This window comes from Arthrobacter sp. 10N43, assembly GCF_056394525.1.
In genome coordinates this window covers 113,579-170,559 of sequence record NZ_JBFTIA010000007.1, presented here as the reverse complement: position 1 = coordinate 170,559, position 56,981 = coordinate 113,579, and the positions used below count along the sequence as shown (strand labels likewise).

The following is a 56,981-nucleotide window of genomic DNA, read 5'->3' as shown; positions in this document are numbered from 1 at the left end:
AGGAAGTGGTCATTTTGCAGGAGCTCGACGCGACGGACCGGCGGATCCTCGCCGCGCTGGACGAGGATCCCCGCGTGCCGGTCATGGTGCTGGCGCAGAAGCTGGGCTTGGCCCGCGGAACGGTCCAGTCCCGGCTGGAGCGGATGTCGGCGTCGGGCGCGCTCCGCCCGAACAGCAGCCGGGTCCTACCGTCGGCCCTGGGCCGGGGCGTGGCGGCGGCCGTGAGCGCGGAACTGGACCAGAGCCACCTCAACGAGGCGATCGCGGCCCTGCGCAACATCCCGGAAGTGCTCGAATGCCATGCGCCGGCCGGCGACACCGACCTCCTGATCCGGGTGGTGGCCAAAAGTCCGGATGACCTCTACCGCGTGTCCGAGGAAATCCGGCTGTGCCCCGGCATCGTCCGGACCTCAACCAGCATGTTCCTGCGCGAGGTCATCCCCTACCGGACCACGGGACTGCTCGGCGCCTAAGATGCCTGACGCCTCCGACTAGACGGGCGGACCCACGTTGGTCTTGAGGTTCTTCATGACCAGGGTTGAGGTCAGGCGCTCGACGCCGGGCAGCGAGGTCAGTTCGCTGTCGTAGAAACGCTGGTAGGACGGCAGGTCCTCGGCGATGACCTTGAGCAGATAGTCCGGTGAGCCGAAGAGCCGCTGGGCCTCCACGATGTTGGGGTTGTCGGCCACCCGGTTCTCGAAGATCTCCATGGTAGAGCGGTCCACCTGGCGCAGCGTCACGAAGACGATGGCCTCGAAGCCGAGACCCACGGCGGCGGGATCGACGTCCGCCCGGTAGCCCCGGATGATCCCGGCGGCCTCGAGATCGCGCAGCCGGCGGTGGCACGGGGCAACGGTCAGCCCCACCTTGGCCGCCAGGGCCGTGGCAGTCATTCGCCCGTCCGTCTGGAGGTGGCGCAAAATACTTCTGTCAATGTTGTCGATCACGCAATTATCTTACCCAAAAGCCGCGATTCTCCAGTAAATAGGCGAACACTTCCGGGCCGATTTTGCCTAGAGTTTTCCCTGTACCCGCAACGAGGGTGCCGCACCCCTGGAGCCGCCATGAACCCCCAGCTTTTCCTCGCCTTCCTGGTTGTCGCCGTCGCCTTGGCGTGCACGCCCGGCGTCGACTGGGCGTACTCGATTGCGGCCGGGCTCAGGCAGCGCAGCTTCGCGCCCGCCGTCGCCGGGCTGTGCGGCGGCTACGCCCTCCACACGGCGCTCCTGGTGCTGGGCCTTGCGGCACTTCTGGCCGGGTTGCCCGGCGTGCTCGGCTGGCTGACGGCTGCGGGTGCCCTTTACCTGCTCTGGCTGGGATTCAGCACCCTGCGGTCCTGGCGGGGCGCCAGCTTCAACGGCCCCAGCTTCAGCGCGGGCACCTCGGCTCCCCCGGCGGCCGCGCCCCCGGGCCAGCTCCGGATCTTCCTCCAGGGCGTGGGTATCAGCGGGATCAATCCGAAGGGCCTGCTGTTCTTCGTGGCCCTGGTGCCGCAGTTCGTCAGTCCCGAGGCCGCGTTGCCGGTTCCGGTCCAGTCAGGGCTGCTCGGGCTGACCTTCGTCCTGCTCGTGGCGGTCATCTACAGCTGCGTGGCACTCCTGGCCCGGAAACTGCTGCACGCCCGGCCGGGCGCAGCGCGCCAGGTGACACTGGCCAGCGGGATCATCATGCTGGTCCTGGGTGCCCTGCTGCTCGCCGAACAGATCGTGCCCGCGGTCGGCGCAGCACTGTCCCGCGGGTAAGCCCGGGAACTCGGGGCCGGCGCTACTTGCGCTGCATGTACCACTCGGTGAAGGACGACGCACGGCCGTCTGCGGTCAACTGGATGATCCACAGGTTGTCATAGCTTCGGCTGTTGCCACGGTAGGTTGTCAGGCCCTGCACGAACGCCCTGCCGCCGTCGACCCCCAGCAGTTTCCACTCAAATGTCCAGTCATCCGGCTCATCGCGCCCGGCAATCCAGTGCTCCACGATGTCATCCCGGCCCTGCCACGGTTCGGCTTCCTGGGGGCTGGTCGCATAGACGGCGTCCTCGGTAAACAGGGCCCGAATGTCCTCCGGACCATTCGTTGTCCACGCCGTGATGTAGTGCTGCATCCAGCGCTCCACCGCATCTCTCATGCCTCGTTTGTACTCCCCGGCATGGGGGCCCGCAAGAGTAGTGGTTACGTGTATTTGGCGCTGATCCGGCACGTAATCCTGTCAGTTCTCGTCAGGTTTGCCGTATTCGCGGTCCCAGAGTTCGTGCATTTCCGCGTCTTTGCGGATGGCCTTCACGGCCTCCAGCTGGGCCGGTTTCCGGCGCTGCCAATCCCGGGCTCCGAAGGTCTTTCTGCCAGCGTCCAGCAGGAGCAGGGCACGGTCCGTCAGCGCGTCGCCGCGGAGGGTGAAGTCCGTCTTCCTGCGCCGCAGGACCTCCTGCAGAGCGGAGCGGGAGGCGCTGTAGGACCGCAGCCGGCGCAGCGACCGGGCACGGACCAGCAGCAGCGCGGCGGACAGATCGTCCGCATTGAGTAGCCCCTCGGTGTCCGCTACCACTTCTACGTCGCGTCCCAGCTCGGCGGCGAGCGAACAGCGGGCCAGGGCCAGCGGCAGCGACGGCGGGAGGCCGGCCAGCGCGGCAAGCGCCGCCTCCGTCTGGCCGGTCTCGCGCAGGGAATGGGACAGGGCAAGGAATACGGCCTCCTCGCTGAACAGCACCGGGACCTCGATCCGCTCGGCCACCTCCACCCTGGTGACCACGCCGGCCAGGTAGACGGCCGCGTAGCGGTTGGCGTCGGCGTCGTTCCGGAGGCTGAGGCCATGCTGCAGGAGCTCGGACGCGCGCAGGTGCCCGCCGTGGGCGTAGGCCAGTAGCCCGGCCATGAGGTAGCAGAGTCCGGCCCAGCCGGGGTACGTGCGGGCCAGGGTGATCAGCCGGTCCGGCTCGGTGCTGCCAAAGATGGCGGCGTGCACCGCCTTCGCGGTCTTGGCCGAGGTCCGGCCGCCCACCTTGCCCAGCCGGGGAACCCCGCCCTCGGCGGCCAGCGTCCCGGGCTTCCGGCCCGCCATGAGCCCGGTCACCACGCCGCCCACGTTGCCGGCCAGGCCGCGGACAGGCGTCCGGATTACGGGCTTGCGGTAGGGCGTCAGGTCGCGGGTGTCGGTGTACGGTCTGCCCGTGCCCACGGGCGTCTGGCCCGCGGACGTCCGGTCCGCGGCAATCTGCCCGGCGGCAAGGAGGTCGGCAGGGATTTGGCCGATGGTGATGTGGGTGGCAGATTCGCCAAGTCCGGCGCTCATTCCCTCATGGTAGTAGGCTCCGCGGGCCGCTGCTAGGCTGCCGAAGCCACCCAGAGCCCGATCACCCAAGTGCTCGCGGCGAGGCACGCGAGGCCGAATTCCACGATCATGCCCAGGCCGGTGGCCTTCAGCGCCGCCCAGCTCGAGGCCACCGCCGTTCCGAACGCCCGTGTGCGCAGCAGCTCGCTGAGCAGGAGCCCGGCCGCGAACCCCACGAAGAGCCCCACCACGGGGATGATGAACATGCCAGCCACGCCCAGCACCAGGCCCACCACCACCGAACGGCTCGGGATGCTGTGTTCCTTGAGTTTCCGGCCGGTCAGGACGGCACCGGCGGCCATGCCGGCCAGGACGAACACCAGCCCGATCCCGAAGACCACCCAGCCGGTGGTTCCGGCGCCGCCCCACAGCGCCCAGGCGAGCAGGCTCAGCCCGATCAGGATGCCACCGGGCAGCACGGGGATGATGGTCCCGGCCACGCCCACCAGGATGGCAAGGCCGCAGAGCACAGTCACGGCAATCTCGGGGTTCATGGGCCAAGTCTAGGCGGCGAGGCCCGGCCCGGCGCTCCGCGGCGCTCCCCAACCAGGCAGGCGACGGCGGCCCTGCACAGTTAGATCCACAGCAGGCAGGGCCGCCGTCGCCGTTTGAGCGCGGCGTTGCGCGGGTTTACTCGGCTTCCACCGCCGCGGCGACTGCTGCGGAGACGGCAGGCGCCACGCGGGGGTCAAGCGGGCTGGGCACGATGTAGTCGGCGGTGAGGTCGTCCTCGGCCAGTTCGGCGATGGCCCGGGCCGCGGCGAGCTTCATGGCCGGCGTGATCCGGCGGGCGCCGGCGTCGAGGGCTCCGCGGAAGATGCCGGGGAAGGCGAGGACGTTGTTGATCTGGTTCGGGAAGTCGCTGCGCCCGGTGGCGACGACGGCCGCGTACTTGCTCGCGACCTCCGGCAGGACTTCCGGGTCCGGGTTGGACAGGGCGAACACGATCGAGCTGTGGTTCATCAGCTTCAGGTGTTCCTCGTCCAGCTTGGCGGAGGAGACCCCGACGAACACGTCGGCGCCCAGCAGTGCCTCTCCCGGGCCGCCGGTTACGCCGCGCGGGTTGCTGCGGGCGGCGAGTTCGGCCTTCTTGCTCGCCGGATCGGCGGCGATGTCCGCACGGTCGGCGCTGATCGCGCCGCGGGAGTCCAGGAGGACGACGTCGCCGATCCCGGCGGTCAGCAGGATTTCGGCGACGGCGATTCCGGCCGCGCCGGCGCCGGAAACCACCACGCGCAGGCTGTCGAGCGTCCGGCCGGTCACCTTGGCGGCGTTGGTCAGGGCGGCGAGGACCACGACGGCGGTTCCGTGCTGGTCATCGTGCATGACCGGGCAGTCCAGTGCCTCGATGAGCTTTTCCTCGAGTTCGAAGCAGCGCGGTGCGGCGATGTCCTCGAGGTTGACGGCGCCGAAGCTCGGGCGCAGCCGGACAAGGGTCTCGACGATTTCGTCGACGTCGGTGGTGTTGAGGACCAACGGGATGGAGTCGAGTTCGCCGAAGGCCTTGAAGAGCGCGGACTTGCCCTCCATCACGGGCAGCGAGGCGCTGGCGCCAATATTGCCCAGGCCCAGCACGGCCGTGCCGTCGCTGACGACCACCACCAGGCGCTGGGCCCACGTGAGCGTCTTGGCGAGCTCGGGGTTGGCATGGATGGCGCGGCTGACCTGGGCGACGCCGGGCGTGTAGGCGATGGAGAGGTCGCGCTTGCTGGCGAGCGAGACGGTGCTGGAAATCGACAGCTTGCCGCCCTCGTGGGATGCGAAGATTTCCTCGTCGCTGAGCACGGTTACCGTCTCGGCCGGGGAAGTGGAATCGGCGGGAATGATCGTTTCAGTGGACACGTCTTTGTCTCCTGGGATTCACCGTGGGCGCACGGCTCATGAAGCTCAAGCACAGGGGTGCTCAAGTTGGTCTGTCGGGGGCATCGCAACCAGTGGTGGTGGTAGGGCAGCCCCCGGAATTGCTGGCGTCAGCCGGATCCGGTCCAGCAATCCTAAACAGGGCGCTCCCCCGGTTACGTCGGGTCGGGGCGCTATCGCACGATGGTTAAACGTTTACGCATCGTATCAAGTGACCCGTATCACACGAGGAAGACGTTTTTCGGGGCCGCTGGTCTAGACCGGTTACGCGGCCTGCTGGGCGCGCTGGAGCAGTGAGCAGGCCTTCTTGAGGTCCTCCTCCGCTTCGAAGAGGGACAGCCTTCGGCAGCGTACGGCCTGGACCAGCCCCGTGACCGTCAACAGCAGGACCCGGGCCACGGCGGCGTCGCCGCACGCGGCTGCCACGGCTTTCTCGGCGGTCGCATCGATTTCGCGGAGCAGCCGGGTGGTGTCGGTGTCCTTGACGTAGACCGCCCGGTTGAGGCACTGCTCCACGGCGGGCTGCATCAGGCGCATGTGGAAGATCTCCATCACCACTCCCGCCAGGGCCTGGGTGGCAACCTTTCCCTCCGCCGAGCTTCCTGCGAGCAGTTCGCCCAGTTGCTTGCGGTACAGCGCCAGGACCAGCTGGGTGGAGGAGGGAAAGTAGCGGTACAGCGTCCCCAGGGGCACATCCGCCTTGGCCGCCACCTCGGACAGGACCACGGAGTCCAGGCCCTTGCGGGCAAACCCGGCGGCGACGTCGAGGATCCGAATGTAACGGAGCCGTTGCCGGGGCAGAGTGGGGGGAGGGGCCATCGGTGGAAGATCTGAGTGAAAGTCAGGCATCAGCAGCGTTCCGGGAGTCGTTTTTCTCGGCAGCCGGGCGCCATCCGCCCACCGCGCTGCCGCGGCAATTGCCGTCCACTATACGCCACGAAACCGGGCATTCGGCCCGTCGGGCAGGGCCCCAGCGGCCCCAGGAGCCGGCCGCGGCCGGCTCAGTCCACGCCCTTGATCTTCACCACGAACACGGCACCGAGAAGCCCGATCACGGCGGCCGCCACATACAGCGCAACATAGCCGCCCCAGAAGGCTACAAAGGGGTACGCGATCAGCGGGGCGAGCACTTGCGGCAGTGAGTTGGCGACGTTGATGACGCCCAGGTCCTTGCCGCGGTCCAGGGCCGTGGGCAGGACCTGGGTGATGAGGGCGAAGTCCACCGCCAGGTAGCAGCCAAAGCCGATGCCCAGCACCGAGGCGCCGATCAGCGCGCCCGGCCAGGTGGGCGCAAACGCAAGAATGAGGGAGGCCACGGCGATCACGGCCGAGGAGATGATGACCAGCGGCTTCCGGCGGCCCATCCGGTCGCTCAGCCGGCCGCCGACCACGCTGGTGAGAATCACCATGACCGCATAAAGGCCCGTCAGGATCAGAACCCCCAGCGCGGGCTCTATCCCTTCGGTGTCGCGGAGCCGGACGGCGTCGTTGAGGAAGAACAGCAGGTAAAGGGTGACCATGTGGTTGCCGATGTTCACCAGCAGTCGCGTCAGCCAGGCCCAGGCAAAGTCCGGGTAGCGGGCCGGGGAAATCCAAAAGCCCCGCAGGAAGCCGGCCAGGCTGAACGGCGGGCGGGCCTGCGCAGGCAGCGGAACGTCGTCGTTCTTGAAGAAATAGAGCACGACGCCGGCAAGCAGCGCCGCCGCGCAGACAAAGTACCCCGCGGCGAAGTTTCCGGCGACGGCGGCGGCGATCACCGCCCCTGCCAGGATTCCTGCCGTCTGGCCCATGGCAGCCAGTCCACCCACAGTGCCGCGCTGCGGGACAGGAACCCGGTCCGGGATGGCCGCGGTGATGGCCGCGTACGCGCCGTTGCAGCCTGCCTGGACGAGGCACCACAGCAGCGTCATGGCGGCGATGCTCGGGGCGCCCGCCAGCGCGATGAGTGCCGCCGCGCCCAGGACGGCGCCGAAGAGCACCCACGGAACCCGCCGGCCCCGGCGTGAGGTGGTCCGGTCGCTGAAGGCGCCGAAGAGGGGGTTCGCGACAAGGGACACGGCCGCGCCCGCACCCGTCACGAGGGCCAGGATGGCTTCCTTGTCCGGTTCGCTGAAGGCCGCCGCCTGCTGGCCGAGGAGCACCTGGATCGGGCCGAAGAACGCCGCGTTGATGCCGACATTGACCAGCACCACCCCCGCGGTCCAGACGGGCCGGACGCGGCGTTCGGGTTCGGCGAGTGCCGGCGCGGTGGTATCGGACATGCTCATGGTCCCCCCTGGAACTGATGATCAGGCAGATGTATCAGTGCGGAGCCAGACTATCGGGACTCGGCAGATCTGTTCGCTATGTGCGAGTCTCGGTATGAACACGCCGCCCACCCCTGCATCCGAGGAGAACCCGTGAACGCTTCCGCCGTCAATACTGCCGACCTTTACGATGAGCGCGGCGGGGAGCTGGACTCCGTGTCCCTGCAGTTCCAGTCCCTGGGCGGACACAGCCACTTTCGCGGGCCGGTCCGGACCATCCGGTGCTTCGAGGACAACGCTCTGGTCAAGTCCGTGCTGGCCACTCCCGGCAACGGCTCCGTGCTGGTGGTCGACGGCGCCGGCTCCCTGCGCACGGCGCTGATGGGGGACCTGATCGCGGCGAGTGCCGTCGCGAACGGCTGGGCCGGCGTCGTCATCAACGGCGCCATCCGGGACCGGATCGCGATCGCGGGGCTGCCGCTCGGGGTCAAGGCGCTGGGCAGCAACCCGCGCAAGAGCGCCAAGGAAGGCGCCGGGGGAATCGATGTGCCGCTGGAGATCGACGGCGTGGCCATCCGCCCCGGCGCGATGATCTGGTGCGATCCGGACGGAATCCTGGTCGAACGCTGAGGACATTTTTCGCCGGGATGTAGTGGCGGGAACATTTGAGCCAGTAACATAGTTACTGAAAGCAACTATCCGCTTAATTCCCACACTTCACCTTGGAGCAGTCATGTCCAAAACCACCTCCGTGCGCGCCGCGGGAGAGGTCCTGACCCACCGTCAGACCGTCACCGTCATGGTGGGGCTCATGCTCGGCATGTTCCTGTCCTCGCTGGACCAGACGATCGTGTCCACCTCGATCTACACGATCGCCAACGACCTCGACGGCCTTTCCCTGCAGGCCTGGGCCACCACCGCCTACCTCATTACCTCGACGGTGAGCACGCCGCTCTACGGCAAGCTCAGCGACATCTTCGGACGCCGCCCGCTGTACCTCATCGCCATCCTGATCTTCCTCGCCGGCTCGCTCTACGCCGGCTCGGTCCACTCCATGACCGAGCTCGCCGTTGCCCGCGGCATCCAGGGCATGGGCGCCGGCGGCCTCCTGGCCCTCGCCCTGACCATCATCGGCGACATCGTGGCGCTCAAGGACCGGGCCAAGTACCAGGGCTACTTCATGTCCGTCTTCGGCATCTCCTCTGTCCTGGGCCCGGTGGTCGGCGGCGCCTTCGCCGGCACCGAGACCATTCTCGGCATCGACGGCTGGCGCTGGGTCTTCCTCATCAACATCCCGATCGGCCTCGCGGCCCTGGCGGTGGTGTTCATGTACCTGCACCTGCCGGCGAAGCACGTGAAGCAGAAGATCGACTACTGGGGCGCCGCCGCCATCACCCTGGCGATCGTGCCGCTCCTGCTCGTCGCCGAACAGGGCCGCAGCTGGGGCTGGAGCTCCACCAACTCCTACCTCTGCTACGGCCTGGGCGTTGTGGGCATCATCGCGTTCCTGCTGGCCGAGCGGCGCGCCGGCGACTACGCCCTGATCCCGCTCCGGCTGTTCCAGAACATCACCTTCGGGCTGTCCTCGCTGCTGAACTTCATCATCGGCATCGGCATGTTCGGCGCCATCGCGATGCTGCCCATGTACCTGCAGCTGGTCAAGGGCCTGACGCCCACCGAGGCCGGCCTCATGATGATCACCTTCACCGTGGGCATCCTCACCGGATCCATCACGGCCGGCCGGACCATCTCCGCATCGGGCACCTACCGGATCTTCCCGATCCTCGGCACGGCGGTCCTGACCGCCGCCGCCGTCGTGATGGGCCTGTCCCTCGGCGTCGACACGCCGCTCTGGGTGCCGGGCGTCATTGCCGTGTTCTTCGGCCTGGGCCTGGGCTTCTGCATGCAGCCGCTGACGCTGGCCATGCAGGTCTCCGTTCCGTCCAAGGACATGGGCGTGGGCACGTCCTCCGCCGCGTTCTTCCGCTCGATGGGCGGTGCTGTCGGAACCGCCGTGTTCATCTCGATGCTGTTCAGCCTCGCGGCGGACAAGATCGCCACGGGCATGAAGGACGCCGCGCAGAATGCGGACTACCTCAAGGTGCTCAAGGACCCGGCCGTCGCGGCCGACCCCGCCAATGCCAAGCTCTACGAGTTCTTCAAGAACGGGGCAAGCAACGATTCCCTGAACGACACCAGCTGGCTGCACACGGCCAACCAGACGCTGACCCGCCCCATCACTGAGGGCTTCGCGCAGTCGATCGACGCCGTCATGCTCACGGCTGCCGTACTCACGGGCATCGCCTTCCTGATCACCTTCGCCCTGCCGAACAAGAAACTCACGGACCCGAAGGCAGCTGCCAAAGAGGCAGTCGCGGCCGCCGCCCACTAGGGCGGTCCCGAACACCGGCAGGCCCACGTCACGGCAGGCAGTCTTTTGGACTGCCTGCCGTTGTCGTCTCCCGCAAAACCGGGGTTGGGGAGGGCGTCCGACGCCGAAAGGCTGCCCTGCGTGACGCCTGCGGATCCCGGCCGGGCAGGCAGTGTTGCAGGCACTTTCGCAGGCACAGTTGATGGCCGGAGCAGTGTGCGTGTTTAGTCTCACTTTCCGAGGCCTGTGATTCGCCGCACGCCGGGCCGGGTGTAAGACTGGGTAGTTGCGGCCGAGGCCGTGGACCGCGAACTGCCAAGGGAGCCGTATGACCATCACCCAAGACCAGACCGCCGCCAAGATCCCCAAACGGGTCATTTGGCTGGCCGTGGCGGGCGCCGTCGGCGGCTTCCTCTTCGGCTTTGACTCCTCCGTCGTCAACGGCGCCGTCGACGCGATCAAGGACGAATTCGCCCTCAGCGAGGCCGTGACCGGCTTCGCCGTCGCCGTGGCGCTCCTGGGCTGCGCGGCCGGCGCCTACCTGGCCGGCAAGGTCGCCGACCGCTACGGCCGCATCCCGGCCATGAAGCTGGGTGCGCTGCTGTTCCTGGTCAGCGCCATCGGCACCGGATTCGCGTTCGGCGTCTGGGACCTGATCTTCTGGCGTCTGGTGGGCGGGCTCGGCATCGGCCTGGCCTCGGTGATCGCGCCGGCCTACATTTCCGAGATCTCCCCGCGCCACGTCCGGGGCCGCCTGGCCTCGCTGCAGCAGCTGGCGATCACCACCGGCATCTTCGCCGCCCTCCTCTCCGACGCCCTGTTCGCGAATTCGGCAGGCGGGGCTGACCAGGCCCTCTGGTTCGGCCTGGAAGCGTGGCGCTGGATGTTCATGGCCGCCGCCGTCCCCGCGGTGGTCTACGGCTGGATCGCCTTCACACTGCCCGAGTCACCGCGGTTCTTGGTCTTCCAGGGCAAGAACGAGGAGGCCCTCAAGGTCTTCAAGTCGATCGCCCCGAACGAGGACTCGGACCGGCATCTGCGCGACATCAAGAAGGCCATCGACGAGGACAAGCTCGCCGGCCAGAAGGGCTCCCTGCGCGGCAAGGCCCTGGGCCTGCAGCCGGTGGTCTGGATCGGCATCATCCTCTCCGTGCTGCAGCAGTTCGTCGGCATCAACGTGATCTTCTACTACTCCACCACCCTGTGGAAGGCCGTGGGCTTCCAGGAAAAGGATTCGCTCACCATCTCCGTGGCCACCGCCATCACCAACATCCTGGTGACGCTCGTGGCGATCGCCCTGGTGGACCGGATCGGCCGCCGTCCCATCATGCTGGCGGGTTCGATCGGCATGGCCCTCTCGCTCGGCACCATGGCCGTTGCCTTCGGCTCCGCCACCGGCTCGGGCGATGCGATCTCCCTTCCCGGCGCGTGGGGTCCGGCCGCGCTGGTTGCCGCCAACGTTTTTGTCATCAGCTTCGGCGCCTCGTGGGGCCCGCTGGTGTGGGTGCTGCTGGGCGAGATTTTCCCGTCCCGCATCCGTGCCCGTGCCCTGGGCCTGGCCGCGGCGGCACAGTGGATCGCCAACTTCGCCATCACCCTGAGCTTCCCCGTCATGGCCGCCGCCTCGCTGCCCCTGACGTACGCCATGTACGCGCTGTTCGCGGCGGCGTCGTTCTTCTTCGTGATGTTCAAGGTGCCGGAGACCAACGGCATGTCCCTGGAACAGGCCGAAACACTGTTCGTGCCCAAGGGCTCTGCGAAGGATTCGGCCAAGGATTCCCTCAAAGCCTGACCCGGCGCCTGGAAGTGGCAACAAAAAMGCCCATGTTCTGCGGAACATGGGCGTTTCTGTTGCCTCGGCTGCTAGACCACGTGCGGCTCGTGCGCGGCCAGGTAGCGGCGTCCGCCGAACACCACGGCGATTGCGACCACCATGGCCAGTGCGCCGGCGAAGAAGGGGACCTGCGGGCCGAAGTGTTCGCCCAGCTGCGCGGCGGCAAAGGGTGCCAGGGCGCCGCCCATCCAACGCACGAAGTTGTAGCCGGCGGAAGCCACCGGCCGCGGCGAATCGGAAACGCCCATGGCCAGCTCGGTGTAGATGGTGTTGTTGACGCCCAGGAGCGCCCCGGAAATGACTACGAGGACCACGACGGCTGGCACCGAGTGCCCGGCGGCCAGGCCCAGCCCCAGAAGGTCCAGCATCAGCACGAACAGGGTGCCGGTGAGCACCCGGACGGCGCCGAAGCGGTTCTGCAGCACGGGGGCAACAAATACCGAGAAGAGAGCCACGGCGACGCCCCAGCCGAAGAACACCCCGCCGATCCCGTAGGCGTCCATGCCGAGGATGAAGGGCGTGAAGGCTAGGACAGTGAAGAAGCCGTAGTTGTAGAACAGGCCGCTGGCCGCCGTCGTCCTGAGCCCCTTGTGCCCCAGGGCCAGCAGCGGGTCCCGGAGCCGGACTTTCCGCTCGGGCAGCGGGGTCTTGGGCAGCAGGGCAATGAGCGCGATGAACGCCGAGGCCATCAGCACGGCGGTGCCGAAGAACGGGGCGCGCCACTGCCAGCCGCCAAGCAGCGCACCCAGGAGCGGGCCGAGGGAGATGCCCAGGCCGAGGGCGGCCTCGTACAGGATGATCGCGGTTCCGGCACCGCCGCTTGCGACGCCGACTATGACGGCCAGCGCGGTGGCCACGAACAGGGCGTTGCCCAGTCCCCAGCCGGCGCGGAAGCCGATCAGCTCAGCCACGCTGCCCGACGTGCCGGACAGCGAGGCGAACACAACAATCACGGCCAGTCCGATCAGCAGAGTCCGCTTCCCGCCGATGCGGGAGGAGACGTAGCCGGTGATCAGCATGGCGACGGCGGTCACCAGGAAATAGCTCGTGAAGAGCAGCGATACCTGGCTCCGGGAGGCATCCAGGTTCTTGGCGATCGCCGGCAGGATGGGATCCACCAGGCCGATGCCCATGAAGGCGAAGACGGCCGCGAGTGCCGTCGCCCACACCGCCTTGGGCTGTTTGAGTAGCGAGGCCTTCTCGGCCTCGAGGGTAACTTCGGCTGCCGGCAGGGTGTCGGCGGGCTGGCCGTGCATGGGGGTACTCCTAGGGGATTGGGAATGAAGTGTGAAGATCAGGCCTGGAGCGTCGCGTTGATCCGGCCAATGACCGGCAGGGCAGCGGCGAGGGCGGCGCGGTCATCGTCCGAGAGGGACGAGAGGACGCCGGCCATGACGGCGTTGCGGCGCTCATTGGCGGAGGCGACGGCGGCGAGGCCGGCTTCCGTCAGGGTCACCCGTACGGCGCGGGAGTCCTCGGGATCCGGTTCCCGGCGGGCGAGGCCAGCGCGCTCGAGCTTGATGATCTGCTCGGTGGCGCTGGGTACCTTGACGCCGAGATTCCGGGCGATTTCGCCCACGCGCACGCCGCCGGGGGAAGTACTGCCGGCCGCGGCCGGCCCGGTGTCGATCAGCATCTTGAGCGTGCTGAGCTGGGCGGCGCTGAGTTCGCCGTCTGCGTCGAGGCGGCGGACGAGGTAGATGCTGTGGCGGAGAGCCTCGCGGAAGTCCTGGGCGAGGGCGAGGAGGCCGGGGTCAACCGGATCATTGGCGCTCATAGTTAGGTAGCCTAACAGTTAGGCTACCTAATGGTCAAGGGCACGGGTTGCCCTCTCACTCTTGGTTGCCAAAACCGGCAAATGGCAGCCCTAGCTGATAGCGCAACGGGGGTGACGGTGGGCGCTCCTCTGCGGGGGGGCTTAAATACGCCGACGCCGGAACTCCTGTGAGTTCCGGCGTCGGCCCAGCTAGGGCGTTGATCAGACCACCGTTTTGGCTTCCTCAACGAGGGAGGCGACGGCGGCGAAGAGCGGATGGTCCGGCGCCAGGCCGGTGATCTTCTCCGTGGCCTGGTCCGGCGTGGACGCGGAGAGGATTTTCGCCAGCTCCACGGCCTCCGCGTCCGCCGGATCATTGAAGCGCAGGGCCGCGGCAATCGCCCCGAGCAGCGCCTCGGGGACAATACCGCGTTCGGCCAGCTCGGCAGCGGGACCGATGAAACGCTCGTTCCGGCTGAGCTTGCGCAGCGGGGCGCGTCCCACCCGGGTGACGGTGTCCGGCAGGTGCGGGTTGGAGAAGCGGCCCAGGATCTTCTCCACGTACGCCTCCTGATCCCCGCGGTTGAAGCCGTGCTTGGCCACCAGGAGTTCCTTGGTTTCGTCCAGGACGGAGCGCACGTCGGCGGCGACGTCCTGGTCGGCCATGGCCTCGGAAATCTTGCCGAGGCCTGCCTCGAAACCGAAGTACGCCGCGGCAGCGTGGCCGGTGTTGACGGTGAACAGCTTCCGTTCGATGTACGGCCCCAGATCGTCCACGAAGGTCGCGCCCGGGATCACCGGCTCCTTCCCGGCGAACGGGGTACGGTCGATCACCCACTCATAGAACGTCTCCACGGTGACATCCAGGCCCTGGCCGGGCTCCTGGTTGGGCACAATCCGGTCCACGGCCGTATTGGCGAACACGGCGGCGGCGTCCAGGGATCCGGCGGCCGGATCCCACTGGGCGGCCACCTCGGCCTTCAGGATGTCGGTCGCGTTGATCGCGTTCTCGCACGCCATCACCTGCAGCGGCGCCAGCCCGGCGGCGCGGGCGGCGATCCCCTTGGCGATCAGGGGCGCCACGAACTTCAGGATGTGCGGCCCGACGGCGGTGGTCACGATGTCCGCCGTCGCGATCTCCGTGACGACGGCGGCTTCCTGCGTGCCGGAGTTCAGCGCACGGAAGTTCTCGACAGTGCGGACGGCGGGGTGGTCGCCCACCTCGTGGACCTGGTAGCTGTCCGCCGCGGCCAGCTGGGTGATGAGGGCGTCTGCGACGTCGGCGAACACCACCTCATACCCGGCGTCGTGCAGCAGGAGCCCCACGAAGCCGCGGCCGATGTTTCCGGCTCCGAAATGCACGGCCTTCACTAGGAGTTGACCTTTCCGAACAGGGCCAGGACTTCGTCGACGGTGGTGGCCGCCTCGAGCTGGGCCACCTGCGCCTTGTTGGTGAAGACCTTGGCGATCGAGGACAGGATGTGGAGGTGCTCGTTGTTGACGCCGGCCACGCCGACCACGAACTTCACTTCCTTGCCGTTCCAGTCGATGCCGTTGGGGTAGCGGATCACGGACACCGCGGACTTCATGATGTGGTCCTTCGCGGCGTTGGTGCCGTGCGGGATGGCCAGGAAGCTGCCCATGTATGTGGAGACGGATTCCTCGCGTTCGTGCATGGCGTCCACGTAGCCGGAGTCGACGGCGCCGCGGTCCAGTAGGAGCTGCCCGGCCTCGTCGATCGCGGCGTCGCGCGTGGTGGCGGTGCCGTTGAGGACGACGCTTTCGGCCACCAGGATGCCTGCAGGGCCTTCCTCGGCGTCCTCGGGAGCCTCGGCAGAGGCCTCCGGGGTGCCGACGGCGGTTGCACCGGCGGCGGCGCCCGCCGCGGCCGGGGCCGCTGCAGCGTCCGTGCCGTCTGCCTCCGTGTTGCTGGCCTTGACCAGCTCCACGATCTCGTCATAGCGCGGGCTGTTCATGAAGTTGTCGACGGAGACATGCACGGCGCTGGCCGTGGCGGGCTTGGCCCGCTCGGTCAGGTCCTGGTGGGTGATGACGACGTCGTAGGTGTCGCTGAGGTTGGCGATTGCGGAGTTGGTGACCTTGACCTCCGGGAAGCCGGCGGCCTTGATCTTGTTGCGGAGCACGGAGGCGCCCATCGCGCTGGAACCCATACCGGCGTCGCACGCAAAGACGATGTTCGTGATCGGGGTCGCGAGGACGGCGACGCCGCTGGCGCCCACGCCCTCACCGAGCAGGGCCGCGGAAACCGAGCTCTTCTTGCCCTTCAGGGCCTCCATCTTGTGGGTGGCCTGGTCCAGGTCATCTTCCGCGGGCGCCTTGCTGGCCTTCAGGATCACCGATCCAATCAGGAAGGACACCGTGGTGGCGAACAGCACGGAGAGCGTCACGCCGACGTAGCTGTCGCGTGCGGTGGAGGCGTAGACCGCGATGATGCTGCCCGGGGCCGCGGGGGACCGGAGTCCGGCGCCGGTGACCACCAGGGTGAAGATGCCGGTCATGCCGCCGCCGATTGCCGCGAAGATCATCATCGGCTTCATCAGGACGTACGGGAAGTAGATCTCGTGGATGCCGCCGACGAACTGGATCACAGCCGCGCCCGGAGCGGACGCCTTGGCCAGGCCCTTGCCGAAGAACGAGTAGGCGAGCAGGATGCCGAAGCCGGGGCCGGGGTTGGCTTCGAGCAGGAACAGGATGGACTTGCCCTGCTCGAGCGCTTGCTGCGTGCCCAGGGGGGTGAGGATGCCGTGGTTGACGGCGTTGTTCAGGAACAGGACTTTGGCGGGCTCGATGAAGATGCTGGTAAAGGGCAGCAGGCCGTTCGCGACCAGGAATTCGACGACGGCGCTGGCACCGTTGCTGAAGGCCTTCACCACGGGACCGACTATCAGCATGCCGACAACTGCCATGATGGCGGCCAGGATGCCGGCCGAGAAGTTGTCGATCAGCATCTCGAAGCCGGGCTTGACGCGGCCTTCCCAGATCTTGTCCGCTTTCATCATGAGCCAGGCCGTGAGCGGGCCCAGGATCATGGCGCCGATGAACATGGGGATGTCCGTACCGACAATCACGCCCATGGTGGCCACCGCGCCGACCACGCCGCCGCGAACGCCGTAGACCATGCGGCCGCCGGTGTAGCCGATCAGCAGCGGGAGCAGGTACGTGATCATCGGACCGACCAGCTTGCCGAGCTCCGAGTTGGGGAAGAAGCCCGCCGGGATGAAGAGCGCTGTGATGAAGCCCCAGGCGATGAAGGCGCCGATGTTGGGCATGATCATGCCGGACAGGAACGTCCCGAACTTCTGGACGTGTACCCGCGCGCTGGTGCGTGGTTTCGCAACTGTCTCTGTTGCCATGTGAATTCCTAACCGTCGTTCCCGCTGCTTTGCAGGATGGTCCGATAATTTCGCCGAGCTAGCTGGTGGAGCTGTTGGAGATCCGGTGGAGCCATTCGAGGAAGAGCTTCAGTTCCGAGCTGGAAAGCTGGTCCGAGTGGGACGCCTGGAGTGCTGCGTTCAATGCGATGGCCGCCACAACCACTGAGGATTTTCCGTTGTCGACAGAACCGTTGTCCCGGGCCTGCTCGGTGGAAACCGCAAAGATCATGGCGTCGCGGGTCATGGTGGAGAGCTCGAGGTTCCGCTCTGGCACCTTTTCCGCGATCAGCATGAGGGTCACGCCCACGTTGGCCGCCAGGATGGACCTGGCTGCCTCCCTGGGCGGGACGTTGAGCTGCCCGGAGACAGCCGCCTTGTTCAGCATCTCCTCCATGAGGGCCTCGGCATCGGCGACGATCGCCGGCCGGCTCTCAGGGCGGATATTGCCAAACATGACGAGATACAGTTCGGGCTGTTTCAGCCCGAACTGGACATGGTTGTCCCACATCCTCCGGATGTCCTCCAGCGGTTGGCCAGAGGGCGCGAAGTCACGTTCGCCCGCGACATATTCGTCAAAACCTGCTGCGACGACGGCGTCGAACAGCCCTTCCTTGTCACCAAAGTGGTGGTAGAGGGTCGGTGCGGTAACACCGGCCAGCTGTGTGATCTGGCGGGTCGAGACTGCGGATCCGCCCGAGTTGGCCAGCAGCTCGGCGGCTGCGCGCAGCAGCCGGGCCTTGGGTGGTAGCTGGCCATCGATACTCATAACCGCTACCCTAGCACCTATAGCAACGCTATATGAACTGCATCACATACAATTTTTCCAGGTGCCGTGACCAGCCCGCTGACGCAGCAGTCGGCCGCGGTCAGCAATGACCAGCACGGTCATTGGCGGCGCCTGGCTTACCGGCTTACTGGCCACTGGCCTACGACAGAGAATGAGGACCTTCAGTGCAGAACTTCCCAGGAGTAGGCGTCAGCCCCGGCCGCATCATCGGCACCATCCGGCAGATGCCCAAACCGATCAGCGAACCGCCCGCCGGAGAGCAGCTTCCCACCGGCGTCACGGCGGAGGAGGCGACGGCGGCACTGAAGGCCGCCGCGAAGTCCGTCCACGACGAACTCAAGGGCCGTTCCGAGACCGTCACCGGCGACGGCAAGGCCGTCCTGGAGGCCACGGCGCTCATGGCCACCGACACCATGCTGCTCAAGTCCGCCGCCAAACTGATCGGCCGCGGCACCTCCGGGCAGCGGGCGATCTGGGAGGCCGGCGCCTCTGTCTCCGAAATGCTGCACAACCTGGGCGGCTACATGGCCGAACGTGCCACGGACGTCCTGGATGTCCGGGCCCGGATCGTCGCGGAACTGCGTGGGGTTCCGGCGCCGGGCATCCCCGTGTCCGCCACCCCGTTCATCCTCATCGCCGAGGACCTAGCCCCGGCCGACACCGCCACCCTGGATCCGGAAAAGGTCCTTGCCCTGGTCACCGCCGGCGGCGGCCCGCAGTCCCACACGGCCATCATCGCCCGCTCGCTCGGCCTGCCCGCCGTAGTGGCCGCTGCCGGAGTGGACGAGCTCGCTGACGGCACCGAGGTGTACGTGGACGGAGCGGCCGGCCTCATCACCGCTGAACCTGACGAATCCCAGCGCGCGGCCGCAGCCCACTGGGCCGCCACGGCGTCACTGCTGGCCGCCTTTGACGGGACGGGCACGACGGCGGACGGCCACCTCGTTCCACTGCTCGCCAACGTCGGCGGCGCCAAGGACGCCGTCAAGGCGGCCGGCCTGAACGCCCAGGGCGTGGGGCTGTTCCGGACCGAGTTCTGTTTCCTGGAGCGGGACACCGAGCCCACCGTGGAGGAACAGGCCGCCGCGTACCAGGGCGTTTTTGACGCCTTCCCGGGCAAGAAGGTGGTGCTCCGCACGCTCGATGCCGGTGCGGACAAGCCGCTGCCGTTCCTGACCGACGCCACCGAGCCCAACCCGGCCCTCGGCGTCCGCGGGTACCGGACTGACTTCACCACGCCCGGCGTCCTGGAGCGCCAGCTGCAGGCGATCGCCCAGGCCGAGAAGGCATCCGAGGCCGACGTCTGGGTGATGGCACCGATGATTTCCACCGCCGAGGAAGCGGCCCGTTTCGCGTCGCTGTGCGCCGCGGCAGGGATCAAGACCCCCGGCGTCATGGTGGAGGTCCCCTCGGCCGCGCTGACGGCAGAGTCCATCCTCCGCGAAGTCGGCTTCGCCAGCCTGGGCACCAACGACCTCACCCAGTACGCCATGGCCGCCGACCGCCAGCTCGGCCCGCTGGCCGCCCTGAACACCCCTTGGCAGCCGGCCGTGCTGCGGCTCGTGCGCCTGACAGTGGAAGGTTCAGCGGCCGAGGGCCACAACAAGCCGGTGGGTGTGTGCGGCGAGGCTGCGGCTGATCCGGCCCTCGCCGTCGTCCTCACCGGGCTTGGTGTCACCACACTGTCCATGACGGCGCGATCCATCGCGGCCGTCGCCGCCGTGCTGAAGACCGTCACCCTGGCCGAAGCGCAGGAGCTGGCCAAGCTGGCCCTCTCGGCGCCGAGCGCTACGGATGCCCGGGCCTGGGTCCGGGCAAAGCTGCCGGTCCTGGAGGATCTGGGGCTGTAGCCGCCGCTAGGATGCACTCATGGCACTGATAGCTCCCCGGGTGACGGCCGGCCTCCCGGCCGAGGACGCGCAGAAACTCAAGTACGCCCTCGACGGCGGCGATGACATCACGGTGTTCGTTGACGGCACCGTCCACCGGCTGCCGCCGGCGGCGAGGGACGCCGTCGTCGACCTGCTGGGCCGCTTCAGCCGCGGCGAGGCAGTTACCGTCAGCAGCGTCGAGGAGATGCTGACGACGTCCCGGGCCGCGGAGCTTGCGGGGATCTCGCACACGTACCTGCGGAATATGACCGATCGCGGCGAGATTCCGGTCGAGTACCGGGGAACGCACCGGCGGATCCGGCTGGCCGACATCATGGCCTGGCTCGAAACGCAGAAGAAGAACGGTTCGGGCGCCGGGTCGCCGGGCAGCCAGACCGACGGCGGCGCAAATGACTAGCGACCTAAATGACTAGCGACCTAAATGACTAGTGACCAGTTGCTTCATGACGCAGTGATAAGGATCAAGCAACGATCCCTCCCTTGCGCGGAAACACTGATATGCCGCGGGTTAAGCTTGGTTTGTGGGTAAATTCAGAGGGTGGCACATCATGGCAGGCATCGCCGCGATGCTCCTCGCCGGCATCCTCGGAACTGCCATGGGCCTGAACAATACCGCCACCTATTTGGCCAGCGGCGTCGCTTTCGTTGCGGTGTCATTGTGGGTGGACAGCCGGATTTCTCGGCACCGCGACGCCGTCCGCCGGGCCGCCCCCGACACCGCCGCCGAGGCCGGCGCGGGACTGTCCCTCGACACCGACTCCCCCAAGCGCGAGGGCTGAACCCTAAATCCGGGGCCGGCCCGCCCAGCGCCGTGCCTTGAGCGCGGCATGCAGTTCCAGCCGCACCATTCCCTTCAGCGGGTCCACGCCCAGCAGCTGGCGGATCCGGCCGAGCCGGTTGTAGATGCTGCTCCTGTGCAGGTGCAGTTTGGCGGCGACCTCCTGGACCGAACCGTCGTTGTCATAGAACAGCTCCAACACGGGCAGCAGCTCGTGGTTGCGGTCGTGGTCCTCGAGGATGCGGAAGTACACGGATCCCGCGTCTGCCCAGGCTCCCGCCCCGCCGCCGGCCGAGGCCAGGAGCTGGTACACGCCGGTGGAGTGGCAGTCGACCAGTTCGCCCAGCTGCGGATCCACGGCCGCGGCCTGCGCTGCCCGCCGTGACTGCCGGTAGGCCTCGGCGAGTTCCCGCGGCCTGGCAAATCCCTCACTGGTGCCCAGGATGATCCGCCGGACAGTCCGCCCGGAGCGTTTGGCCAGTTCGAGCTGGTAATGGACCAGCACCTGGGCATGGTCCGCACGTCCCGTGGATTCCTTGAAGAGCACCACCGCATGCGTTTCAGTGCCAGCGCTGAAGAGTGCGGCGTCCACGCCGATGGTGGCCTGCAGCGCGGCGGAGCGGTGAATGAGCGTGTCGGCGATGGGGTCCGAGCCTCCGGCCCAGCCGTCCGCGTCCAGGACGGTCACCAGCTGCCAGGGCCCCTTGCCCTGGACCTCTTTCCAGCCCGCCACGGCCGCCACAGCGTTGGCCTCGCCGGCGCAGGCGGCCAGGAATTCCTGTTCGCGGCGGCGGCGGAACTCGGACTCGGCCGTATTGGAATCCAGCAGCAGGAAGGAGAGCTGCTCCAGGTCCGGGGCCACGTCCTGCAGCTGGGCGAGGACGGTCGCGGCGCTTGGCTCCTCGGCGTCGAGCTGGACCCACAGGTACCCCACCCTGAAGCCCCGCACCAGCAGGGGCACGCACACGCGGCCCAGCATGCCAAGATCCGCATTGGCCGGCACGACGACCGGCCGGACCGCCGTCGCAATCCCGTGGGAGAGCTGCCAGGCGATGACGTCCACGGGGACCCGCTTGCTGAGCAGGAAGTTCACCCGGACGCGGTCCGCATGCGACTGGTTGGAGCTGTAGGCCAGGAGCAGGCCGTCGAGGTCCTCGAGGGAGAGTCCGCGGCCCAGCCGTTGCGCCACCTGCTCCACGAGCTGCTCCACGTCCTGCTGCTGCATCCTGCCAGACTACTGCCCCGGCCCGCCGCACTGCGAATACATCCGGCGACGGACACCAGCCGACACCTGACGCCCGCTCAATCGACAGATGTCTACCCCCGGATTTGAAAAACCCCGGAATCATGCGGCAGCCGCGCAGCACCCGCCGGCGGCTCCTGTCGCGTGCCTCACAGCGGGATTTATTCTGGAAGTACGAAATCCCCCGCTCATCCAGGCCCACGAGGCCTTCACTACTGGAGCCAACAAATGATCATCGGTGTACCCAAAGAGATCAAGAACAACGAATTCCGCGTCGCCATCACAGCAGCCGGCGTCCACGAATTCCGCACGCACGGCCACGTGGTCCTCGTCGAGCGCGGCGCGGGCCTGGGCTCGGGCATCACGGACGAGGAATACGCGATCGCCGGCGCCGAGATCGTCGCCGAAGCCGACGACGTCTGGGGCCGCGCCGACATGGTGATGAAGGTCAAGGAGCCGGTCAAGGCCGAATACCACCGCTTCCGCAAGGGCCTGATCCTCTTCACCTACCTGCACCTGGCCGCCGAGCCGGAACTGACCCAGGAACTGATCAACTCCGGCGTCACCGCCATCGCGTACGAGACCGTCCAGGAAGGCCGGTCCCTGCCGCTGCTGGCCCCGATGTCCGAGGTTGCCGGCCGGCTCTCCGTGCAGGTGGGCGCCACCTCACTGATGGCCCCGGCTGGCGGCAAGGGTGTGCTGCTCGGCGGCGTCCCGGGCGTCCGCCCGGCCAAGGTTGTTGTCCTGGGCGCCGGTGTCGCCGGCACCAACGCCGCCGCCATGGCCCTGGGCCTGGGCGCGGACGTCACCATCCTGGACATCAACATCAACCGCCTCCGCGAACTGGACGCCCAGTACCAGGGCCGCCTGAAGACGGTCGCGTCCAACAACTACGAGATCGAGAAGTCCGTGGTCGACGCCGACCTCGTCATCGGTTCAGTCCTCATCCCCGGCGCCAAGGCCCCGAAGCTGGTCACCAACGAGCTCGTGTCCCGGATGAAGCCTGGCTCCGTGCTGGTGGACATCGCCGTGGACCAGGGCGGCTGCTTCGAGGACACCCACCCCACCACGCACCAGGAACCGACGTACAAGGTCCACAACACGATCTTCTACTGCGTCGCCAACATGCCCGGTGCCGTCCCGAACACCTCCACGTACGCGCTGACCAACGTCACCCTGCGCTACGCCGTGTCCCTGGCGAACCTGGGCGTCAAGGCCGCGTTCGAGCGTGACGCGGCCCTGGCCTCCGGCCTGAACATCGCCGGCGGCAAGGTTGCCCACCGCTCGGTCTCCGAGGCGCACAACCTGCCCCTCGTCTCCGACTGGCACGAACTGGTCTCCGCGTAACCCCTGCGGAGTTAGCATCGGCTGCTCCGTAACCGCCCTTTTGGACCCCCAGAACGGCAGTTACGGAGCAGCCGATTGCTGTTTAAGCCCCGCTAGGCGCGTTCGGCCAGTTCCCGGGCCTGCTCGATCAGGCGCAGGACCTCCACCGGGCCCGCGGGATCGACCGGGACTGGCAGCCCCGAGACGGCGCCGCCTTCGGCGATCTTTGCGGCCAGGATCCGGTAAAACTCCGGGTAGGCGCCGCGCTCGGTAGGCAGCCGGTCCAGGTGCCCGTCGCGTCCCAGCAGCCCGGCCCACTCCGGATCCTCGACACCGTAATCGGCGTCCAGCGGGCTTCCGCCGGCCACGATGTAGGGCTCCTGCGGGTCCACTCCGTGCTTGGTGAAGCCGCCCTCGCTGCCCAGGATCCGGTACCGCGGCCCCTGCTGGGCGCACAGCATGTTCATCCACAGGTGGCTGATAACCCCGGAGCTGTGCTGCAGGGCCACAAAAACGTCGTCGTCAGCGTGGGCTCCGGGGCGCCGGGCTGCCAGTTCCGCGTGCGTGACCGTGGCCGGGCCAAAGAGCTGTACTGCCTGGTCCAGCAGGTGGGTGCCGAGGTCAAACAGCACGCCGCCGCCGTCGTCCGCCGTGGCAGCGGCCTTCCATGCCTTGGGGACGTCCGGCGACCACCGCTCAAAGCGGGACTCGAAGCGGGCCGCGGTGCCGAAGACGCCGCTGTCCAGCAGTCCGCGGACCGTGAGGTAATCGCCGTCCCAGCGCCGGTTCTGGAACACGGTGAGCACCCGGCCCAGGCGCGCGGCGAGGTCAATGAGTTCCTGCCCCTCGGCGCTGCGGACGGCGAACGGCTTGTCCACCACGACGTCGAGCCCGGCTTCCAGGGCCGCTTTGGCGAGCGGATAGTGCGTGGCGGGCGGGGTGCCGAGCACCAGCAGGTCCAGTTCGCCGGCGAGCTCCAGGAGGTCCGCCGGGGTGTCGAGGATCCGGGCCGCCGGGTGGCTTTGCGTGGCGGCAGCCTGCCTGCCGGCGTCGGAGGTGGAGATGGCGCGCAGCGAATAGGCGGGGTTTGCGGCGATGAACGGTGCGTGGAAGACGCTGCCGGAGAGGCCGAACCCGGCGACGGCGGTGCGGATGGGCCCACTTGTTTGGTCGGTCGCTGAATCGTTGCTCATGGTGCCTAGGCTACCGCCGTGTTGGTCGGACCCGGCGGGTTGGTTAAGCAGCCGGCCTGCTATGCGACGAGCCTGTTAAGCGACAACCCTGTTAAGCGAACGTGGCCGGCGCCGCCCGGATGCTTCCGGTGGCGCCGGCCGCGGCCGTGCTGCTGCTATTGCTTGAGGTTTGTCAGTGCTAGCTCTTCTGCCAGCCGACGACACTCCAGTCCGGAGTCTGGAACAGGGCGGCGCCGTAGTTGGCCAGGCCCGTGCGGGCGAAGTAGATCTGCGGGCCGTTCATGATGACGCCCATGGAGAAGTACTTCTCCATGTGCTTCTTCTCGACGTCCATGGCGGCCTTGTTGCGCTGGGCGTCGTCCTGGATGGAGGCGAGGTCCTTGATGGCCTTGTCCAGGTCGGCATCGCCGAGTTCGTTCTCGTTGGTCTTGGAGTCGTAGTACTGCTTGACGGCGGCGGTGGCGTCGGCGCCGACGGAGTAGCCGCTGATGGTGAGCTGGAAGTCGCGGCTGCCCACCACCTTGCCGAAGTCGGCGTCGCCGCGCTGGTCAATGCCGACCTCCATGCCGGCGGCCTGCAGCTGCTTCTGCAGCGTCTGCACCGTGGCGAGGGCGGTGGGGTCGTCACCGAAGTTGGTGATCTTGAACGACGCCGGAACGCCGTCCTTTTCCATGATGCCCTTGGCGTTGGCCGTGTAGCCGGCCTCGGTCAGGACCTTCTTGGCGGCGTCGGCGCCGGTTTCCTTGACCGGGTAGTTGTCCTGGTAGTACTTCGAGAACGGCATCAGCATCATGGAGCCGGAGCTGTTCTCCTCCCAGTTCAGGCCGCCGAAGCGGACGGCGCGGATGGCCGGACGGTCGACGGCGGTGAAGATCGCCTTGCGGACTGCGACGTCGGTGAGCGGCGCCTTCAGTGCGTTGAGGTTCAGTCCGCCGGCGAAGAGGCGCTGGCCGCGGCGGACCTCGGCGTTCTTGGTGCCTTCAAGCTGCTTGTACTTGGTCAGCGTGCGGCCGTCGGCCATGTCGACCTCGCCGTTCTTGAAGGCGGCGATCTCGGCGCTTGCCTCCAGCTGGCGGAAGATCACCTTGTCCAGGACAGGCTTCGCTCCCCACCACTTGTCGTTGGGAACAAGGGAGACGGTCTTCGCGGCAGAGTCGTACTTGTCGACCTTGAACGGGCCGGCCATCCACTCGGGGTGCATTTCGCCGGTGAAGCCGGTGTTGAAGAGCTCCGGGGTGTTGACGGCCTGCGGGATGAAGCCGCCGAAGATGTCGCTGAGGGGGTACACCGGCTGGGTGGTGGTCACAACGACTTCCTTGTCGCTGCTGCCGGCCTTGACGGAGTCGATGAACTCGTACGCGCCGGACGAGACGATGTCGATGTCCTTGTTCTGGCCATTGAGCATCTTCCACGTGTTCTCGAACGTGGAGGCGTTGATCGGAGTGCCGTCGTTGTAGGCGGCCTTCGGGTTGATCTTGATCGTGATGGTCTGCTTGCCGTCTTTGACCTCGCTCTTGAAGTCTTCGCAGAAGTTTTTGTTGAGGCTGGCGGTGCCGTCGAAGTCCAGCTTCCAGCAGCCCACGTAGCCGGCCTCGTCTATCGGGTAGTGCAGCTCGGTGTTGTCCGCCGAGTTGCCCGCGTTGGAGAAGCCGTTGAAGTCCGGTCCGATGTTGCCCAGGGGCAGCGTCACCGTGCCGCCCTGCTTCAGGTCTCCGGCCGTCTTGGCGTTGACGCTGACCAGCTTGCTGAGATCGCCCGAGGCATCCTGTGCCTTGGCGCTCTCCGCGGTAGTGGAGGCGCCACCGCTGCCGCAGGCAGTCAGAGCGAGTGCGGCCACGACGGCGGTGATGCCGCCGATCTTGGTCCGATTCTTCATTGTGATCCCCTTCATTTTTTTCGTGCGAGTGTGATGCATGGGAGTCTCTGGCGGACTGGTGGTCCGGGTGCAGCGTGCAGTTCTGCTGTTGGTGTGGGCTGCTGTTGGCGCGACTCAGGTGGTCTCGTGGACAACCAGCATGTCCGCGTCCAGTTCGCCGTCCGGGTAGAAACAGGCGAACCGCTGGTCGGTGGCGGCCGGTTCCAGGGCAGGCTCCAGGGTCAGGCACTTCTCCTGCCTGGCCGGCGGCAGGGCCGCGAACACGGGACAGCGGGTGGCGAAATTGCAGCCAGCCGGCGCCTCCAGGGGCGAGGGCAGGTCGCCCTGGAGGATGATCCGTTCGCGGGTGCGCTCCAGCTCCGGATCCGGTACCGGGATCGCCGAGAGCAGGGCGCGGGTATAGGGGTGGCGGGGGTTGTCGAAGACGGCGTCGACGTCTCCGATCTCCACGATCTTGCCCAGATACATGACGGCAACGCGGTTGGAGATATGCCGGACCACGGAGAGGTCATGCGCCACCATGAGGTAGCTCAGGCCGAGTTCGGCGCGGAGCTTGTCCAGGAGGTTGATGACACCGGCCTGCACTGACACGTCGAGGGCGGAGACGGGTTCGTCCAGGACAACCAGACGGGGGTTCACGGCGAGGGCCCGGGCTATGCCGATGCGCTGGCGCTGGCCGCCGGAGAACTGGTTGGGGAACCTGTTGACGTGGTCCGCCTGCAGGCCCACCAGCTCCATGAGCTCCATGATCCGTTTCCGGATGGCCGGCTTGGGCATGCCCAGGTTTTCCATCGGCTCGGCCAGGACCTCGTAGACGGTGAAGCGCGGATCCAGTGCCCCGGTGGGGTCCTGGAAGACCATCTGCAATTCCCTGCGCATGGCGCCCTTGGCTTTGGCGTCGGCGGCCTGCTTGTTGCTCAGCCCGCCAATGACAACCTCGCCGTCCTGGTCCTTGTGGAATTCCATGATTTCCAGCAGCGTGGTGGTCTTTCCGCAGCCGGACTCCCCCACGATCGAGAAGCACTCCCCCTCGCGGATATCGAAGCTCAGCCCGTCCACGGCTTTCACAGTGCCGATCCTGCGCTTGAGCAGGGCGCCTTTCAGGAGCGGGAAGTGCTTCCTGACGTCACGGAGTTCCAGGACGGTTCTGCGCTCGTGCCGGGGAAGCGAGTCAAAGCGGGATACCGGAACGGCCGGGACGGCAAAAACCGTCTGGACGTCGACGTCGGCGAGGGCCTCGGTCTTGATGCATGCAGCGCTGTGTCCCGCGCCGGGTGCCACGGCCCGAAGGTCCGGTTCCCCGTCGAGGCAGTCCTCGCCGGCGAGCGGGCAGCGGGGCGCGAACGAGCAGCCTGTGGGCGGCTGGGTCAGATTCGGGGGGATGCCCTCGATTGGCACCAGGGAGGTCTTTTCCGCGATGTCCACGCGCGGGACCGCGCCCAGCAGGCCCATGGTGTACGGCATCCGCGGGTTGTAGTAAATCTCGTCCACGCTGCCGGTCTCCACCGGTTTGCCGGCGTACATCACCATGATGTCGTCAGCGATGCCGGCGACCACGCCGAGGTCGTGCGTGATCATGACGACGGCGGCGCCGGTCTCCTCCTGCGCGGCGTGGAGTACCTCGAGGACCTGCGCCTGGATGGTGACGTCGAGCGCCGTCGTCGGCTCATCGGCGATGAGGACCCGCGGGTTGTTGGCGATGGCGATGGCGATCATGACGCGCTGTCGCATGCCGCCGGAGAATTCGTGCGGGAAGGCCTTGAGCCGGTCCTTCGGGCTGGGGATGCCGACCAGGCCCAGGAGTTCGACGGCGCGGGCCTCCTTGGCCTGCTTGCTCATGGCCGGGTTGTGGACGGTGAGGGCCTCGATAATCTGGGTGCCGACCGTGTAGACGGGGGTCAGGGAGGACAGCGGATCCTGGAACACCATTGCGAGGTCGTTGCCGCGGTGGGCGCACATGGCCTTGTCGCTGAGCCCCAGCAGTTCCTTGCCGTTGAGCCGGACCGAGCCGCTGATTTCCGCCGTCGGGGGCAGCAGGCCCATGATCGCCATGGACGTGACCGATTTGCCGGAGCCGGACTCGCCCACGATTCCGAGGGTCTTGCCGGGCAATACGTCGAAGTCGATGCCGCGGACCGCGTGCACCACGCCGTTTTCGGTATTGAAGCGGACATTGAGGTCACGGACGGAGAGGACCGCGTCGGTGGGGGCGTGCAGCCCGACGGCGCGGAGGCGCCCGGCGGTGCCCTGGGCGGCGTTCCAGGCGGTGGTGGTCTGGGCGGTGGTGTTGCTGGTCATTTGGTCTTCTTCTGTGTTTTGCCAGTGCTGGCGTTGCCCCGCTTGGCGCGGCCCACGGAGCTGGAGCTGGGGTCGAACGCGTCGCGGAGGCCGTCGTTCATCATGGCGAGCGAGCCGGTCAGCAGGAACATCACGGTCAGGGGGGCCCAGAACATCCACGGGAACGTGGAGACCTGCGAAGTGGACTGGCCGATCAGCACGCCCAGGCTCACGTCAGGAACTTTGATGCCAATGCCGATGAAGGAGAAGGCGACCTCGGCGAGGATGGCGCCGGTGACACCCCGGGTGACTTCCAGGACCAGCAGGGAACCGATGTTGGGGACCAGGTGCCGCCAGACGATCCGGCGCGGCGGGACGCCCATGTACTGCGCGGCCTTGACGAAATCGCGCTGCATGAGGGACATCGAAAGCGACCGGATGAGGCGCGCGGTGCCCATCCAGCTGAAGACCAGCAGGACGATGATGAGCAGCATCCAGCTCGGGACGGTGTTCTTCAGGCCGTTGGCGCCGCCGCTCGTGGCCACCGCGACCACCAGCAGGGCCGGCATCATGATCAGGGCTTCGAGGATAAACAGCATGACCTTGTCCACCCTGCGGCCGAAGTAGGCCATGGTGCAGCCGTAGACGGCGGCGACCAGCACCGAGACTACGCCGACGACGACGCCGATCAGGATGGAGACGCGGGTGCCCTCGACGGTGAGGGCGTAGAGGTCGATCCCGGCCTGGGAGGTGCCCAGCAGGTGGTCGGCGGAGGGCGGCATGCCGATGTTGAAGGGGTCGATGGTTTCCTTGTCCCAGCTGCCCAGGAACCCGCCGATGAAGGAGAAAAGGGTCAGGGCCAGGAAAATGATGAGGCCGGCGACGGCGGTCCGGTTGCGCAGGAAGCGCCGCCGGATGATCCGCGACTTGCCGATGACGACGTCGTCGTTTTCGATCTTTCCTTCGTCGAGGACGGCGGCCGGGTCAATCGTGTTGAGGTTGGTCATGGTTACTGCACCCGCACTCTCGGGTCGACGAGCGTGGTGGCGAAGTCGGCGAGGATCGCCCCGATCGCGAAGATGACTGAGCCGTAGGCGAGGGTGGCGGTGGCCGCGTTGACGTCCTGCAGCCCGATCGAGTCGATGGACCAGGACCCGACGCCGTGCCAGGCGAAGATCTTTTCCGCGAAGAAGCCGCCGGCGAAGATGGCGGGGATGGTGAACGCGATGCTTTGCGCCACGGGTATGAAGGACACCCGCAGTGCGTGGCGGCTGATGGCCTGGTTGCGGGTCAGGCCCTTGGCCCGTGCGGTCCGGACGAAGTCGGCGTTGACGTTGTCCAGCAGGTACTGGCGCTGGGCGATCTGGTACGCGCCCCAGCCCACCACGGTGATGGCGAACGTGGGGACGGCGTAGTGGGCGAGCATGTCGACGAACTGGGCCCAGCCGTCGCCGTCGAGGCCCGGCGTGGAGATGCCGGTGACAAAGAAGACGCGCTCCCCGACCGTTTCGTTGATGTTGATGGCGCCGAGCTGCACCAGGAAGTAGGCGATGGGTGCGGGGACGATGTACATCAGGTAGCTGTACGAGGTGATGGCGCGGTCCGAGGCCTTGTACTGGCGGGCGGCGGTGTAGACGCCGAGGGCGACGCCGATCACCAGGGTCAGGATGATCGAGGCCAGGAACAGCCGGGTGGAGATCCAGACCCGGTCGCCGAACTCGGCGTTGATGAACGCGCCGTTGGGGCTCCGGCCCCAGTCCCAGCGGGTCACGATGCCCGTGAGCCAGTCAACGTAGCGCTCCCATGGGCTCAGGGTGGGGTCCAGGCCCTTGAGCCGGAAGGAGTTGACTACCTGTTCAGGGGTGGGCTTCGGAATCCGCTCCTGTTCGAGCAGAGCCGGCTGCAGCGTGCTCACCGCCAGGAGGTAGCCTGCGCTGGTGGTCAAAAAGATCATGAAGACATACGTGATGGCCCGTTTGGCGAGGTATCGAAGCATGAATCGGTTAGTCCCGAATCGCCGTTGCCCGAGTGGATCCGGGCGTCGGGGCGGCGGCCTGACGAGCCCGCCTGCCTGCCGGGATGAGAAGACAATTCACAACTTCGGTCCTTCCGCTCTCCCCATCCGGCAGCGGGTTCCGCCGCCGGTTTGGGATCATGGGCCAGCTGGTTTCCGGCCGCCCGCCAGCCTTGCGGCTAAGTCCTTGTGGGCTATGCGGCGGGTCACATTCCAGAGGAAGCTATCACATATGCCCCTTCGCGCCGCGGTCCTTGCCGCCGCGACACGGCGGCTCCACAACCAGATTGTTATGGATAACTCCGGGGAATGGACTTTGCCGCGTGAAAGCCGCGGCGCCGCGCTCTCCTAGCGTCCGCCCACGATCCGGGTGACGAGCTCGCGCCAGTTTTCCGTGAGCCGCTCGGGCGTAATTGCGTGCACGCCGACGGAATGGAGCAGGAATTCCGGCTCCAGGGCGGCGCCGAGGGCCGACGCCATGAGCCACGGGTCCGCCGTCACGCCGGCTTCGCGCAGCAGCATCTCCAGGTGCCGGTGCCAGAGGACCGCCGGGGGCACGTCGAACCTGTTGTACGCCGAGGCATCCGCTGCCCGGGCCAGCTCCCCGAACTCCAGGGTCCAGGCGATGCGGGCGGCACCGACGGCGATCAACCGCTCCAGGGGCGGCGCACCGGGACCCACCGGAGGCGGACCGAACATGAACCGGCCCTGGAATTCGGCCTCCGCGTCACTCAGGAGCGCCACCATCAATCCCGCACGGCTGCCGAACCGCCGGAAAACGGTCCCCTTCCCAACGCCGGCACGCTGCGCCAGCCGGTCCATGGTGAGGGCCTCGACGCTGGATTCCTCAACGATTTCCCGGGCTGCGCAGAGCAGGAGCTCCCTGTTGCGCACCGCGTCGCGGCGCCCGGATTCCGCGGCGGGCGGGACGGCGCGCCCACCACCGGGCTGGGCGCCGGGACGGATCGGGATGAGGCTCACACCGCTGATTCTAGCGCCTCGGAATATAACCGGACCGCAGTCCGTTTAGCATGGATGAAGGCCCCCCAAGCCTCCACGATCCGCCAGCCGCCGGAATCATCCAGCGGCGTGATGCACAGGAGTACACATGTCCAAGAAGACCATCCTCACCCTCGTCGGCAGCCTTCGCGCCGGCTCCACCAACCTGCAGCTGGCCGAGGCCATCCAGCTCAACGCCCCCGAACAGGTGGACGTGGTCATTCACGAGAGCCTGGGCAACATCCCGTTCTACAACGAGGACATCGACGTCGAAGGCCAGGTTCCCGCAGCGGCCGCCGCCCTGCGCGCCGCCGCCAACGACGCCGACACCATCCTGCTGGTCACCCCGGAGCACAACGGCACCGTCCCGGCATCGCTCAAGAACGCCATCGACTGGCTGTCCCGCCCGTTCGGCGCCGGCGCCCTGTCCGGCAAGCCCACCGCAGTTGTCGGGACCGCCTTTGGCCAGTTCGGCGGCGTGTGGGCCCAGGACGAGGCCCGCAAGGCCGTCGGCATCGCCGGCGCCCAGGTTCTTGAAGACGTCAAGCTGGCAGTTCCCGGCTCGATGGTCCGCTTCGCCGAGGTCCACCCGAAGGACGACGCCGAAGTTGTCGAGCAGATCAAGGGCGTGTTCGACGCGCTGGCCGAGGCCCGCACCGCCGAAGCCGCGTAAGCTCTCCGCACTTAGCGACACCGCACTCCCTTCACCACAGATGGCCCCCGGCAGCACGCAGCTGCCGGGGGCCTTTCGGATTCCGGCCATCTCGGATTCCAGCCACCCCTGGGCATGAGCCCGGACGCACGGCATGGGCCAAAACCCTCCCCCAAAAACAATCGTTTCCCCCCGGACAACAAGGGTAGTATCCTTGGGACTGTGACCCACGAAACACTTGATGCCGCCGCAGCAGTACTTCCGGCCGAGGCCATTGACGCAATCGAACGTGCGGCTACGTCCGCCCACCGCCACGAGATCCTGTTCTCGGAGCGCGCAGCAAATATCAAGCAGTCGGCAGTCCGGGACGTTTTCGACATCTCGATGCGCCCCGGCCTCGTTTCCCTCGCCGGCGGAAGCCCCTACCTGCAGTCCCTGCCCCTGGATCGCCTTGGCCAGACGGCCGCGAAGATCATCGCCGAACAGGGCATGACGGCCCTGCAGTATGGCAGCGGCCAGGGCACCGAAGAACTCCGTGCCCAGATCTGCGAGGTCATGGCAGCAGAAGGAATCCTGGACGCCGACCCCGCGAACATCGTGATCACGGCCGGCTCGCAGTCCGCACAGGATGTGGCCACCAAGGTCTTCTGCAACCCGGGAGACGTGGTCCTCGTGGAGGATCCTACCTATGTGGGCGCCCTCAACACGTTCGAGGCCTACCAGGTGGAAGTCCAGGCCGTGCCGATGGACGACGACGGCATCATCCCGGATCTCCTCGAGGCCAAGATCGCCTCCCTGCAGACCGCCGGGCGGAACATCAAGTTCCTCTACACGATCCCCAGCTTCAACAACCCGTCCGGGATCACCCTGTCCGCGGAACGCCGGCAGTCGGTGGTCGATATATGCCGGCGATCGAATATTTTGGTCCTGGAGGACAACCCGTACGGCCTGCTGCGCTTCGACGGCAAGCCGCTGACGCCCCTGCGGGCAGCCAATCCGGATGACGTCATCTACATGGGGTCCTTTTCGAAGATCTTCGCCCCGGGCCTGCGGATCGGCTGGGCCCTCGTTCCGGCCCACCTGCAACGCCGCTACTACCTGGCGTCGGAAGCCGTCACCCTGTGCCCGCCGACGCTGAACCAGATGCTGGTGTCGGCCTATCTGCGCGACTATGACTGGCTCGGCCAGATCGAGACTTACCGCGGGCTCTACAAGGAACGCTGCGAGGCAATGCTTGCCGCCCTGGCCGAGTTCATGCCGGACGGACTGAGCTGGACGCACCCGGACGGCGGCTTCTTCGTGTGGGTCACCCTGCCCGAGGGCGTGGACACGTACCCGTTGCTGAAAAAGGCGATCGACGCCGGCGTCGTCTTCATCCCGGGAGCGGCCTTCACTTCCTCGGACGACACGTCGAACAAGATCCGGCTGGCGTTCAGCGCGGTGCCGCCGGAATCGATCCGCGAGGGCGTCCGCCGGCTCGCGCCGGTCCTGCGGGAAGCAGTGGCTGCACTGTAACGTCAAGGCAGCAACGTCAAAGCAGCAAGGCGAAAGCAGCAACGTCAAACTTGGCGCGCCAGGACCGGTAGCGTGTAGACCGGCCGGGCTCATTGAACGGCATTACTCATCGACAGAGGGAGCGGTCCATGACCGGAATTATCGTTGTCGGCGTCGACGGCAGTGAGACTGCCCTGCGGGCGGCGCACACTGCGCGCGACCTCGCAGTGTCCGTGGGGGCGACACTTCACGTGGTCAGCGCCTTTGACAGCGACAGGACCGAGGTCTTCGGCAGCGGCAGTGACCAGTGGATCGTTTCTGACGCGGGCAACGCCGAGAAGGTCGCGCGGACGGTGGCGGACAGCCTGCGCCGCCCGGACACCAATGTCACCTACGCCGCCGCGCGGGGCAAGCCGGCCGAGGCCCTGATCCGCGAAGCCGAACGGACCAGTGCCCGGATGATCGTGGTCGGCAACCGCCGTATGTCCGGGATCGGCCGCGTCCTGGGGAGCGTTGCGAACAGCGTGGCCCACAACGCCCCCTGCGACGTCTACATCGCCAAGACCGACGTCGGCTAGGGCGCTACTGCTTCTCTGGCACCGCTCGATTCTCTGGCGCCGCGGCCGGCTCTGCCGTCTTGAGCATCCGCCGCAGGATTTTTCCTGAGGCGGACTTGGGCACCGCCTCGATGAACTCCACGCGGCGGATCTTCTTGAACGGCGCCACCTTGGCCGCCACGAAGGCCATGACACTCTCCAGGTCCAGGGCGTCGCCCTCCGCGCCGGGCTGGCGCACGACGAACGCCTTGGGCACTTCCTGGCCGTCGGCGTCGAGGAATCCGATCACCGCCGAGTCGGCAATCCCGGGGTGGGTCAGGAGCAGCGCCTCAAGTTCCGCCGGGGCAATCTGGTAGCCGTTGTACTTGATCAGTTCCTTGAGCCGGTCCACGATCGTCACAACGCCGTCCGCCCGCACCGTGGCGATGTCCCCGGTGTGCAGGAAGCCGTCCGCGTCCAGGGTGTCCGCGGTTTCCTGCGGCCGGTTCAGGTAGCCGAGCATCACGTTCGGCCCGCGGCACAACAGGTGCCCCGGCGCGCTGGATCCTTCCGCGGGCACGTCGATGTCCTCGCCGGTGGCCGGGTCCACCAGGCGGCACTGCATGTTCGGCACGGTGTACCCGACGGAGCTGACGGGCACGTCACGGCTGTCGCGCGGAATGAGGTGCGACACCGGGCTCATCTCCGTCATGCCATAGCCCTGCAGCACCCGGCAGCCGAGGCGTTCGGCCAGTCGGCTGCCCAGCTCGCCGTCCAGCGGCGCGGCGCCGGAGAGGGTGGTGTGAACCGAGCCAAGGTCGTACTCGGCAACCAGCGGGTGCTTGGACAGCGCCACGGCCACGGGGGGTGCGATGAACAGGTAGCTGCACCGGTGGTCCTGGATGATCCGCAGGAACTCGGGCAGATCGAACCTGGGCATCGTGACGAGCCTGGCCCGCTGGCGCAGTGCAAGGTTCAGCAGAACGGTCAGCCCGTAGATGTGGAAAAACGGGAGCAGCGCCAGCAGCCGGTCCTCGGGGCCGACGTCCAGCAGCCCCCTGGCCTGTTCCACGTTGGCGACCAGGTTTCGGTGGCTGAGCATGACGCCCTTTGGCCGTCCCGTGGTGCCGGAGGAGTAGGGCAGCACGGCCACATGCGTGGCGGGATCGAACGAGACGTTGGGCGCCGGGGCGCCTGCGGCGAGCAGGTCGGCCAGCGCGGGGTGGCCGTCCGCGCCGTCGAGCACCACGAGCCGCGACGCCGGGATCCCCGTCCTTTCGGCGGCCTCCAGGGCGGCGGGCAGCAGCGCCGAGATCGTGAAGAGCCAGTCCGCGCCGGCGTCGGTCAGCTGGTTGGCGATCTCGTCCGCCGTGTACAGCGAATTGATGGTGGTGACCGTGGCGCCCGCCCGCAGCAGGCCGTGGAAGACGGTGGCAAAGGCGGGGATGTTGGGGCACAGGATGGCCGCCACGCCGTTCACGCCGAGGCCCTGGGCGGCCACGGCACCGGCGAGGGCGTCGATCTGCCCGCGGAGCGAACGGTAGGTGGTTTCCGCACCGCTGGCGCCGTCGACGACGGCGACCCGGTTCAGGTCCTCCTCCGCAAGGGCGCCGAAGAGGTAGTCGTAAATGCTGAGATTGGGAACATCGACGTCGGGGTACGGGCTTGAAAACACGCAACATCTCCTTTGATCCGCGTCCGCCCGGGCTGTCGGCGGCTGGTGCCACTCTAGTGGCGGCGTGTCCCTTCGGGACAGGATGGCGCGGTTCTGCCGTGACTGTGTCCGGACTTGATGAGGATCACCCGGTCCCGTGGGCAGCCTCACCGCCGATCAGCCTCCCGGGCCGGGGCGGATCGGTAAAATGGGAAGTGCCCTGCGATGGTGCGGACATCCAAGAGCCCCACCTATCAAGGGAGCCCAATGCTCACTCTTCAGCGCCGCCAACTGGTTGGCCACGACATCCTGCTGGCCCGTCACGGCAACCACATCAGTGCCATGCGCGTGGACCGCGGTGCCGGGCGCGTTGTGGCGTTCCTCGATGACGGTTCAACCGACAGTGCCCCCAACCTGATTGCGCCGGGCCTGCGCATGCCCGACACCGTGCGCAGCGTGCTCCGCGAGGACTGGAGATTCCTCACCGGGATCAGCGCGTGCAGCCTGGGGCTCGGGGGCCTGATGTTTGCCGCCTCGGCGGCCCTGGCCAGCATGAGCGGCGATCCCGCGATGGCCCAGGTGCTGGCCGCCTACTCGGGAACCTGAGCCGCGCCGGCCATTCGGCCTGATCAGCCGCGGTCTGACACACCCCGCCTGACGCACCCCGCCTGACAAAGACTCCGCCTGACAAAGACAGAACCCCGCCGCTGACTCGTTCAGCGGCGGGGTTCTGTCGTTTCGTGGCTGGCTTGCCGGGTGGCCCGGCTGTTTAGTCCAGCAGAAGTGCAGGCTCTTCCAGGATGGCGGCGACGTCGGCCATGAAGCGTGCCGAGAGGTCTCCGTCCACCACGCGGTGGTCGAAGGAGCCGCCGAGGGTGGTGATCCAGCGCGGGATGACTTCACCGTCCAGGACCCAGGGCTTTTGCTTGATGGTGCCGAACGCCACAATCGCGACTTCGCCGGGGTTGATGATCGGGGTGCCTGTGTCGATCCCGAGGGCGCCGATGTTGGTCACGGTGAGCGTGCCGCCCCGCATCTGGGCGGGCTGGGTCTTGCCGGCGCGCGCCGTGGTGGCGAGCTCGTTCAGGGCCAGGGCCAGCTGCTTGAGCGAGAGGTCCTGGGCGTTCTTGATGTTGGGCACCATCAGGCCGCGGGGCGTGGCGGCGGCGATGCCCAGGTTCATGAAGTGCTTGACGTGGATCTCCGCGGAATCGCTGCCGTCCGGGTTGTCCACCCAGGTCGCGTTGACGCTCGGGTTCCGGGCCGCGGCCCAGATGACTGCCTTGGCCAGGATCAGCAGCGGGGAGACCCTGATGCCCTCGAAGTCGCGGGAGGCCTTCAGGCGCTTGACGAATTCCATGGTGCGGCTGGCGTCGACGTCCACGAAGATGCTGACGTGCGGGGCCGAGAACGCCGATTCCACCATGGCTTTCGCGGTGGCCTTGCGGACTCCCTTGACCGGGATCCGTTCGATCCGCTGGTCCTGCGGCCGGCCGGACTTGCCCCAGAACGAGTCCGCCTGGTCCACCTCGGCGTCGCGCTGGGCCTGGTAGCTCACCAGGTCCTCGCGGGTCACTTCCCCGCGGGCGCCAGTGGGTACGACGTCGGCCAGGTTGATCCCGAGGTCCCGGGCGATCTTGCGGACCGGCGGCTTGGCCAGCACCTTGCCGACCAGGCCGCTGATGGCACCGCCTAACGTGGGGCGCGCGTCAAAGGAGTCGGCGGTGCCGGCGGCCGGGACGGCAGTCTCGCCCGCGGTCTTGGCAACGGTCTCAGCAGTGGTCTCAGCAGCGGTTTTGGCAGTGGCCGCGGCAGGGGCGGCGCCGGGGTTTGCCGGGGCGGACGGGGCTTCCTGGCCCTGCGCCGCGGGGGCTGAGATCCGCCGCCGGCGCTTGACGGCGTCGGCCTTGGGGCCGGATCCCACCAGCGGACCGGCGGCCGGGCGGCCGGCTGCTTCGCCGGCGTCGGACGGGTCGGCCGGCAAGGTTCCGTACATGGGTGCCGTGACAGCGGGGGCAGGAGTGGCCGGGGCTTCGGAGGCCTGAGCGGCCAGTGCCTGAGCTACGGCTGCCGGGGCTTCGGAGGCCGGAGCTTCGACGGCGTCGCTCACGCTGATGATCGGCGTGCCGACGTCCACCGTGACTCCCTCGGGAACCAGCAGTTCGGTGACGGTTCCCGCGAATGGTGAGGGCAGTTCCACCAGGGACTTGGCCGTCTCGATCTCGCACAGGACGTCGTTGATGGCCACGGTGTCGCCGGCCTTGACCTTCCAAGCGACGATTTCGGCCTCCGTCAGCCCTTCGCCGACGTCGGGAAGGTTGAACTTATTGAGCGTCATGGGTCCTCGTCAGTACGCCAGGGCGCGGTCCAGCGCCTCAAGGATGCGGTCGATGTCCGGCAGGTAGTCCTCTTCGACCTTGGCCACGGGATAGGGCATGTGGAATCCGCCGACACGGATGACGGGGGCCTCCAGCGAATGGAATGCCCGCTCGCTGATCCGGGCGGCAATTTCGCCGCCGATGCCGCCGAACGTGGGGGCCTCGTGGGCCACGATCAGCCGGCCGGTCTTGCGGACCGAGGCTGTGACGGTGTCGAAGTCGATCGGCGAGATGGAACGCAGATCGATTACCTCGACGCTGTGGCCGTCCTCGGCGGCGGCCTCGGCCGCAGCGAGGGCCACGGGCACCAGCGGACCGTAGACGACGACGGTGGCGTCGGTTCCCTCGCGGAGCACGTGTGCCTTGAAGGGGTCTGAGGACGCGCCCGGGGTCTCGGTGTCCACCTCGCCCCGGAGCCAGTAGCGGCGCTTGGGCTCGAACACGATCACCGGATCCTGGCAGTCGACGGCCTGCTGGATCATCCAGTAGGCATCGTGCGGGTTGGACGGCGTGATGATGCGCAGGCCGGCCGTGTGGGCGAACAGCGCCTCCGGCGATTCGGAGTGGTGCTCGATCGAGCCGATGCCGCCGCCGTACGGAATGCGGATGACAACCGGAACAGTCAGGTTGCCGTTGCTGCGCGAGTGCATCTTGGCCAGCTGGGTGGTGATCTGGTTGAACCCGGGGAACACGAAGCCGTCGAACTGGATCTCGCAGACCGGCTGGTAGCCGCGCAGGGAGAGTCCGATCGCGGTGCCGATGATGCCGGATTCGGCCAGCGGGGTATCCACGACGCGGTCGGCGCCGAATTCGGCGATCAGACCGTCTGTGACGCGATAGACGCCGCCGAGGGCCCCGATGTCCTCGCCCATGAGCAGCGAGCGGGGGTTGTTGTTCAGAGTCGCGCGCAGGCCCTCGTTGATGGCCTTCGCAATGGTCATGGTGGTCATCACTGGGCCGCCCCTGTTTCTGCCTCGGCCGGTTCCGCCTGGTCGGCGAACCCTGCACTGTACTCCTCAAACCAGGCCAGCTCCTCAGCCACCAGCGGGTGCGCCTCCACGTAGGTGTTGGCGAAGGCAGTCCGGATGTCCGGGGTTTCCAGGTCATGGGTGGTCTTGCGGACATAGGCGGCGAGCTCGTCGCCGTCGGCCCTGACCTCCTCGAAGAAGGCGTCGTCCGCGAGGCCCTCGGCGCGGAGGTACTTTTCCAGGCGTTCCAGCGGATCCTTGGCCCGCCACAGGGTTTCCTCGGCGGATTCGCGGTACTTCGTGGGGTCATCGGCCGTGGTGTGCGCCCCGACGCGGTAGGTGAACGCCTCGATCAGCACCGGGCCCTTGCCTTCGCGGGCCCGCTCCAGCGCCCACTCCGTGACGGCGTGCACGGCGATTACGTCGTTGCCGTCCACCCGGATGCCCGGGAAGCCGTAGCCCTTGGCGCGGTTGGCCAGCGGGATGCGCGTCTGCACCGAAGTCGGCACCGAGATGGCCCAGTGGTTGTTCTGGCAGAAGAAGACCACGGGCGCCTGGTAGGACGAGGCGAACACCATGGACTCATGGACATCCCCTTCGGAACTGGCGCCGTCGCCGAAGTACACCATAACGGCGGCCTTCGGCTCCGCGGCCTGTCCCGTTTCACCGCTGGCGATGGCGTTGGCAGCCGCCAGCTTCTGATCCCGCTGGATGCCCATGGCGTAGCCGACGGCGTGCGGGGTCTGGGCGGCCAGGACCAGCGTGTAGAGGTGGAAGTTTGTGTCCTTCGGGTTCCAGCCGCCGTTGGAGACGCCCCTGAACTGGCGCAGCAGCTCGGCCAGGTCCACATTGCGTGTCAAGGCAACGCCGTGCTCGCGGTAGGTCGGGAAGATGTAGTCCTGCGGCTGGCTGGCCCGGCCGGAGCCGATCTGGGCCGCCTCCTGGCCCGTGAGCGGAACCCACAGGGCCAGCTGGCCCTGCCGCTGCAGGGCGGTGGCCTCCACGTCGAACCGGCGGATCTTGGCCATGTCCGCATAGAAACCGCGCAGCGTATCCGGATCGAGCCTTTCGGCGTACTTCGAGAAAACCGGGTCAGAGCCCAGGGTGCCGTCAGGGCCCAGCAGCTGCACCATCGGCTCGGCCGGTGCGCCCAGTTGGGCCTCGGCTTCCGCCTCGAGCTGGTCATCCATCTCGGTTCCGTCGAACTCGGTAGAGGGCAGATGTGTGGCGCCCATACCGTCTCCTTGCTTGCCGCATCCGAATGCGCCGCAATCGCTGGGATATATGCCGGACTGGAAATACATTCCCGGTCCGGCATATATTTTGGCTTACTCGTCCTTACTTTATCCGCACGGGGCGGCCAGGACCCGTCATGTTAAGCGCTAGGAACGCCGTGGCGGTTTTGTATAGATCGCACAGAGCTCCAGGAACCGGGTGTTGGCTTCCGGTTCGCCGATGCTGACCCGCACGCCCTCGTCGCCGAAGGCACGCACGGAGAGCGCCCGTTCCGCCGCCAGGGCGGCGAATTCCGCACTGTTTGCGCCCAGATTGAGCCAGACGAAGTTGCCCTGGGCCTCCGGAATGAACCATCCGAGTTCCCGCAGTCCGGCCGTGACCCGGTCCCGTTCGTCAACCAGGCTTTGTACCCTTTCTACAACGTCAGCGAAGTGCTCGAGCGAGGTGACCGCCGCAGTTTCGGCGATTTGGGAGACCGCGAAGGGTGTGGCGGCGACCCGCAGGTGCTGCGTGAGCTCGGGCCGGGAGACGCTGTAGCCCACGCGGAGCGCGGCAAGGCCGTGTGCCTTCGAGAACGTCCGCAGGACGACGACATTGGGGTACTTGCGGTACATCGCGATGCCGTCCACAGCATCGTTGTCGCGCACAAATTCCTGGTAGGCCTCATCGATGACCACCACAACGTCGGCGGGAACGGCCTTGATGAAGCGCTCCGTTTCCTCGGACGTCAGGATGGGGCCGGTCGGGTTGTTGGGCGTGCACAGCAGGACCATCCTGGTCCGCGCGGTCACTGCGGCCGCCATGGCCTCAAGGTCATGCCGCCCGTCAGCCGTCAGCGGGATGCGGACGCTCTCGGCGCCCGCCAGTCCGACGCAGATCGGGTAGGCCTCGAATGAGCGCCACGCGTAAATGACCTCGTCGGCTTTGCCGTCGTCGTTCTGGCCGGCGAAGGTGGTCAGCAGCTGGTTCAGGGCGCCAAGGCTGCCGGCGCCCGTGACGATGTCCTCGGCGGGGACGTCCAGGAAGCGGGCGAGCGATTCACGCAGCTTGCTGCTGAGCGGGTCGGGATAGCGGTTGAAGTCAGTCTGCGCGGCGATGGCCTGCTGCACTGCAGGAATCGGGGGCAGAGGGTTTTCGTTGGAGGAAAGCTTGTAGCTGACCAGGCCCTCGACGGGGACGGGCGGTTTGCCGGCCGCGTAGCGGGGCAGGAGGTCTACCACCGGACGGGGCCTGATGCCCCCGGCCGGGTTCTCTGATGAAGTCATGCCAACTAGCCTACTTCGGGTCGCTGCCGCCATTGGAGGATATGGTCCCTGCCGCCGCGGCCGGGCGTATGACAGCATGGGGCCATGCGCTCATTCATCGTTCGAGTCATCATCAACGGGCTGGCCTTGGCAATCGCCTGCTGGATCCTCACCGGCCTGGATATTTCCACCCAGGGTGACGGCACCATCAACGTTGTGCTGGGCTACCTGTTCATCGGCTTGATCTTCGGCCTGGTCAATGCCTTCGTCAAGCCCATCGTGAGCATCCTCTCGCTTCCAATCACCATCCTCACCCTGGGCCTGTTCACGGTTGTCATCAACGCTGGCATGCTCTACCTGACGTCCTGGATCAGCAGCTACACCACTGTGCACTTCACCATCGACTCGTTCTTCTGGACCGCGGTGTTCGCCGCCATCATCATCAGCGTGGTGTCGCTTGTGGCCAGCTTCCTTCCCGCCCTCGATCGCTAGGGGCTCCCGGGCCGCCCCGCGGTCCCGGGCCTGCGCGCGCTTCCCGTAGCGCCGGCCGGCCCTCGCGCCGGAGCGAAAACCGGGTCACGGTCGCCGCACCTCCTGTCCCCACGACTGCGGCCAGCGCCGCCGTGGAGACCCGCAGCGTGTTGTCCCGGCTAGCCGAAACGAGCGCAGCCCCCTCGGCATAATTCTCCAGCCGGTGCCCTGGCCCCAAACCGAAGTCCTTTAGGGGCGGCACGGCCAGCGGGTTGGTGAGGGTCACGGTCACCCGGTCCCTGGTATCCGGATTGGCCAGCCCGTCCGCCCCGGGCACCCAGTCCTGTTCGTGTTCCAGGTGCAGGCTGCGGATCCCCGGCTCCGGGTTGATTCCGCCAACCGGAGAACCCGCAGTCAGCACGAACTTGAGATCGTACTCGGCCAGGAAAGCTCGGTCCTTGCTCAGATTCATGGCGTGGATCCCACCCTGGCTGTAGCCGACGGCCACTAGCTGGTCACCGGCCTGGGCTCCGGCCTGCCGCAACGCCTGCCGGATCGCCTCAGCTGTCGATGCCGAGTCATAGCCCAAGGCCTCGGCGATTCCGGCGGGGTCAAAGGGGTTGGTGCCCTCCGGCAGGCCGCCCTGCTGCGTTCCGGGAATGATCACCACCCACGCGGGCCGGCTCCCGCCGCCGGCCTCGATGACCTCGATCCGACCCTCCTGCTCTCCCACCGCTCCGGCCCGCCGCAGCAGCCCGGCCGGCGAGAGATCGACGTTGGCCGAAAACGTCTCGCGACCCACGATGTCGACGGGCCGGGGCTTGAGGAACGCGAGCCCCGGCGAATTCGAGGCGTCCCGAACCATCCGGCGGACGTCAGTGGGCCCGCTGACTGCTCCGGCCACGGCGGCCAGGGGCAGGGGCAGGCCAAGCAGCGCGGCGAGGTTCCCGGGCGCCATGGCGATCCAGGCTTCAACGGTGCCGCGCACCCCGGGCAGGGCGAAGGGCTCGGGTGCTGCGCCGTACACCGGGCCGTGCAGTCCCATCCGCAGCAGCAGGGCATTCCGGGCCTCGGCATATTCGTACTCGCGGTGGCTGGCACGGACGTCGCCGCCGATGCGCCCGAGTTCTGAGCGGACGCGGCCGACATCCCGGCCGGCCTCCCCCACGGCAATGATGGCGTTGCTGCCGCTGGCATAGGAGTCGGACTGGTAGGGGAACAGTGCCCGCCGGACGGAATCGGCTTCGGTTTCAACCCATTGCAATTGCCGGACCAGCCCGTCCAGTGCGGCGGCGCCCGCCAGCAGCTCCTCAAACTGGAAGCTCACCCCTCCGATTCCGCCCCGGATGCGCAGGCCGCCGTCAGCCGGTGGCGCGGAAACCCCGGGGGTGCCTCCGGAGCCTGCCGGCGTCACCTCGGCCATCAGGGGCCGGTCCGGTCTGCGAGCGTCACGTTCCGGGCATGCCGGAGCACGACGGCCACGGCGTCGAGCAGGGCGTCCCGGCTCCGGCGCAGCGCCGCCGCGTGCAGGGCCAGCGTCAGCCGGTAGGCGCGACCGGCCGGCGACTGCCACGTCTGCAATTCCAGGCGCGCGAGGCTGGCGATCACGGCGTCAACTTCATCTGCGCACCTCCCAACGCGTGCCGCGAGCTGCTGGACTTCATAACTGCGCGAAGCACACTCGAGGGCATCGGCGGCCGTCACGCCTAAAACTGCAACGCTGCCCGCCGGTCCGGGTGATATCCAACTGGACTGTGATATCGAACTGCCCTGTGATGTCCAAGTGCTCTGCGTCATTCCACTGCTCATGAAGCGACGCTAACGGGCGGCCGGGACCGGCTGAAGGGCGCCGCCCGGCTATGTGGACAACCCCCGGAGGGCCGCCGGCGTCGGCGGGAAAGTCAGACGGCACTGTCATAAGAAAAGGTGCGCTTAAGGCCCGGCCGCACTTCGTGAAAGAATCGGCACATGCCTGAAACTGCCGCCACAGCTGATACCCGCACGCCATCCGGACGCCTGGCCCTCGCCGCGTCCGACCACCAGATCGCGCTCGGCCCGCTGGATGGCCGCTACCAGTCCGCCGTCGCGCCGCTGGTGGACTACCTTTCCGAGGCGGCCCTGAACCGCGACCGTGTGGCCGTGGAGGTTGAGTGGCTGATCCACCTGACCGCCAACAGCGTCCTGCCCGGGGCCGGCCCGCTCACGGCCGAACAGCAGCAGCAGCTGCGCGCGATCGTCACCGAGTTCGACGCCGCATCCGTCTCCGAGCTGGCCGAGATCGAGGCTGTCACGGTGCACGACGTCAAGGCGGTGGAGTACTACATCGGCCGCCGCCTGCCCGGCATCGGCATCGATCACCTGACCGCCATGGTCCACTTCGGCTGCACCTCGGAGGACATCAACAACCTCTCCTACGCCCTCGGCGTCAAGGGCGCAGTGGAGGACGTGTGGCTGCCCGCGGCCCGCGCCCTCGTTGCCCAGATCAGCGCCATGGCTGAGGACAACCGCGCCGTGCCGATGCTCTCCCGCACCCACGGCCAGCCCGCCACCCCCACCACGCTGGGCAAGGAACTGGCCGTCATTGCGCACCGCCTCAACCGGCAGCTGGACCGGATTGCCCGGACCGAGTACCTCGGCAAGATCAACGGCGCCACCGGCACGTACGCGGCCCACGTTGCCTCCGTGCCGGGCGCCGACTGGGAGAACGTCTCCAAGGGCTTCGTCGAAGGCCTCGGCCTGACCTGGAACCCGCTGACCACCCAGATCGAAAGCCACGACTGGCAGGCCGAACTCTATGCCGACGTCGCGCGTTTCAACCGCATCCTGCACAACGTCTGCACCGACATCTGGAGCTACATCTCGATCGGCTACTTCGTGCAGATCCCGGTGGCGGGCGCCACGGGCTCCTCGACCATGCCGCACAAGGTGAACCCGATCCGTTTCGAAAACGCCGAGGCCAACCTCGAGATCTCCTCCGGCCTGCTGGACGTGCTGGGCTCCACCCTGGTCACCTCCCGCTGGCAGCGCGACCTCACCGACTCCTCCTCGCAGCGCAACATCGGCGTGGCGTTCGGCCACTCGCTGCTCGCCATCTCGAACGTCGCCAAGGGCCTGGACCGGCTCAAGGTCGCCGAGGACGTGCTGGCCGCGGACCTGGACACCAACTGGGAAGTCCTCGGCGAGGCCATCCAGATGGTCATGCGCGCCGAGGCCATCGCCGGCGTCGAAGGCATGGAGAACCCCTACGAGCGGCTCAAGGACCTGACCCGCGGGCAGCGCGTGGACGCTGCCCGGATGCAGGAATTCGTCCAGGGCCTCGGCCTGTCCGCCGACGCCGAAGCCCGGCTGCTGGCCCTGACTCCGGGCAAGTACACGGGGATCGCCGACCAGCTGGTGGACCACCTCAAATGAGGCTCCTGCTCATCCGCCACGGCCAGACCCCCGGCAACGTCCTTGGCCAGCTGGACACCGCGCACCCGGGGCCCGGGCTGACAGAACTCGGCGAACGCCAGTCTGAGGCGTTGTCCCGCGTCCTGGCGAACGAGCGGATCGACTCCCTTTACGCCTCTACCCTGATCCGGACGCAGATCACGGCCGCGCCCCTCGCCCGGGTGCACGGGCTGGAAATCGAGGTGCTCCAGGGCATTCACGAGATCGAGGCCGGGTCCCTGGAGAAGATGACGGACCACGAATCGCACAAGCGGTACATGGGCACCATTTTTTCCTGGGCGGACGGCGACCTGGACCGCCGGATGCCTGACGGTCCCAGCGGCCGGGATTTCTTTGAGCGCTACGACGCCGCGATGGCCAAGATCGCTGCGCGGGAAAACGGTTCGGGGAACTCAGGATCCGTCGCCGTGGTCAGCCACGGCGCGGCCATCCGGGTGTGGGCCGGCATGCGGGCAGGCAACATCGGACCGGACTTCGCCATCAAGCACGCGCTGGACAATACCGGCATCGTTGCGCTGGACGGCGACCCGGACAGCGGCTGGGAGCTCATCCACTGGGACGACAGCCCCGTGGGCGGCCTCGCGCTGGCGGATCCGACGGCGGAGGATCCCACCGGCCGTCTCGCGTAGCGGGCCCGTCAGTCCCCGGCGGGCGAAGCCTGCCCGCCGGGACTGGACTGGACTGCTAACCGGAACGCGGCGATGATGAAAACAGGCGTGGGGACAGGATGGTCGGCCGCGGCAAGCGGTTGGGCCCGCGCCGTGGAGGCGCAGGCCCATGTCACGCAAATCGGTACACCCCGGGCACGCTCCCACCAGCGTCTTCCCCGGCTTCGATGAACAGTTCCTAGCGGCCTACTACGAGCACGCTGCGCCGGAGGACCTCCAAGGCTACAGTCCGGAAAACCTGGAGCAGCGCTCCAGGCACCATGCGGAACTTGCGGACAGCCGGCCGGCAGGCACGGCGGCAATCGACATCCTGAACGAAAGTGACGCCAGCGTCCTGCTGGTGGTTGCTGACTCCACACCGCACCTGATCCATTCGCTCACCGCGGAGCTGGCCCGCCAAAACGAGTCCATTCGGTTGCTGGTGCATCCCAATTTTCTGGTGCGGCGTGATCCGCGGACTGATCAGTTGGTGGAAGTACGGCATGGATCCCCGCAGCCCGGACCGGCGGGCCGAAGTGCCGGCATGCCCGTCAACGCGGCGACAGGCACCGTCCAAGATCCGCCGGGGTGGAGATCCGAAACGTGGGTGGCGGCAGAGATAGGCCGGCTGCCGGACTCACGGGCCATCGCGGAACTCACCGCAAACGTGGGGCGTGTCCTGGCGGACGTCCAGCTGGTCGCCGATGACACTCCCGCCATCCACGCCCGTCTCGCACGCACCATCAAGTCCCTGGACCGGCTGCCCGCCGGCGCGGTGCCGACTCCTGAGCAGCTCGGTGAGCTCCTGGACTGGCTGGATCGCGGCAACTTCATGTTCCTGGGATACGGCGAATATGAATACCCGACGGCGGACCGTCCGGATGTTGTGTCGTTGCTTCCCGGCGCGGGACTCGGCCTGCTCAGGGACGGGCGGCCGGAGGCCCGACAGCCCGTTACGGGACTGCCCCATCCGCAGGTCCTCACCATCTCCATTTCGGATCTGAGATCGTCCGTCCCCCGCCCGGCTTACCTGGATGAAATCCTCGTCCGGACGTTCGGCAGCGCCGGGAAGGCCACGGGAGAGGTCAGGTTTGTTGGCCTCTTCGCCCCGGGTGCCACGGGCCGGTCCGTGCGGCGCATCCCGGTCATCCGGGACAAGGTGCGCGCCATCCAGGAGGGCTTTGGCTTCACCGAGGCCTCCCACCCTGGCAAGCAGCTCATCGCCGTCCTCGAGTCATTCCCCCTGGACGAGCTGTTCCACCGGGACCTCCATGAACTTGCCGGGCTCGCCCGTGAAATCCTGCGCCTGCAGGCCCACCACCAGACACGGGTGTTCCTGCGCGCCGACAGCTACGGGCGTTTCATGACCGCGCTGGTGTTCCTTCCCCGGCACAGGTACAGCACGGCCGTACGCCTCCGGATTGAGCACGAGCTTAAACAGGCCTGCCGGTCCTCCTCGCTCGAGTTCGAAGTCAGGCTAAGTGAATCCCCGATGGCCCGGGTCTTCTTCCGGATCCTGTTGCCCGCCGGTGGGATGCCCGACGTCGACCCCGCCGCAGTGGAGCGAAGCATTGTTAGCGCAACGCGGACCTGGGCCCAGGGCCTGGACGAGGCGCTCCGTGACAGGTTGCCGTCGGCGGAGGCCAGCCGTTTGTCGGCGCTGTGGTCCGCCGCCTTCCCGGCCAGCTACCGGGCTGATTTTGAAGTCGAGGACGCCGTCGAGGACATCAAGACGTTCGAGCGGTTCGATCTCGACGGCACGGGCGGCCGGCAGCTGAACGATCCCCAACTGGCCGTCTATGTCCGCACCGATGCCTCCCCGACGCTGGCCGAAGACGCACGGATCCGGCTTTACCTGACCACCGCCCACAGCCTGACGCGGATCCTGCCGTTCTTCCACAACCTCGGACTGGAGGTGCTGAACCAACGGCCCTTCGATGTGGTGCGCGGGAGCGACCGGGCTCTGTTCCTCTATGACCTTGGCGTCCGGTACCCGGCCGGCGTGGATCCCGCCCGGACCAGCGGGCTGCTGGGGGATGCCTTCGGAGCTGCCATGCGCGGTGACTCAGAATCGGACCGCTTTGACGGCCTTGTCCTCCGGGAGGGCATCGAATGGCGGCAGGCGGCCATCCTGCGCAGCTACGCCAAGTACCTGCAGCAGTTGGGCACCACAACCTCCTATGGGTTCATAACCGACACGCTGCTGGCCAATGCCCGGGCAACCCACGCTCTCCTGGCACTGTTCAGGGCCAAGTTTGATCCCGATCTGGAGGCGCCACGCCGGTTCAGGGACACCGACGCGGCCCGGAGGGACCTGCTGGCCGCGATCGAGGACATTCCCGTCCTCGACGCCGACCGGCTGCTGCGCACCTTCATGAACCTGGTGGAATCCACGCTCCGCACGAACTACTTCCAGGCCAGGCCCCACCTGAGTTTCAAGCTGAACCCTTCCGCGATCGCGGGTGCGCCGCTCCCCCGTCCCAAGTACGAAGTCTGGGTGTATTCGCCCCGCGTGGAAGGCGTGCACCTGCGCTTCGGGGCACTGGCAAGGGGTGGGTTGCGTTGGTCCGACCGAAGCGAGGATTTCCGCACCGAGGTTCTGGGCCTGGTCAAGGCGCAGAACGTTAAGAACTCGGTGATCGTACCCACCGGCGCCAAGGGCGGTTTTTATCCCAAACAGTTGCCGGACCCGTCCTTGGACCGCGACGCGTGGCTGACGGAGGGCCTGGAGTGCTACCGGATATTCGTCCGCGGGCTGCTGGATGTCACCGACAACCTGGTCGCCACCGCGAACGGCGAATCGGTGGTTCCCCCGCCGCGCGTGGTGCGGCACGACGTCGACGACTATTACCTTGTGGTGGCGGCGGACAAGGGAACGGCGTCATTTTCCGATGCTGCGAATCGTGTCGCCGCGGAGTATGGCTTCTGGCTGGGCGATGCCTTCGCGTCCGGCGGGACCGTGGGCTATGACCATAAGCAGATGGGCATCACGGCCCGCGGGGCCTGGGAATCGGTAAAACACCATTTCCGCGAGCTCGGGATGGACTGCCAGGAAGAGGACTTCACCGTAGCCGGCATCGGCGATATGGGCGGCGACGTCTTTGGGAACGGGCTGCTTCTCTCCCGCCACATCCGGCTGGTAGCGGCTTTCGATCACCGCCACATCTTCCTTGACCCGGCACCGGATGCGGAGGCCTCCTTCGAGGAACGGCGGCGGCTCTTTGCCCTCCCCCGCTCGTCCTGGGCGGACTACGATCCAGCGCTGATCAGCGACGGCGGTGGTGTCCACTCCCGCCGTGCCAAGTCCATCGGCATTACCGAACAAGTCAGGAGCTCACTCGGCCTGGAACCGGGCACTGTGTCGCTGCCGCCCCATGGATTGCTTCAGGCCATTCTCCGGGCGCCCGTGGACCTCCTGTACAACGGAGGCATCGGAACTTATGTCAAGGCCTCGTCGGAGTCCAGCGCGGAGGTTAGCGACAAGGCCAATGACCCTGTCAGGGTCAACGGCAATGAGGTGCGGGCGAAGATCATCGCCGAGGGCGGGAATCTGGGAATCACGCAGCTCGGGCGGATTGAGGCCGCCTTGTCCGGCGTCCTGCTCAATACCGATGCGATCGACAACTCAGCGGGCGTGGACTGCTCGGATCATGAGGTAAACATCAAGATCTTCGTGGACCGGATGATCGCGGCGGGAAAGATGCCGCCGTCGGATCGCACCGGCTTCCTGCAGTCCCTCACGGACGAGGTGGCCCGTCTTGTCCTGGCCAACAACGCGGACCAGAATGTCCTGCTTATCAACGACCGGCACTTGGTGCGGGAGTGGAGTCCGGGCTTCGAACGGACCATGGATTGGCTGGAAAACGCCACCGACCTTGACCGCAGGCTGGAGGGCCTGCCTAGCAACGACCAACTCCGGGCACGGCTGAAATCAGGGGAGGGCCTGACCGCGCCAGAGCTGTCGGTGCTGGCCGCATACGCCAAGATCGAACTGGCGGCGGAACTCAACGCCAGCGACCTTGCCGAGGACCCGTGGTTCCGCCGCGTCCTCCGCGGCTATTTCCCGCCCCAGCTGTCCGAGCGCTTTGAAGCAGAGCTGGAAGATCATCCGCTGCGCCGCCAGATCGTGTGCACCGTGGTGGCCAACGACATGATCAACCTCGGCGGAATCACGTTCGCCTTCCGCGCCGTCGAGGAGACGACGGCGACGGCCGCCAGCGTTGCCAGGGCCTTCGTGGTGGCGCGGGAGGCCTACGACCTGCCGTGGATCGTCAACCGGCTGGCCACACTCCCCGCCGAATATCCGAACGACTGCGTCGCCGAAGCGACCCTGCACATGCGGAGGGTCCTCGACCGGGCCACGCGGTGGTACGTGACGCACGACCATCGCGACCAGCCGGTGGACGAGGCCCTGGGCAGGATCATGCCCACACTGGAGATGCTGCGGACCTGCACCTTGGACTACCTCCGGGGCTCCGACCTGGACCGCGCGCAAGAGCGGCTCGCGCATTGGGACGCCGTGGGGATGCCCCGTGAGCTGGGCCTGCGCTTCTCGGACCTGCTGGAGAGCTTCGGGCTGCTGGACATCTCCCTGATCTCTGAACAGGTCCGTGAACCAATCGCCACCATCGCCGACGTGTACTACGCGGTGTTCCAGCGAATCGGCGCCGCGAACCTGCTGCTCAGCATCACCGACCTGCCGCGGCACAGCCGCTGGGACGCCCTCGCGCGGGCCGCCTTGCGCGATGACGTGTATTCCGCCGTAGCGGACATGACTGTCTCTGTGATGGAGACTACCCGGGGCCCTGGCGCCGCAGACAACGGCACGTCCGATTCGGTGGAGCGCATCGTGGTGTGGGAACGCGGGCATCAGGAGCAGCTGGGACGGATCAAAGACACCTTCGCGGAAGTGACCAAACCGGGGCAAGTGGATATCGCCTCGATCTCCGTGGCCCTGAAACTCCTGCGGACACTCGTGCGCCGCTAGGCAGCGGCCGTCCCCAAGCCCACCCGGAAGTCGAGCCGAAAGACGGAACTGCACCGCCATCCATCCATACACAGTTCTCCCGACTCTTACCGGCAGGAAACACAGCCGAAACCGCTGGTGCCTAGCCTTGGACTGCATAACACTTCGGCGAATCGAGGCAGTCATGCAGACCAACCCGCGGCTCAACATCCGTCAGGTCACCTGGGCGAATCCCGTCGGTGCGGACCTGAGGGCCGCCCAGCAGGCGGAACTCGAGGCCCGTTTCGGCCGGCCGGATCACGAACCCGGGCCGCCGCCGTCGGAAGCGGACACGGCGGTGTTCCTGGTGGCACACGACAAGGCCTCGGGCCAGCCGGTGGGCTGCGGCGGCCTTCGCGTGCTGGACGCCCGGACCGCCGAAATCAAACGCCTCTACGTGCTGCCGTACACCCGCGGCTCCGGAGTGGCGAGTTCCATCCTGGCGGCCCTCGAAGCCCACGCCCACGCGCTGGGGATCACCACCCTGACTGCGGAGGCGGGCTCGGTGCAGACCGACGGACGGCAGTTCTACGAGAACTCGGGCTTCGCCCCGGTGCCGAACTTCGGACCGTATATCGGCGTGGAGCACTCGTACTGCTACGCGAAGCCGATCGATTCGCACAGCGCCGCGCACACCGCCATGGCGTGAGGCTGCGCGGCACCGCGCACCGTCACAGAACGCCGGTCCGTCCCGGAGTGGGCTAACCTCGCACTATGGAATCGGCCGACATCACTTTCCGCACCCGCAAATGGGTGCGGCCGGAGGACCTCAACGCCAATGGCACCCTGTTCGGCGGGAGCCTGCTGAAGTGGATCGACGAAGAGGCCGCGATTTACGCCATCCTGCAGCTGGGCAACGGCCGGGCCGTCACCAAGTACATCTCGGAAATCAACTTCGTAAGCTCCGCCGTCCAGGGCGACCTGATCGAAATGGGCCTGACCGCTACCCGCTTCGGCCGGACATCGCTGAGCATGCGCGCCGAGGTCCGGAACATGATCACGCGCCGCAGCATCCTCACGATTGAGGAGATCGTCTTTGTGAACCTGAGCCCGTCCGGGAAGCCCGAGCCGCACGGATACACCGAAATCACTTACGACCGGGACCGGATTCCGACGCACCACCTGACCGAGACCCTGGACCAGGACTAGGCCAGGGCGAACGGATTTGTTTGGTCAGGTCCAGAAATCGTCTGCCTTGGCCGTATCCTCGAAGAACTCCCGCCCTTCGGTGATCTTTCCGTCGCGGACCACAAACGTGATGACGGTGGCCATGTCCAAGGTCTTGCCGTTGTTTTGTGCGCGGGTCTTCTGGATGGCGACGGTGTACTTTTCCCCGCCGACGATGTCCTCGAGGTCTGCCTGGAAGGAACCCTGGGTACGCGCGCCCAGTTCACCGAAGTACGCCAGGACGGCGTCCCGGCCCTGTTTTGTTCCGGACAGCACGCCGCTTCCGGCAACGTGCCAGACTGCGTCCTCCGCGAACATCTCGCTGAGGGTCGCCATATCCCCTGCGTTGAAGGCCGTGTACCCGCGTCGGACCAGTTCAACATTCTCTGCGGTTCCCATGATCGTGCACCTCTCCGTCATCTTTGTCGGGTCATGCTGGGACGGTTCAAGGGTAGTCCTGGCCCCGGTAGCTGTCGATGGAAAACATGCACCGCGGAAGGACCCTCAGGCAGGACCTCGGGCTCGGCCCTATCGGTCGCCCGGCCAGCCCGTATAAGCCTCCGCCAGATAGGCCCTGCCATGGCGGGATGACACCACGGACCGGAGCTCGCCAAGCTGGCGGGCCCGGGAAAAGTCGTCGGCGTCGACGGCCGTGTGCAGCATGGAGGTCATCCAGTAGGAGAACTGCTGGGCTTTCCACACTCTGCCGAGGGCGCGGTCGCTGTAGGCATCCAGGAGCGCGGTGGAGCCGGTGGAGTAGAAGCTGTCGAATCCTTCGAAGAGGACTTTGACGTCGTTCAGCGCCAGGTTCAGCCCTTTGGCCCCGGTGGGCGGCACGGTGTGCGCGGCGTCGCCGGCGAGGAACAGCTTGCCGTGCCGCATGGGGGCCTGGACAAAGCTGCGGAATTTCAGGACGGTCTTCTCGATCACGGGCCCTTCCTTCACCTCGAAGCCGTTGCCGTTGACGCGGCTGCGAAAGGCGTCCCAGATGCGTTCTTCGTCCCAGCTATTGGCGTCCTCGCTGGGGTCGCACTGGAAGTACATCCGTTGCACCGTCTCGGTTCGCTGGCTGATCAGGGCGAAGCCGTTCGCCGAGTTGGCGTAGATCAGCTCCTCGGAGCTGCGCGGGGCCTCGGCCAGGATGCCGAACCAGGCGAAGGGGTATTCGTGGAAGTACCTATTGCGCCGTGCCTCGGGGATCCGCGCGCGGCAGTGGCTGCGTGAACCGTCCGCGCCGGCGATGAAGTCGGCCTGGAGCTCGTAGTCGATGCCCTCCTCGTCGGTGAACCAGACCTTGGGCGCGTCCTCGATGTCATGGATGGTGGCCTCCTTGACGGCGTACCGGACGTCCCCGCCGTCGGCCTTCCGGCGTGCCGAAAGATCCAGGAACACATCCGTCTGCGGGTAGAGCCACACCGATTCGCCGACGAGGTCCTGGAAGTCGATCCGGTGGCTTTCGCCGTTGAAGCGCAGTTCGATGCCGTCATGTCGGTCGCCCTCACGCAGCACACGGTCGGAGACACCGCTGTCTACCAGCAGGTTGACCGAGCCGTGCTCCAGGATGCCGGCGCGGACCGTTTCGGAGATCTCCTGGTGGCTGCGGAGCTCGACGACGGTGGATTCGATGCCGGCTTTGGCCAGCAGGTGGGACAGCATGAGCCCGGCCGGTCCGGCGCCCATGATCGCTACCTGGGTGGTGATGACTTTCCGCTGTGCCATGTGCGTCTCGCTTCGTCGCGGGGTCCGGGCGGGCCCGGAGCCGTATTCGTGGTCCGGCTAACAGTGTGCCCCCGCAGGCGTGATACGCGTTACATGGATCCCGTTGAATGGAATCCGCCAGCCTCGCGGGGCTCGCCAAGCCGCCGACCGATTCCGCGGGCCGCAGTCTGGAGGGCCGGGACCAGCGCCTGCAGGCGCATCTCACGGAGGGGAACCACGACGCCGAGGGCCGCCACGGCCCGCTTCCGGCGGTCCAGCACGGGGACGGCGATCCCCCATGTGTCCGGATCGACGACGCCGGCCAGCTGCGCATAGCCCTGGCGGACGGCCTCATCAAGGAGAGCACGGAGCTCGGCCGGGGCCAGCCGCCCGGCCGGGTCGCTGAACGCTTCGAGATACTCGGCCTGGACGGTGCCGGGCTGGTTGGCCATCAGCACCAGGCCGGCGGAGGACACGTGCACGGGCATCCGGCCGGCCACCTGCGCACGGTTGACTGCGGAGCCCCGGCGGGACAGCCGCTCCACAAAGAGCACCTCGGCGCCGTCCAGCACGGCGAGATTCACGTTTTGGTTCAGCACCTGCTGGATGTCCTCCATGAACGGCAAGGCCGCCTGGCGGAGCTCCAGGGTGGGCGAACTGCGGTTGGCGAGCTCCCAGAGCCGCAGGCCCAGGCTGACCGAACCGCCGGGGCCGACGTCGAGCAGGCCGTGGCCGGCAAGCTGCCGGGCCAACCGGTGCGCGGTGGTCACGGGAAGTTGCGCCCTCGCGGCCAGCTCCGAGAGCTGCAGCGAGGTGACACCCTCCGGAAAGGCCGCAATCAGCCGCAGGACGCGGTCCACCACTGAGTCGCCGGAGTTCGAATTGGCCATCACACCCCTTCCGTTGAATGGTTTTAAGTGTCCCACCCAACACCCTCGGGCGATAGGACTCTCACAATAGGAAGGGGCTGGCCAGCAGGGCCCGGCCATACGGAATCCCGTAGATACTAGCTCGTCAGGCGTCGCCAGGCGCCGGGCGCCAGCACGACGGCGATGCCGACGGCGGCCCCGATGATCGTTTCGACGATTCTGTCGCGGAGCAGGATGCCGGGCGGGATGGGTGCCACGAGCAGCGTCGAGGTCAGGGCCAGGGGCGTGACAAAGACCTGCGCCAGCATGTACTGCCGCGCGATGAACATTTCGGCACCGAACTGGCAAGCGGCGATCACCAGCACCGTCTGCCAGGGGTTCGGCTGCAGGAGCAGGATCCCGGCGAGCAGGACCAGTCCCAGCGCAGTCCCGGCGATGCGCTGCAGGCCCCGGCTGACCCGGTGCCGCGTGGTGTGGCCCACGAGCGGGACGACGGCGGCCACCATCGCCCAGTAGTTGTGGCCAACGCCGAGCCATTCGCCGGCCAGGGTCCCCAGCGTGCCCGCCAGGCCTGCCGCCACGAGGTAGCCCCCGCTTTCCTGCCACGCGGCGCGCTTCTGGCCCGGTGTCAGCCTTAGGGGTTCCGGCCACACCCACGGGGTCCGGCGGCTCCTGGCCACACGCGATGACAGCCCGATGAGCAGGGAGAACGCGACCGTCAGCACCGCCACCAGCATGGCCTGCCACAGCGGCGGCTGGTTCGGGATTGAGGCGATGGCCGCGAACGCGAAGATATGGAAGAGCGAGCCCGAGGGACGAAGGCGCCACAGGGCGACTACCAGGGAACAGGCGCCGGCCACCAGGGTTGTGGTCCCGACCAGGACCCAGGTGGTGCCCGCCGCCGACAGCCCGGCAAGGGCATCCACACGCGCGGTGAGGGCGGCCAGGAACATCACCAGGAGCATCAGGCCACCGGCCCGCACCTGGAGATTCAGCCGCCTGGCGTGCGGCTCATTGCGGCCATAGATCCCGGTGAAGGCACCGAAGGAGGCAAAGATTGCCAGGTCGAGGCGGTCCAGCAGCACCAGGGTGATCAGCGGAACGAACACGCCGATGGCGCAGCGGAGGGCAACCTGATGGTCCTTGTTGGCCGGCGCGATGGTGAGCATCCCGGCGAGCAGCTTCACAGTGCCGGTCCCACGGGGCCAGTGTCGCAGCGCCCACTCCACGGCCGGATTAGTCCCTGGCAGGCATTCATGGGCTTGTCATCACGGGTTGGGGGTCCCTTTCGCAGCGGTCGGAATGGTACGACGGCGTCACTGGCATCCACGACGGATGTTACTCCGGAAGCCCGCGGCTGACGCATCGAATCCCGTTCATTGGGATCGGCCGGGCGCGCCGCGGGGTGGTAGCGTCTAGCGGTTGAATCACGCAAACAACCGGAGGTTCCCCATGCTCAAAGGATTCAAGGATTTCATCCTGCGCGGCAACGTGATCGAACTGTCCATCGCCGTCGTGGTCGGCACTGCCTTCACAGCCCTGGTCAGCGCGTTTACCTCAAACATCGTCAACCCGGTCCTCGCTGCGGCCGGCGGCGTCGAGACCCATGGCCTGGGCTTTTACGTCTGGCCGGGCAACGACAAGACGTTCGTCAACATCGGCGCCGTCGTGACGGCCTTCCTGACCTTCCTCATCACCGCCGGGGTGGTGTACTTCATCTTCGTGGCACCCATGAACCGGATCAACCGCATGGTCAAGAGCAGGCTCGGCGCCGCCGAGCCCGAGGAAGAGCCGATCCCGGCCGACACCGCGCTGCTGGCCGAGATCCGGGACCTGCTCACCACACTGGCGGACCGGGAACACGACGGCGGCCCCGGCCGTGCCGGTTTCGATGGGAACTTCGAGAAGAACCCCGCGCGGAACGTTGATGACAACGCGGGGAATGCGGCGGAGTTCGTGGACGAGGACCGCCCGCGCCACGCCGCCAGCCGCTAGCTCTACTGCCCGGGCAGACGCCTTCGGGCGCTGGTCCGAAACTGTCACCCGGCGGCAACCCGGCCGAAACAGCCGGCCGGAATCATGGGAGCATGACGCGCAACGCCGCAGGCAAAAAACCAGGCAAGGCCCACTCCCCGGCCACCTCCGAGCTCAGCTGCGAAGTGTGCGGCCAGATGCCCGAACCGACCAAGGCGCGGCTGACGCTGGCCAACATCGCCGTGATGCTGCCGATCGAACTGCTGGTGCACGCGGCGGTGGTGGAAACACACCTGCCGTATGTTGCCAAGGTCGTGGTGCTGACCCTGACCGCGACCATCCTGGTGATCTGGGTGGCCGAACCCTCGGC

The 56,981-nt window shown here is 67.2% G+C and carries 51 protein-coding genes (1 of these 51 cut by a window edge); 21 read left to right on the top strand and 30 right to left on the bottom strand.

The window, feature by feature from the left end:
• Positions 1–14: 14 nt before the first annotated feature.
• The gene (locus AC1DDO_RS15600) at positions 15–473 is read left to right on the top strand and encodes an Lrp/AsnC family transcriptional regulator (protein ID WP_176803545.1); all 459 of its coding nucleotides are present in this window, start codon (positions 15–17) and stop codon (positions 471–473) included.
• A gap of 18 nt (positions 474–491) precedes the next feature.
• Here AC1DDO_RS15600 and AC1DDO_RS15595 read toward each other — a convergent pair whose 3' ends face one another.
• A complete protein-coding gene (locus tag AC1DDO_RS15595) occupies positions 492–947 on the bottom strand; it encodes an Lrp/AsnC family transcriptional regulator (protein ID WP_476867459.1) in 456 nt (151 codons plus the stop codon).
• Positions 948–1,064: 117 nt separating this feature from the next.
• Between AC1DDO_RS15595 and AC1DDO_RS15590 the strand changes: the two genes are divergently transcribed.
• Positions 1,065–1,742 carry a LysE family translocator gene (locus AC1DDO_RS15590; protein ID WP_476867458.1) on the top strand — a complete coding sequence of 226 codons (678 nt, stop codon included), beginning with the start codon at positions 1,065–1,067 and terminating at the stop codon, positions 1,740–1,742.
• Between the two features lie 22 nt (positions 1,743–1,764).
• On the opposite strand, the gene AC1DDO_RS15585 is transcribed toward AC1DDO_RS15590, so the two are convergent.
• The 6 genes from AC1DDO_RS15585 to AC1DDO_RS15560 all read right to left on the bottom strand — a co-directional run bounded on the left by AC1DDO_RS15585 (position 1,765) and on the right by AC1DDO_RS15560 (position 7,448).
• A complete protein-coding gene (locus AC1DDO_RS15585) occupies positions 1,765–2,121 on the bottom strand; it encodes a nuclear transport factor 2 family protein (protein WP_476867457.1) in 357 nt (118 codons plus the stop codon).
• A gap of 81 nt (positions 2,122–2,202) precedes the next feature.
• On the bottom strand, positions 2,203–3,282 hold the full coding sequence (locus AC1DDO_RS15580) for a hypothetical protein (protein ID WP_476867456.1): 1,080 nt from the start codon (positions 3,280–3,282) through the stop codon (positions 2,203–2,205).
• A gap of 32 nt (positions 3,283–3,314) precedes the next feature.
• The gene (locus AC1DDO_RS15575) at positions 3,315–3,815 is read right to left on the bottom strand and encodes a DUF456 domain-containing protein (RefSeq protein ID WP_476867455.1); all 501 of its coding nucleotides are present in this window, start codon (positions 3,813–3,815) and stop codon (positions 3,315–3,317) included.
• Positions 3,816–3,951: 136 nt separating this feature from the next.
• Complete coding sequence (locus AC1DDO_RS15570; protein WP_476867454.1) at positions 3,952–5,163, bottom strand: NAD(P)-dependent malic enzyme; 1,212 nt, start codon at positions 5,161–5,163, stop codon at positions 3,952–3,954.
• 282 nt (positions 5,164–5,445) lie between these two features.
• Complete coding sequence (locus AC1DDO_RS15565; RefSeq protein ID WP_476867453.1) at positions 5,446–6,000, bottom strand: TetR/AcrR family transcriptional regulator; 555 nt, start codon at positions 5,998–6,000, stop codon at positions 5,446–5,448.
• A gap of 182 nt (positions 6,001–6,182) precedes the next feature.
• Complete coding sequence (locus AC1DDO_RS15560; RefSeq protein ID WP_476867452.1) at positions 6,183–7,448, bottom strand: MFS transporter; 1,266 nt, start codon at positions 7,446–7,448, stop codon at positions 6,183–6,185.
• Between the two features lie 78 nt (positions 7,449–7,526).
• Between AC1DDO_RS15560 and rraA the strand changes: the two genes are divergently transcribed.
• The 3 genes from rraA (at position 7,527) to AC1DDO_RS15545 (ending at position 11,590) form a co-directional block, all read left to right on the top strand.
• Positions 7,527–8,057 carry a ribonuclease E activity regulator RraA gene (gene rraA / locus AC1DDO_RS15555; RefSeq protein WP_476867451.1) on the top strand — a complete coding sequence of 177 codons (531 nt, stop codon included), beginning with the start codon at positions 7,527–7,529 and terminating at the stop codon, positions 8,055–8,057.
• Between the two features lie 103 nt (positions 8,058–8,160).
• Entirely contained in the window at positions 8,161–9,819 is a 1,659-nt protein-coding gene (locus AC1DDO_RS15550; protein ID WP_476867450.1) for an MDR family MFS transporter, read from the top strand.
• A gap of 307 nt (positions 9,820–10,126) precedes the next feature.
• Entirely contained in the window at positions 10,127–11,590 is a 1,464-nt protein-coding gene (locus AC1DDO_RS15545) for a sugar porter family MFS transporter (protein WP_476867449.1), read from the top strand.
• 71 nt (positions 11,591–11,661) lie between these two features.
• On the opposite strand, the gene AC1DDO_RS15540 is transcribed toward AC1DDO_RS15545, so the two are convergent.
• The 5 genes from AC1DDO_RS15540 to AC1DDO_RS15520 all read right to left on the bottom strand — a co-directional run bounded on the left by AC1DDO_RS15540 (position 11,662) and on the right by AC1DDO_RS15520 (position 17,549).
• Positions 11,662–12,888, bottom strand: a complete 1,227-nt coding sequence (locus tag AC1DDO_RS15540) for an MFS transporter (protein ID WP_476867448.1) — start codon at positions 12,886–12,888, stop codon at positions 11,662–11,664.
• Between the two features lie 38 nt (positions 12,889–12,926).
• Positions 12,927–13,409 (bottom strand): MarR family winged helix-turn-helix transcriptional regulator, encoded by a 483-nt coding sequence (locus AC1DDO_RS15535; RefSeq protein WP_476972206.1) that lies wholly within the window; start codon positions 13,407–13,409, stop codon positions 12,927–12,929.
• A 201-nt stretch (positions 13,410–13,610) separates the two neighbouring features.
• Positions 13,611–14,759, bottom strand: coding sequence for a mannitol-1-phosphate 5-dehydrogenase (locus AC1DDO_RS15530; RefSeq protein WP_476972205.1), 1,149 nt, complete (start codon positions 14,757–14,759; stop codon positions 13,611–13,613).
• Positions 14,759–16,762 (bottom strand): PTS mannitol transporter subunit IICBA, encoded by a 2,004-nt coding sequence (locus AC1DDO_RS15525; RefSeq protein WP_476867445.1) that lies wholly within the window; start codon positions 16,760–16,762, stop codon positions 14,759–14,761. Before AC1DDO_RS15525 ends, AC1DDO_RS15530 begins: the two co-directional genes overlap by 1 nt.
• A 58-nt stretch (positions 16,763–16,820) precedes the next feature.
• Entirely contained in the window at positions 16,821–17,549 is a 729-nt protein-coding gene (locus tag AC1DDO_RS15520) for a TetR/AcrR family transcriptional regulator (RefSeq protein ID WP_476867444.1), read from the bottom strand.
• A 185-nt stretch (positions 17,550–17,734) separates the two neighbouring features.
• Here AC1DDO_RS15520 and ptsP point away from each other — a divergent pair, with 185 nt between their 5' ends.
• The 3 genes from ptsP (at position 17,735) to AC1DDO_RS15505 (ending at position 20,241) form a co-directional block, all read left to right on the top strand.
• Positions 17,735–19,420 (top strand): phosphoenolpyruvate--protein phosphotransferase, encoded by a 1,686-nt coding sequence (gene ptsP, locus AC1DDO_RS15515; protein ID WP_476867443.1) that lies wholly within the window; start codon positions 17,735–17,737, stop codon positions 19,418–19,420.
• A gap of 19 nt (positions 19,421–19,439) precedes the next feature.
• Positions 19,440–19,859 (top strand): helix-turn-helix domain-containing protein, encoded by a 420-nt coding sequence (locus AC1DDO_RS15510; RefSeq protein WP_476867442.1) that lies wholly within the window; start codon positions 19,440–19,442, stop codon positions 19,857–19,859.
• A gap of 124 nt (positions 19,860–19,983) precedes the next feature.
• Positions 19,984–20,241 (top strand): hypothetical protein, encoded by a 258-nt coding sequence (locus tag AC1DDO_RS15505; RefSeq protein ID WP_476867441.1) that lies wholly within the window; start codon positions 19,984–19,986, stop codon positions 20,239–20,241.
• 3 nt (positions 20,242–20,244) lie between these two features.
• On the opposite strand, the gene AC1DDO_RS15500 is transcribed toward AC1DDO_RS15505, so the two are convergent.
• On the bottom strand, positions 20,245–21,465 hold the full coding sequence (locus tag AC1DDO_RS15500; RefSeq protein ID WP_476867440.1) for a PucR family transcriptional regulator: 1,221 nt from the start codon (positions 21,463–21,465) through the stop codon (positions 20,245–20,247).
• A gap of 246 nt (positions 21,466–21,711) precedes the next feature.
• Here AC1DDO_RS15500 and ald point away from each other — a divergent pair, with 246 nt between their 5' ends.
• Positions 21,712–22,830, top strand: a complete 1,119-nt coding sequence (ald, locus tag AC1DDO_RS15495; protein WP_476867439.1) for an alanine dehydrogenase — start codon at positions 21,712–21,714, stop codon at positions 22,828–22,830.
• A gap of 92 nt (positions 22,831–22,922) precedes the next feature.
• Here the strand turns inward: ald and AC1DDO_RS15490 are convergent, their stop codons facing one another.
• The 6 genes from AC1DDO_RS15490 to AC1DDO_RS15465 form a co-directional block, all read right to left on the bottom strand.
• Entirely contained in the window at positions 22,923–24,002 is a 1,080-nt protein-coding gene (locus AC1DDO_RS15490; RefSeq protein WP_476867438.1) for a Gfo/Idh/MocA family protein, read from the bottom strand.
• 178 nt (positions 24,003–24,180) lie between these two features.
• The gene (locus AC1DDO_RS15485) at positions 24,181–25,878 is read right to left on the bottom strand and encodes an ABC transporter family substrate-binding protein (protein WP_476867437.1); all 1,698 of its coding nucleotides are present in this window, start codon (positions 25,876–25,878) and stop codon (positions 24,181–24,183) included.
• A gap of 114 nt (positions 25,879–25,992) precedes the next feature.
• Positions 25,993–28,176, bottom strand: a complete 2,184-nt coding sequence (locus AC1DDO_RS15480; RefSeq protein WP_476972204.1) for a dipeptide ABC transporter ATP-binding protein — start codon at positions 28,174–28,176, stop codon at positions 25,993–25,995.
• Positions 28,173–29,162, bottom strand: coding sequence for an ABC transporter permease (locus tag AC1DDO_RS15475; RefSeq protein ID WP_476867435.1), 990 nt, complete (start codon positions 29,160–29,162; stop codon positions 28,173–28,175). The genes AC1DDO_RS15480 and AC1DDO_RS15475 overlap by 4 nt, the downstream gene beginning before the upstream one ends.
• Positions 29,163–29,164: 2 nt before the next feature.
• Entirely contained in the window at positions 29,165–30,151 is a 987-nt protein-coding gene (locus tag AC1DDO_RS15470) for an ABC transporter permease (protein WP_476867434.1), read from the bottom strand.
• A 366-nt stretch (positions 30,152–30,517) separates the two neighbouring features.
• Complete coding sequence (locus AC1DDO_RS15465) at positions 30,518–31,150, bottom strand: TetR/AcrR family transcriptional regulator (protein WP_476867433.1); 633 nt, start codon at positions 31,148–31,150, stop codon at positions 30,518–30,520.
• A gap of 127 nt (positions 31,151–31,277) precedes the next feature.
• Between AC1DDO_RS15465 and AC1DDO_RS15460 the strand changes: the two genes are divergently transcribed.
• From AC1DDO_RS15460 to AC1DDO_RS15450, 3 genes are all read left to right on the top strand, one after another.
• Positions 31,278–31,841, top strand: a complete 564-nt coding sequence (locus tag AC1DDO_RS15460; protein WP_441411168.1) for an NAD(P)H-dependent oxidoreductase — start codon at positions 31,278–31,280, stop codon at positions 31,839–31,841.
• Positions 31,842–32,042: 201 nt separating this feature from the next.
• Complete coding sequence (locus AC1DDO_RS15455; protein WP_476867432.1) at positions 32,043–33,335, top strand: aminotransferase-like domain-containing protein; 1,293 nt, start codon at positions 32,043–32,045, stop codon at positions 33,333–33,335.
• Positions 33,336–33,463: 128 nt separating this feature from the next.
• Positions 33,464–33,892, top strand: a complete 429-nt coding sequence (locus AC1DDO_RS15450; protein WP_441411170.1) for a universal stress protein — start codon at positions 33,464–33,466, stop codon at positions 33,890–33,892.
• A gap of 4 nt (positions 33,893–33,896) precedes the next feature.
• Here the strand turns inward: AC1DDO_RS15450 and AC1DDO_RS15445 are convergent, their stop codons facing one another.
• Positions 33,897–35,525 (bottom strand): AMP-binding protein, encoded by a 1,629-nt coding sequence (locus AC1DDO_RS15445; protein ID WP_476867431.1) that lies wholly within the window; start codon positions 35,523–35,525, stop codon positions 33,897–33,899.
• 246 nt (positions 35,526–35,771) lie between these two features.
• Here AC1DDO_RS15445 and AC1DDO_RS15440 point away from each other — a divergent pair, with 246 nt between their 5' ends.
• Positions 35,772–36,110, top strand: a complete 339-nt coding sequence (locus tag AC1DDO_RS15440) for a hypothetical protein (protein WP_441411172.1) — start codon at positions 35,772–35,774, stop codon at positions 36,108–36,110.
• Between the two features lie 163 nt (positions 36,111–36,273).
• On the opposite strand, the gene AC1DDO_RS15435 is transcribed toward AC1DDO_RS15440, so the two are convergent.
• The 4 genes from AC1DDO_RS15435 to AC1DDO_RS15420 all read right to left on the bottom strand — a co-directional run bounded on the left by AC1DDO_RS15435 (position 36,274) and on the right by AC1DDO_RS15420 (position 41,351).
• The gene (locus tag AC1DDO_RS15435) at positions 36,274–37,842 is read right to left on the bottom strand and encodes a dihydrolipoamide acetyltransferase family protein (protein ID WP_476867430.1); all 1,569 of its coding nucleotides are present in this window, start codon (positions 37,840–37,842) and stop codon (positions 36,274–36,276) included.
• A 9-nt stretch (positions 37,843–37,851) separates the two neighbouring features.
• Positions 37,852–38,832, bottom strand: coding sequence for an alpha-ketoacid dehydrogenase subunit beta (locus AC1DDO_RS15430; protein WP_476867429.1), 981 nt, complete (start codon positions 38,830–38,832; stop codon positions 37,852–37,854).
• Positions 38,832–40,085, bottom strand: a complete 1,254-nt coding sequence (gene pdhA / locus AC1DDO_RS15425) for a pyruvate dehydrogenase (acetyl-transferring) E1 component subunit alpha (protein ID WP_476867428.1) — start codon at positions 40,083–40,085, stop codon at positions 38,832–38,834. Before pdhA ends, AC1DDO_RS15430 begins: the two co-directional genes overlap by 1 nt.
• A gap of 147 nt (positions 40,086–40,232) precedes the next feature.
• Positions 40,233–41,351 (bottom strand): histidinol-phosphate transaminase, encoded by a 1,119-nt coding sequence (locus AC1DDO_RS15420; protein WP_476867427.1) that lies wholly within the window; start codon positions 41,349–41,351, stop codon positions 40,233–40,235.
• A gap of 84 nt (positions 41,352–41,435) precedes the next feature.
• Here AC1DDO_RS15420 and AC1DDO_RS15415 point away from each other — a divergent pair, with 84 nt between their 5' ends.
• Positions 41,436–41,822 carry a phage holin family protein gene (locus AC1DDO_RS15415; protein ID WP_441411176.1) on the top strand — a complete coding sequence of 129 codons (387 nt, stop codon included), beginning with the start codon at positions 41,436–41,438 and terminating at the stop codon, positions 41,820–41,822.
• Here AC1DDO_RS15415 and AC1DDO_RS15410 read toward each other — a convergent pair.
• Together AC1DDO_RS15410 and AC1DDO_RS15405 are read right to left on the bottom strand one after the other, a co-directional pair.
• A complete protein-coding gene (locus tag AC1DDO_RS15410; RefSeq protein WP_476972203.1) occupies positions 41,773–43,224 on the bottom strand; it encodes a hypothetical protein in 1,452 nt (483 codons plus the stop codon). The genes AC1DDO_RS15415 and AC1DDO_RS15410 overlap by 50 nt on opposite strands.
• Entirely contained in the window at positions 43,224–43,505 is a 282-nt protein-coding gene (locus AC1DDO_RS15405; protein WP_476972202.1) for a hypothetical protein, read from the bottom strand. The genes AC1DDO_RS15410 and AC1DDO_RS15405 overlap by 1 nt, the downstream gene beginning before the upstream one ends.
• A 264-nt stretch (positions 43,506–43,769) precedes the next feature.
• Here AC1DDO_RS15405 and purB point away from each other — a divergent pair, with 264 nt between their 5' ends.
• From purB to AC1DDO_RS15380, 5 genes are all read left to right on the top strand, one after another.
• A complete protein-coding gene (purB, locus tag AC1DDO_RS15400) occupies positions 43,770–45,212 on the top strand; it encodes an adenylosuccinate lyase (protein WP_476867424.1) in 1,443 nt (480 codons plus the stop codon).
• A complete protein-coding gene (locus tag AC1DDO_RS15395) occupies positions 45,209–45,880 on the top strand; it encodes a histidine phosphatase family protein (protein WP_476867423.1) in 672 nt (223 codons plus the stop codon). The genes purB and AC1DDO_RS15395 overlap by 4 nt, the downstream gene beginning before the upstream one ends.
• A 148-nt stretch (positions 45,881–46,028) precedes the next feature.
• On the top strand, positions 46,029–50,885 hold the full coding sequence (locus AC1DDO_RS15390; protein ID WP_476972201.1) for an NAD-glutamate dehydrogenase: 4,857 nt from the start codon (positions 46,029–46,031) through the stop codon (positions 50,883–50,885).
• 163 nt (positions 50,886–51,048) lie between these two features.
• The gene (locus AC1DDO_RS15385) at positions 51,049–51,552 is read left to right on the top strand and encodes a GNAT family N-acetyltransferase (protein ID WP_476867421.1); all 504 of its coding nucleotides are present in this window, start codon (positions 51,049–51,051) and stop codon (positions 51,550–51,552) included.
• Positions 51,553–51,617: 65 nt separating this feature from the next.
• Positions 51,618–52,052, top strand: a complete 435-nt coding sequence (locus AC1DDO_RS15380) for an acyl-CoA thioesterase (RefSeq protein ID WP_441411183.1) — start codon at positions 51,618–51,620, stop codon at positions 52,050–52,052.
• A 24-nt stretch (positions 52,053–52,076) separates the two neighbouring features.
• On the opposite strand, the gene AC1DDO_RS15375 is transcribed toward AC1DDO_RS15380, so the two are convergent.
• The 4 genes from AC1DDO_RS15375 to AC1DDO_RS15360 form a co-directional block, all read right to left on the bottom strand.
• Positions 52,077–52,469, bottom strand: coding sequence for a nuclear transport factor 2 family protein (locus tag AC1DDO_RS15375; RefSeq protein ID WP_441411184.1), 393 nt, complete (start codon positions 52,467–52,469; stop codon positions 52,077–52,079).
• Between the two features lie 129 nt (positions 52,470–52,598).
• Positions 52,599–53,789: a 4-hydroxybenzoate 3-monooxygenase gene (locus AC1DDO_RS15370; RefSeq protein WP_476867420.1), complete on the bottom strand. Its 1,191-nt coding sequence runs from the start codon at positions 53,787–53,789 to the stop codon at positions 52,599–52,601.
• 89 nt (positions 53,790–53,878) lie between these two features.
• Positions 53,879–54,658 (bottom strand): IclR family transcriptional regulator, encoded by a 780-nt coding sequence (locus tag AC1DDO_RS15365; RefSeq protein ID WP_476867419.1) that lies wholly within the window; start codon positions 54,656–54,658, stop codon positions 53,879–53,881.
• A 116-nt stretch (positions 54,659–54,774) separates the two neighbouring features.
• On the bottom strand, positions 54,775–55,824 hold the full coding sequence (locus tag AC1DDO_RS15360; RefSeq protein WP_476867418.1) for an FUSC family protein: 1,050 nt from the start codon (positions 55,822–55,824) through the stop codon (positions 54,775–54,777).
• 265 nt (positions 55,825–56,089) lie between these two features.
• Here AC1DDO_RS15360 and mscL point away from each other — a divergent pair, with 265 nt between their 5' ends.
• Positions 56,090–56,632: a large conductance mechanosensitive channel protein MscL gene (gene mscL / locus AC1DDO_RS15355; protein WP_476867417.1), complete on the top strand. Its 543-nt coding sequence runs from the start codon at positions 56,090–56,092 to the stop codon at positions 56,630–56,632.
• Positions 56,633–56,724: 92 nt separating this feature from the next.
• On the top strand, positions 56,725–56,981 hold the start of the coding sequence (locus tag AC1DDO_RS15350; protein WP_476867416.1) for an ACT domain-containing protein. Its footprint extends 625 nt past the window's final position; the window shows 257 of its 882 coding nt (coding positions 1–257); its start codon is at positions 56,725–56,727; the stop codon falls past the right edge of the window.

Coding starts and splice junctions, on each gene's coding strand:
- AC1DDO_RS15460 (WP_441411168.1), top strand. CDS start 31,278: ATGTCCAAGAAGACCATCCTCACCCTCGTCGGCAGCCTTCGCGCCGGC.
- AC1DDO_RS15420 (WP_476867427.1), bottom strand. CDS start 41,351: ATGACTTCATCAGAGAACCCGGCCGGGGGCATCAGGCCCCGTCCGGTG.
- AC1DDO_RS15565 (WP_476867453.1), bottom strand. CDS start 6,000: ATGGCCCCTCCCCCCACTCTGCCCCGGCAACGGCTCCGTTACATTCGG.
- AC1DDO_RS15585 (WP_476867457.1), bottom strand. CDS start 2,121: ATGAGAGATGCGGTGGAGCGCTGGATGCAGCACTACATCACGGCGTGG.
- AC1DDO_RS15475 (WP_476867435.1), bottom strand. CDS start 29,162: ATGACCAACCTCAACACGATTGACCCGGCCGCCGTCCTCGACGAAGGA.
- AC1DDO_RS15575 (WP_476867455.1), bottom strand. CDS start 3,815: ATGAACCCCGAGATTGCCGTGACTGTGCTCTGCGGCCTTGCCATCCTG.
- AC1DDO_RS15590 (WP_476867458.1), top strand. CDS start 1,065: ATGAACCCCCAGCTTTTCCTCGCCTTCCTGGTTGTCGCCGTCGCCTTG.
- ald (WP_476867439.1), top strand. CDS start 21,712: ATGATCATCGGTGTACCCAAAGAGATCAAGAACAACGAATTCCGCGTC.
- AC1DDO_RS15430 (WP_476867429.1), bottom strand. CDS start 38,832: ATGACCACCATGACCATTGCGAAGGCCATCAACGAGGGCCTGCGCGCG.
- AC1DDO_RS15395 (WP_476867423.1), top strand. CDS start 45,209: ATGAGGCTCCTGCTCATCCGCCACGGCCAGACCCCCGGCAACGTCCTT.
- AC1DDO_RS15390 (WP_476972201.1), top strand. CDS start 46,029: ATGTCACGCAAATCGGTACACCCCGGGCACGCTCCCACCAGCGTCTTC.
- AC1DDO_RS15365 (WP_476867419.1), bottom strand. CDS start 54,658: ATGGCCAATTCGAACTCCGGCGACTCAGTGGTGGACCGCGTCCTGCGG.
- AC1DDO_RS15535 (WP_476972206.1), bottom strand. CDS start 13,409: ATGAGCGCCAATGATCCGGTTGACCCCGGCCTCCTCGCCCTCGCCCAG.
- AC1DDO_RS15490 (WP_476867438.1), bottom strand. CDS start 24,002: ATGAGCAACGATTCAGCGACCGACCAAACAAGTGGGCCCATCCGCACC.
- AC1DDO_RS15510 (WP_476867442.1), top strand. CDS start 19,440: ATGGCACTGATAGCTCCCCGGGTGACGGCCGGCCTCCCGGCCGAGGAC.
- AC1DDO_RS15480 (WP_476972204.1), bottom strand. CDS start 28,176: ATGACCAGCAACACCACCGCCCAGACCACCACCGCCTGGAACGCCGCC.
- pdhA (WP_476867428.1), bottom strand. CDS start 40,085: ATGGGCGCCACACATCTGCCCTCTACCGAGTTCGACGGAACCGAGATG.
- AC1DDO_RS15525 (WP_476867445.1), bottom strand. CDS start 16,762: ATGGCAACAGAGACAGTTGCGAAACCACGCACCAGCGCGCGGGTACAC.
- rraA (WP_476867451.1), top strand. CDS start 7,527: ATGTGCGAGTCTCGGTATGAACACGCCGCCCACCCCTGCATCCGAGGA.
- AC1DDO_RS15380 (WP_441411183.1), top strand. CDS start 51,618: ATGGAATCGGCCGACATCACTTTCCGCACCCGCAAATGGGTGCGGCCG.
- purB (WP_476867424.1), top strand. CDS start 43,770: ATGCCTGAAACTGCCGCCACAGCTGATACCCGCACGCCATCCGGACGC.
- AC1DDO_RS15550 (WP_476867450.1), top strand. CDS start 8,161: ATGTCCAAAACCACCTCCGTGCGCGCCGCGGGAGAGGTCCTGACCCAC.
- AC1DDO_RS15370 (WP_476867420.1), bottom strand. CDS start 53,789: ATGGCACAGCGGAAAGTCATCACCACCCAGGTAGCGATCATGGGCGCC.
- AC1DDO_RS15540 (WP_476867448.1), bottom strand. CDS start 12,888: ATGCACGGCCAGCCCGCCGACACCCTGCCGGCAGCCGAAGTTACCCTC.
- AC1DDO_RS15440 (WP_441411172.1), top strand. CDS start 35,772: ATGCTCACTCTTCAGCGCCGCCAACTGGTTGGCCACGACATCCTGCTG.
- AC1DDO_RS15450 (WP_441411170.1), top strand. CDS start 33,464: ATGACCGGAATTATCGTTGTCGGCGTCGACGGCAGTGAGACTGCCCTG.
- mscL (WP_476867417.1), top strand. CDS start 56,090: ATGCTCAAAGGATTCAAGGATTTCATCCTGCGCGGCAACGTGATCGAA.
- AC1DDO_RS15410 (WP_476972203.1), bottom strand. CDS start 43,224: ATGGCCGAGGTGACGCCGGCAGGCTCCGGAGGCACCCCCGGGGTTTCC.
- AC1DDO_RS15500 (WP_476867440.1), bottom strand. CDS start 21,465: ATGCAGCAGCAGGACGTGGAGCAGCTCGTGGAGCAGGTGGCGCAACGG.
- AC1DDO_RS15520 (WP_476867444.1), bottom strand. CDS start 17,549: ATGAGTATCGATGGCCAGCTACCACCCAAGGCCCGGCTGCTGCGCGCA.
- AC1DDO_RS15545 (WP_476867449.1), top strand. CDS start 10,127: ATGACCATCACCCAAGACCAGACCGCCGCCAAGATCCCCAAACGGGTC.
- AC1DDO_RS15375 (WP_441411184.1), bottom strand. CDS start 52,469: ATGGGAACCGCAGAGAATGTTGAACTGGTCCGACGCGGGTACACGGCC.
- AC1DDO_RS15580 (WP_476867456.1), bottom strand. CDS start 3,282: ATGAGCGCCGGACTTGGCGAATCTGCCACCCACATCACCATCGGCCAA.
- AC1DDO_RS15560 (WP_476867452.1), bottom strand. CDS start 7,448: ATGAGCATGTCCGATACCACCGCGCCGGCACTCGCCGAACCCGAACGC.
- AC1DDO_RS15415 (WP_441411176.1), top strand. CDS start 41,436: ATGCGCTCATTCATCGTTCGAGTCATCATCAACGGGCTGGCCTTGGCA.
- AC1DDO_RS15435 (WP_476867430.1), bottom strand. CDS start 37,842: ATGACGCTCAATAAGTTCAACCTTCCCGACGTCGGCGAAGGGCTGACG.
- AC1DDO_RS15385 (WP_476867421.1), top strand. CDS start 51,049: ATGCAGACCAACCCGCGGCTCAACATCCGTCAGGTCACCTGGGCGAAT.
- AC1DDO_RS15485 (WP_476867437.1), bottom strand. CDS start 25,878: ATGAAGAATCGGACCAAGATCGGCGGCATCACCGCCGTCGTGGCCGCA.
- AC1DDO_RS15470 (WP_476867434.1), bottom strand. CDS start 30,151: ATGCTTCGATACCTCGCCAAACGGGCCATCACGTATGTCTTCATGATC.